The 56,665-nt window shown below is 63.1% G+C and carries 55 protein-coding genes; 35 read left to right on the top strand and 20 right to left on the bottom strand.

All coding sequences use genetic code 11. From position 1 onward, the window contains the following. Positions 1–214 precede the first annotated feature (214 nt). The 8 genes from benA to ABWO90_RS15125 all read left to right on the top strand — a co-directional run bounded on the left by benA (position 215) and on the right by ABWO90_RS15125 (position 7,607). Positions 215–1,570 carry a benzoate 1,2-dioxygenase large subunit gene (gene benA / locus ABWO90_RS15160; RefSeq protein ID WP_502922630.1) on the top strand — a complete coding sequence of 452 codons (1,356 nt, stop codon included), beginning with the start codon at positions 215–217 and terminating at the stop codon, positions 1,568–1,570. Then, a complete protein-coding gene (gene benB / locus ABWO90_RS15155; protein WP_353192054.1) occupies positions 1,571–2,056 on the top strand; it encodes a benzoate 1,2-dioxygenase small subunit in 486 nt (161 codons plus the stop codon). It begins immediately after the preceding gene. A 29-nt stretch (positions 2,057–2,085) separates the two neighbouring features. After that, entirely contained in the window at positions 2,086–3,102 is a 1,017-nt protein-coding gene (gene benC / locus ABWO90_RS15150; RefSeq protein ID WP_353192053.1) for a benzoate 1,2-dioxygenase electron transfer component BenC, read from the top strand. Next, positions 3,099–3,884, top strand: a complete 786-nt coding sequence (benD, locus tag ABWO90_RS15145; protein WP_353192052.1) for a benzoate diol dehydrogenase BenD — start codon at positions 3,099–3,101, stop codon at positions 3,882–3,884. The genes benC and benD overlap by 4 nt, the downstream gene beginning before the upstream one ends. Before the next feature lie 43 nt (positions 3,885–3,927). Next, positions 3,928–4,284, top strand: coding sequence for a 2Fe-2S iron-sulfur cluster-binding protein (locus ABWO90_RS15140; protein ID WP_353192051.1), 357 nt, complete (start codon positions 3,928–3,930; stop codon positions 4,282–4,284). 18 nt (positions 4,285–4,302) lie between these two features. Continuing rightward, on the top strand, positions 4,303–5,247 hold the full coding sequence (locus tag ABWO90_RS15135) for a catechol 2,3-dioxygenase (protein ID WP_353192050.1): 945 nt from the start codon (positions 4,303–4,305) through the stop codon (positions 5,245–5,247). Positions 5,248–5,322: 75 nt separating this feature from the next. Beyond that, positions 5,323–6,147 (top strand): alpha/beta fold hydrolase, encoded by an 825-nt coding sequence (locus ABWO90_RS15130; RefSeq protein ID WP_353192049.1) that lies wholly within the window; start codon positions 5,323–5,325, stop codon positions 6,145–6,147. Positions 6,148–6,245: 98 nt separating this feature from the next. Beyond that, positions 6,246–7,607: an MFS transporter gene (locus ABWO90_RS15125; protein ID WP_502922627.1), complete on the top strand. Its 1,362-nt coding sequence runs from the start codon at positions 6,246–6,248 to the stop codon at positions 7,605–7,607. Between the two features lie 100 nt (positions 7,608–7,707). On the opposite strand, the gene ABWO90_RS15120 is transcribed toward ABWO90_RS15125, so the two are convergent. Next, positions 7,708–8,724: a zinc-binding alcohol dehydrogenase family protein gene (locus tag ABWO90_RS15120; RefSeq protein WP_353192048.1), complete on the bottom strand. Its 1,017-nt coding sequence runs from the start codon at positions 8,722–8,724 to the stop codon at positions 7,708–7,710. A 106-nt stretch (positions 8,725–8,830) separates the two neighbouring features. On the opposite strand from ABWO90_RS15120, the gene ABWO90_RS15115 reads away from it, so the two are divergent. Continuing rightward, on the top strand, positions 8,831–9,763 hold the full coding sequence (locus ABWO90_RS15115; protein WP_353192047.1) for a LysR family transcriptional regulator: 933 nt from the start codon (positions 8,831–8,833) through the stop codon (positions 9,761–9,763). 22 nt (positions 9,764–9,785) lie between these two features. On the opposite strand, the gene ABWO90_RS15110 is transcribed toward ABWO90_RS15115, so the two are convergent. Together ABWO90_RS15110 and fnr are read right to left on the bottom strand one after the other, a co-directional pair. Further along, the gene (locus tag ABWO90_RS15110) at positions 9,786–10,220 is read right to left on the bottom strand and encodes a YybH family protein (protein WP_502922626.1); all 435 of its coding nucleotides are present in this window, start codon (positions 10,218–10,220) and stop codon (positions 9,786–9,788) included. 286 nt (positions 10,221–10,506) lie between these two features. Continuing rightward, positions 10,507–11,253: a fumarate/nitrate reduction transcriptional regulator Fnr gene (fnr, locus tag ABWO90_RS15105; RefSeq protein ID WP_353192046.1), complete on the bottom strand. Its 747-nt coding sequence runs from the start codon at positions 11,251–11,253 to the stop codon at positions 10,507–10,509. A gap of 369 nt (positions 11,254–11,622) precedes the next feature. Between fnr and scpB the strand changes: the two genes are divergently transcribed. From scpB to truB, 7 genes are all read left to right on the top strand, one after another. Further along, positions 11,623–12,792, top strand: a complete 1,170-nt coding sequence (scpB, locus tag ABWO90_RS15100; protein ID WP_353192045.1) for an SMC-Scp complex subunit ScpB — start codon at positions 11,623–11,625, stop codon at positions 12,790–12,792. A gap of 154 nt (positions 12,793–12,946) precedes the next feature. After that, a complete protein-coding gene (locus ABWO90_RS15095; protein ID WP_502922625.1) occupies positions 12,947–14,758 on the top strand; it encodes a pseudouridine synthase in 1,812 nt (603 codons plus the stop codon). Between the two features lie 461 nt (positions 14,759–15,219). Then, a complete protein-coding gene (gene rimP, locus ABWO90_RS15090; RefSeq protein WP_353192044.1) occupies positions 15,220–15,678 on the top strand; it encodes a ribosome maturation factor RimP in 459 nt (152 codons plus the stop codon). Next, positions 15,675–17,150, top strand: a complete 1,476-nt coding sequence (gene nusA, locus ABWO90_RS15085) for a transcription termination factor NusA (RefSeq protein WP_353192043.1) — start codon at positions 15,675–15,677, stop codon at positions 17,148–17,150. The genes rimP and nusA overlap by 4 nt, the downstream gene beginning before the upstream one ends. Positions 17,151–17,230: 80 nt before the next feature. Beyond that, positions 17,231–20,188, top strand: coding sequence for a translation initiation factor IF-2 (gene infB / locus ABWO90_RS15080; RefSeq protein WP_353192042.1), 2,958 nt, complete (start codon positions 17,231–17,233; stop codon positions 20,186–20,188). Positions 20,189–20,271: 83 nt separating this feature from the next. Continuing rightward, positions 20,272–20,703 carry a 30S ribosome-binding factor RbfA gene (gene rbfA, locus ABWO90_RS15075; RefSeq protein WP_353192041.1) on the top strand — a complete coding sequence of 144 codons (432 nt, stop codon included), beginning with the start codon at positions 20,272–20,274 and terminating at the stop codon, positions 20,701–20,703. Between the two features lie 129 nt (positions 20,704–20,832). Further along, positions 20,833–21,819, top strand: a complete 987-nt coding sequence (gene truB, locus ABWO90_RS15070) for a tRNA pseudouridine(55) synthase TruB (protein WP_353192040.1) — start codon at positions 20,833–20,835, stop codon at positions 21,817–21,819. A 109-nt stretch (positions 21,820–21,928) separates the two neighbouring features. On the opposite strand, the gene ABWO90_RS15065 is transcribed toward truB, so the two are convergent. Both ABWO90_RS15065 and ABWO90_RS15060 read right to left on the bottom strand, forming a co-directional pair. Next, positions 21,929–22,264 carry a cold-shock protein gene (locus tag ABWO90_RS15065; RefSeq protein WP_353192039.1) on the bottom strand — a complete coding sequence of 112 codons (336 nt, stop codon included), beginning with the start codon at positions 22,262–22,264 and terminating at the stop codon, positions 21,929–21,931. Between the two features lie 40 nt (positions 22,265–22,304). Next, complete coding sequence (locus ABWO90_RS15060; protein ID WP_353192038.1) at positions 22,305–22,799, bottom strand: acyl-CoA thioesterase; 495 nt, start codon at positions 22,797–22,799, stop codon at positions 22,305–22,307. A gap of 269 nt (positions 22,800–23,068) precedes the next feature. On the opposite strand from ABWO90_RS15060, the gene ABWO90_RS15055 reads away from it, so the two are divergent. Together ABWO90_RS15055 and ABWO90_RS15050 are read left to right on the top strand one after the other, a co-directional pair. Further along, entirely contained in the window at positions 23,069–23,791 is a 723-nt protein-coding gene (locus ABWO90_RS15055; protein WP_353192037.1) for an AzlC family ABC transporter permease, read from the top strand. Next, entirely contained in the window at positions 23,784–24,092 is a 309-nt protein-coding gene (locus ABWO90_RS15050) for an AzlD family protein (RefSeq protein WP_353192036.1), read from the top strand. The genes ABWO90_RS15055 and ABWO90_RS15050 overlap by 8 nt, the downstream gene beginning before the upstream one ends. A 98-nt stretch (positions 24,093–24,190) precedes the next feature. Here ABWO90_RS15050 and ABWO90_RS15045 read toward each other — a convergent pair whose 3' ends face one another. The 5 genes from ABWO90_RS15045 to ABWO90_RS15025 form a co-directional block, all read right to left on the bottom strand. Further along, positions 24,191–25,741 (bottom strand): DHA2 family efflux MFS transporter permease subunit, encoded by a 1,551-nt coding sequence (locus tag ABWO90_RS15045; protein ID WP_353192035.1) that lies wholly within the window; start codon positions 25,739–25,741, stop codon positions 24,191–24,193. A gap of 37 nt (positions 25,742–25,778) precedes the next feature. Continuing rightward, positions 25,779–27,011: an HlyD family secretion protein gene (locus ABWO90_RS15040; protein ID WP_353192034.1), complete on the bottom strand. Its 1,233-nt coding sequence runs from the start codon at positions 27,009–27,011 to the stop codon at positions 25,779–25,781. Positions 27,012–27,090: 79 nt separating this feature from the next. Further along, a complete protein-coding gene (locus tag ABWO90_RS15035; RefSeq protein ID WP_353192033.1) occupies positions 27,091–28,608 on the bottom strand; it encodes an efflux transporter outer membrane subunit in 1,518 nt (505 codons plus the stop codon). Between the two features lie 119 nt (positions 28,609–28,727). Then, positions 28,728–29,237 (bottom strand): MarR family winged helix-turn-helix transcriptional regulator, encoded by a 510-nt coding sequence (locus ABWO90_RS15030; RefSeq protein WP_353192032.1) that lies wholly within the window; start codon positions 29,235–29,237, stop codon positions 28,728–28,730. 100 nt (positions 29,238–29,337) lie between these two features. After that, complete coding sequence (locus ABWO90_RS15025) at positions 29,338–29,535, bottom strand: hypothetical protein (protein WP_353192031.1); 198 nt, start codon at positions 29,533–29,535, stop codon at positions 29,338–29,340. Between ABWO90_RS15025 and typA the strand changes: the two genes are divergently transcribed. Beyond that, the gene (typA, locus tag ABWO90_RS15020; protein ID WP_353192030.1) at positions 29,534–31,357 is read left to right on the top strand and encodes a translational GTPase TypA; all 1,824 of its coding nucleotides are present in this window, start codon (positions 29,534–29,536) and stop codon (positions 31,355–31,357) included. The two genes, ABWO90_RS15025 and typA, sit on opposite strands and share 2 nt — an antisense overlap. A 138-nt stretch (positions 31,358–31,495) precedes the next feature. Further along, the gene (locus ABWO90_RS15015; RefSeq protein WP_353192029.1) at positions 31,496–32,608 is read left to right on the top strand and encodes an enoyl-CoA hydratase/isomerase family protein; all 1,113 of its coding nucleotides are present in this window, start codon (positions 31,496–31,498) and stop codon (positions 32,606–32,608) included. A gap of 58 nt (positions 32,609–32,666) precedes the next feature. On the opposite strand, the gene ABWO90_RS15010 is transcribed toward ABWO90_RS15015, so the two are convergent. Continuing rightward, positions 32,667–33,080 carry a hypothetical protein gene (locus ABWO90_RS15010; RefSeq protein WP_353192028.1) on the bottom strand — a complete coding sequence of 138 codons (414 nt, stop codon included), beginning with the start codon at positions 33,078–33,080 and terminating at the stop codon, positions 32,667–32,669. 168 nt (positions 33,081–33,248) lie between these two features. After that, entirely contained in the window at positions 33,249–33,902 is a 654-nt protein-coding gene (gene lexA, locus ABWO90_RS15005; RefSeq protein WP_353192027.1) for a transcriptional repressor LexA, read from the bottom strand. A 273-nt stretch (positions 33,903–34,175) separates the two neighbouring features. Here lexA and ABWO90_RS15000 point away from each other — a divergent pair, with 273 nt between their 5' ends. From ABWO90_RS15000 to ABWO90_RS14975, 6 genes are all read left to right on the top strand, one after another. Then, positions 34,176–35,207 (top strand): sulfate ABC transporter substrate-binding protein, encoded by a 1,032-nt coding sequence (locus tag ABWO90_RS15000; protein WP_502922624.1) that lies wholly within the window; start codon positions 34,176–34,178, stop codon positions 35,205–35,207. Positions 35,208–35,223: 16 nt separating this feature from the next. After that, complete coding sequence (cysT, locus tag ABWO90_RS14995; RefSeq protein WP_353192026.1) at positions 35,224–36,087, top strand: sulfate ABC transporter permease subunit CysT; 864 nt, start codon at positions 35,224–35,226, stop codon at positions 36,085–36,087. A 26-nt stretch (positions 36,088–36,113) separates the two neighbouring features. Next, positions 36,114–37,019, top strand: coding sequence for a sulfate ABC transporter permease subunit CysW (gene cysW / locus ABWO90_RS14990; RefSeq protein WP_353192025.1), 906 nt, complete (start codon positions 36,114–36,116; stop codon positions 37,017–37,019). 29 nt (positions 37,020–37,048) lie between these two features. Next, positions 37,049–38,125 (top strand): sulfate/molybdate ABC transporter ATP-binding protein, encoded by a 1,077-nt coding sequence (locus ABWO90_RS14985; RefSeq protein ID WP_353192024.1) that lies wholly within the window; start codon positions 37,049–37,051, stop codon positions 38,123–38,125. A gap of 106 nt (positions 38,126–38,231) precedes the next feature. Then, positions 38,232–39,170 carry a CysB family HTH-type transcriptional regulator gene (locus ABWO90_RS14980; RefSeq protein WP_353192023.1) on the top strand — a complete coding sequence of 313 codons (939 nt, stop codon included), beginning with the start codon at positions 38,232–38,234 and terminating at the stop codon, positions 39,168–39,170. A 118-nt stretch (positions 39,171–39,288) separates the two neighbouring features. Continuing rightward, positions 39,289–40,329, top strand: coding sequence for an asparaginase (locus ABWO90_RS14975; RefSeq protein ID WP_353192022.1), 1,041 nt, complete (start codon positions 39,289–39,291; stop codon positions 40,327–40,329). 231 nt (positions 40,330–40,560) lie between these two features. Here ABWO90_RS14975 and ABWO90_RS14970 read toward each other — a convergent pair whose 3' ends face one another. The 3 genes from ABWO90_RS14970 to gcl form a co-directional block, all read right to left on the bottom strand. Then, complete coding sequence (locus ABWO90_RS14970; RefSeq protein WP_502922623.1) at positions 40,561–41,544, bottom strand: 2-hydroxy-3-oxopropionate reductase; 984 nt, start codon at positions 41,542–41,544, stop codon at positions 40,561–40,563. 169 nt (positions 41,545–41,713) lie between these two features. After that, positions 41,714–42,505 carry a hydroxypyruvate isomerase gene (gene hyi, locus ABWO90_RS14965; RefSeq protein WP_353192021.1) on the bottom strand — a complete coding sequence of 264 codons (792 nt, stop codon included), beginning with the start codon at positions 42,503–42,505 and terminating at the stop codon, positions 41,714–41,716. A 165-nt stretch (positions 42,506–42,670) separates the two neighbouring features. Continuing rightward, positions 42,671–44,437 (bottom strand): glyoxylate carboligase, encoded by a 1,767-nt coding sequence (gene gcl, locus ABWO90_RS14960; RefSeq protein WP_353192020.1) that lies wholly within the window; start codon positions 44,435–44,437, stop codon positions 42,671–42,673. Positions 44,438–44,558: 121 nt separating this feature from the next. On the opposite strand from gcl, the gene ABWO90_RS14955 reads away from it, so the two are divergent. The 9 genes from ABWO90_RS14955 to ABWO90_RS14915 all read left to right on the top strand — a co-directional run bounded on the left by ABWO90_RS14955 (position 44,559) and on the right by ABWO90_RS14915 (position 51,212). Continuing rightward, complete coding sequence (locus ABWO90_RS14955; RefSeq protein WP_353192019.1) at positions 44,559–45,470, top strand: LysR family transcriptional regulator; 912 nt, start codon at positions 44,559–44,561, stop codon at positions 45,468–45,470. 195 nt (positions 45,471–45,665) lie between these two features. Beyond that, positions 45,666–46,043, top strand: a complete 378-nt coding sequence (gene rpsF / locus ABWO90_RS14950) for a 30S ribosomal protein S6 (protein ID WP_353192018.1) — start codon at positions 45,666–45,668, stop codon at positions 46,041–46,043. A 50-nt stretch (positions 46,044–46,093) separates the two neighbouring features. Further along, positions 46,094–46,396: a primosomal replication protein N gene (gene priB, locus ABWO90_RS14945; RefSeq protein ID WP_353192017.1), complete on the top strand. Its 303-nt coding sequence runs from the start codon at positions 46,094–46,096 to the stop codon at positions 46,394–46,396. Between the two features lie 2 nt (positions 46,397–46,398). After that, positions 46,399–46,680: a 30S ribosomal protein S18 gene (gene rpsR, locus ABWO90_RS14940; RefSeq protein WP_010803800.1), complete on the top strand. Its 282-nt coding sequence runs from the start codon at positions 46,399–46,401 to the stop codon at positions 46,678–46,680. 27 nt (positions 46,681–46,707) lie between these two features. Then, positions 46,708–47,160, top strand: coding sequence for a 50S ribosomal protein L9 (rplI, locus tag ABWO90_RS14935; protein ID WP_353192016.1), 453 nt, complete (start codon positions 46,708–46,710; stop codon positions 47,158–47,160). A 295-nt stretch (positions 47,161–47,455) separates the two neighbouring features. Further along, positions 47,456–48,823, top strand: a complete 1,368-nt coding sequence (locus ABWO90_RS14930; RefSeq protein ID WP_353192015.1) for a replicative DNA helicase — start codon at positions 47,456–47,458, stop codon at positions 48,821–48,823. Positions 48,824–48,937: 114 nt separating this feature from the next. After that, positions 48,938–49,564 carry a DUF47 domain-containing protein gene (locus tag ABWO90_RS14925; protein ID WP_353192014.1) on the top strand — a complete coding sequence of 209 codons (627 nt, stop codon included), beginning with the start codon at positions 48,938–48,940 and terminating at the stop codon, positions 49,562–49,564. Positions 49,565–49,577: 13 nt separating this feature from the next. Continuing rightward, positions 49,578–50,588: an inorganic phosphate transporter gene (locus ABWO90_RS14920; RefSeq protein WP_353192013.1), complete on the top strand. Its 1,011-nt coding sequence runs from the start codon at positions 49,578–49,580 to the stop codon at positions 50,586–50,588. Positions 50,589–50,948: 360 nt separating this feature from the next. After that, positions 50,949–51,212 carry a cupin domain-containing protein gene (locus ABWO90_RS14915; RefSeq protein ID WP_353192012.1) on the top strand — a complete coding sequence of 88 codons (264 nt, stop codon included), beginning with the start codon at positions 50,949–50,951 and terminating at the stop codon, positions 51,210–51,212. Position 51,213: 1 nt separating this feature from the next. Here the strand turns inward: ABWO90_RS14915 and ABWO90_RS14910 are convergent, their stop codons facing one another. The 5 genes from ABWO90_RS14910 to ABWO90_RS14890 all read right to left on the bottom strand — a co-directional run. Beyond that, a complete protein-coding gene (locus ABWO90_RS14910) occupies positions 51,214–52,050 on the bottom strand; it encodes a C40 family peptidase (RefSeq protein ID WP_353192011.1) in 837 nt (278 codons plus the stop codon). Between the two features lie 188 nt (positions 52,051–52,238). After that, positions 52,239–53,993, bottom strand: coding sequence for a PhoH family protein (locus ABWO90_RS14905; RefSeq protein ID WP_353192010.1), 1,755 nt, complete (start codon positions 53,991–53,993; stop codon positions 52,239–52,241). A 298-nt stretch (positions 53,994–54,291) separates the two neighbouring features. Continuing rightward, a complete protein-coding gene (locus ABWO90_RS14900; RefSeq protein ID WP_353192009.1) occupies positions 54,292–54,753 on the bottom strand; it encodes a peroxiredoxin in 462 nt (153 codons plus the stop codon). Between the two features lie 53 nt (positions 54,754–54,806). Beyond that, entirely contained in the window at positions 54,807–55,715 is a 909-nt protein-coding gene (locus ABWO90_RS14895) for a polysaccharide deacetylase family protein (protein WP_353192008.1), read from the bottom strand. 161 nt (positions 55,716–55,876) lie between these two features. Continuing rightward, on the bottom strand, positions 55,877–56,665 hold a 789-nt coding region (locus tag ABWO90_RS14890), incomplete at its 5' end, for a bifunctional UDP-4-keto-pentose/UDP-xylose synthase (protein WP_353192007.1).

Genomic DNA, 56,665 nt, shown 5'->3' with positions numbered 1-56,665 from the left:
TTAATCATTTCGTGAAATCAGCGCCATTTCCCTTGTGTGGAGATTCTCATCATTCAATCAAGAAATCGTTCTGTTTCCAGATGTCCGTCGGTCGCCTTTCTCTCTGGCGCCGGAAAACGAAATTGAATCTAAACGGTTTTTCTTCTGCAGAAATTTTCTTGGCACGGAAGTTGCTGATGCAAGCCTCGTTTGTAATCTTTCCAAGGAACTTAATATGACAAACGTCAAGGCAGAAGCGCTCGACGTATTGTTTGAGGAAGACTCGGAGCTTCAGCGTTATCGACTCGATCGATCCGCCTTCACCGACGAACGACTCTTCGAACTCGAAATGAAACACATCTTCGAGGGCAATTGGGTCTATCTCGCTCACGAGAGTCAAATCCCCAACGCGAACGATTACCTGACGGTTCAGGTCGGCCGTCAGCCGGTCGTCATCACGCGCAGCAAGGACGGAAAGCTCAACGGATTGATCAATGCCTGCACGCACAGGGGCGCCGTGCTTTGTCGAAACAAGAAGGGCAACAAGGCCAGCTTTACCTGCCCGTTTCACGGGTGGACGTTCAGCAATGCAGGCAGGCTGCTAAAGGTCAAGGATCAATCCGCCGATGCGGGGTACCCGTCGAGTTTCAATTGCGAAGGCAGTCACGATCTGAAGGCGCTGGGCGCTTTCGAGAACTACCGGGGGTTCCTGTTCGGCAGCATCAATCCGAATGTCGTGCCGCTCGCAGAGCACCTCGGCGAAGCAGCAAAAATCATCGACATGATCGTTGACCAGTCGCCGGACGGCATGGAGGTACTACGGGGTACCTCCAGCTACACCTACGACGGCAACTGGAAATTGCAGGCGGAAAACGGCGCAGACGGCTATCACGTTTCTGCCGTGCACTGGAATTACGTCGCCACAACCAGTCGCCGCACCCTCGACGGCAAGGTCGACTCGGTCAAGGCAATGAATGTGGGCAAGTGGGCGCAGCAGGGCGGGGGCTCGTACGCGTTCGAGAACGGACACATCCTGCTCTGGACGAACTGGAAGAACCCCGAGGACCGCCCCTTGTTTCAAAAGCGAGCCGAATGGGTGGAGGCGTTCGGGGAAGCGCGCGCCGATTGGATGCTGCGCAAGTCGCGCAACCTGTGCATCTATCCGAACCTGTATCTCATGGATCAGATGAGTTCGCAGATTCGTGTTGTTCGTCCGATTTCGGTGAACAAGAGCGAAACCACGATCTTTTGCATCGCGCCGAAAGGCGAACCGGCGGAGGCTCGCGAACGCCGTCTGCGCCAGTACGAAGACTTCTTCAATGCCACGGGCATGGCGACCCCGGACGACCTCGAGGAATTCCGCGCCTGCCAACAGGGCTATGGCGCAAGTGCCGTTCGCTGGAACGATATGAGTCGTGGCGCAACGCATTGGGTCAGGGGCCCCGACGAGACGGCTGACCTGATCGGACTCAAGCCGAAGCTCAGTTGTCTGAAGACCGAGGACGAGGGGCTTTACATCGGCCAGCACGAGTATTGGCTCCAGGCCATGAAACAGGCGATCGCTGCCGAGTCCTCGGTGCAGGAGCGGTAAATGCTGACATACGAGTACATCCAGAAGTTCTTGTTTGAAGAAGCGCGAGCACTCGATGAGCAACGTTGGGCCGATTGGCTCGCGTTCTATGCCGCCGATGTCGAATTCTTCATGCCGTCGTGGGACGACGACGACACACTGACAAGCGATCCGCATAACGAAGTTTCGTTGATCTACTACGCGAACCGTCAGGGCCTTGAGGATCGCGTGTTTCGGATTGAAACCGGCCGTTCCAGCGCGACGATGCCCGACACGCGTACGGGCCACGCCATCACGAATATCGAAGTCCTTTCGCAGGATACGGACGGCTGCGAGGTGACGTTCAACTGGGTAACGCACAGCTTTCGCTACAAGAGCGTGGACGTGTATTTCGGCACGTCGCGTTATCGGATCGATACACGCGCCGAAAAGCCTGTCATCACGCGCAAATACGTTGTGCTGAAGAACGACTACATCAATCACGTGCTCGACGTTTACCACGTCTGACGTGCGTGGCTCGCAAGATCGGAGACACCATGAAACATAACGTCGCGCTTCAATTTGAGGACGGCGTCACGCGCATCATCCAGTGCGATGCGCATGAACCCGTGTGCGACGCGGCCTATCGCGCCCGCATCAATATCCCGCTCGATTGCCGGGACGGTGCGTGCGGGACCTGCAAGTCGCACTGCGAAAGCGGCACCTACACGCTTGGCGCCTACATCGAGGATGCACTGGCAGGTGACGAAGCCGCATCGGGCTACGTGCTCACCTGTCAAATGCGTGTCACGTCGGACTGCGTCATCCGGATACCCGTGACGTCCGACGCGTGCAAGGTCGAGGTGGCCGAATACGAGGGACGGCTCGCGCAGATCGTGCGCGATTCGCCCACCACGATGTCGTTTTCGCTCGAGACGGCACAACCGCTGTCGTTCCTGCCCGGGCAATACGTGAATCTGAAGGTGCCCGCCAGTGAAGCCGCACGTTCCTATTCCTTCAGTTCGGCGCCGGAACGCGCCAAGCTGTCGTTCCTGATTCGCGATGTGCCCAACGGTGCGATGAGCGCCTTCATGCGCCAACAGGCCAAGCCCGGCGACGTCATGACCTTCACGGGCCCGTACGGCAGCTTCTATCTGCGCCCGGTTGTCCGGCCGGTGCTCATGTTGGCCGGCGGTACGGGGCTCGCACCATTCCTTTCCATGCTGACGTGGCTGAACGCTCACCCGTGCGCGCATCCCATTCGTCTGGCGTATGGGGTGAACACGGTGGCCGATCTGGTGGAACTGTCGGCGCTCGACACGCTGAAAGCCGAGCTGCCCGATTTCGACTACGTGACGTGTGTGGCCGATCGTGACAGCGATCATCCACGTCTTGGCTATGTCACCGACCACCTTCAGCCGACAGACCTGCACGACGGCAACGTTGACGTCTATGTGTGCGGGCCGCCGCCGATGGTTGACGGCATTCGCCAGTGGATGTCCGGCGCCGGCGTGATACCGGCGAATTTCCATTTTGAAAAATTTTCGTCGACAGCACAGGGGCAGGCAGCATGAGTCATCGGCAACGTTTTACCCATCAGGCCGTGATCGTGACGGGGGCAGCGCAGGGCATTGGCCGAGGCGTTGCGCTGCAGTTCGCCGCGGAAGGCGCCAGCGTTCTGGCAGTGGACCGTTCCGAGCTGGTGCATGAGGTGGTCTCCGAGATCACCGCTCAAGGGGGCACGGCAACGGCGTTTCAGGCCGATCTCGAACAATTCGCAGGGGCGCGGGCGATGGTTGCGGCGTGTGTGTCGCGGTTCGGCCAGGTCGACGTGCTCATCAACAATATCGGCGGCACGATCTGGGCGAAGCCCTACGAGCACTACGACCCGGAGCAGGTCGAGGCCGAGATTCGCCGCTCACTGTTTCCAACGCTCTGGGGATGTCGCGCGGTGCTGCCCGAGATGCTCGCGCGCAAATACGGCGTGATCGTCAACGTGTCGTCGGTCGCGACGCGCGGCATTCACCGCGTGCCCTATGCCGCTGCCAAGGGAGGAATCAACGCGATCACCACGTCGATTGCGATGGAGCACGCCGGCGACGGCATTCGTATCAATGCCACCGCGCCCGGCGGCACCAACGCGCCTCCGCGCCGGATTTCTCGGGGCGGGGATGCTGCGAATGCCCAGGAACTCGCCTGGTACCAGGGCGTTGTCGACCAGACATGCGAGACGAGTCTGATGCATCGCTATGGCGAGATCGACGAGCAAGTGGCGCCGATCCTTTTCCTGGCGTCGGACGACGCCTCGTACATCACGGGCACGGTACTTCCGGTGGCCGGGGGCGACCTCGGCTGATATGCCCTTGCGATGTCCATCGAAGCGACAAGGGAGGTCCTGCATGACGTCACGTGACGGCACATTCGCGGTGACGATCGCGCAAACCGGTGAGTGTTTTTCGTGCGCGTCGGGTGAGTCGTTGCTCGCCAGTCTTGCAAAGGCCGGACGGCGAGGTATTCCGGCGGGTTGCCTGAACGGAGGCTGCGGCGTTTGCAAGGTGCGTGTCCTGCGAGGAGAAATTCGCATGATCGGACCGATCAGCCGTGCACACGTCAGCGTGGAGGAAGCGCGCGAAGGTTGTGCATTGGCGTGCCGTGCAGCGCCGGCGACAGACCTCGAACTCGAGGTGGTAGGCAAGTTTCAGAAGCCGTTTTATGCCGGTGCGCGCAAAGCACCGGTGGTCGATTTCAATAAGTAGACAGATAGGAGACCCGCAATGGGAGTCATGCGTATCGGGCACGTGAGCCTGAGGGTGATGGATATGGAGGCCGCGCTGCACCACTACGTCAAGGTGCTCGGCATGAAAGAGACGATGCGCGATGCCGAAGGCAACGTGTATCTGAAGTGCTGGGACGAGTGGGACAAGTTCTCGCTGGTTCTCACGCTTTCCGATCGGGCGGGACTGAATCACGTGGCGTACAAGGTTGAACACGACGCGGATCTTGATGCGTTGCAGGCGCGGATCGAAGCCTACGGGACTGCCGTTGATGTCTTGCCCGAAGGGGCCTTGCCCTCGGTCGGCCGTCAGCTCAGGTTCCCCTTGCCGAGCGGACACGAATTCCGGCTATATGCCCAAAAGGAATTCGCGGGCACCGATGTCGGCTCGACGAATCCCGATCCGTGGCCGGATGACACCGCGGGTGCGGCGGTGCACTGGCTCGATCACTGTTTGCTCATGTGCGAGCTGAATCCGGAGACGGGCGTGAATCGCGTCGCGGACAACACCCGTTTCATGCAGGAGTGCCTCGGCTTCTATCTGGGGGAGCAGGTCATGGTCGGGCCGCAGAACAGTGTTCCGATCGCCACGTTCATGTTTCGCTGCACCAAGCCGCACGACATTGCGTTTGTCGGTGGCCCGCGCAATGGCTTGCACCACATCGCGTTCTTCCTCGACGACTGGTCAGACGTGCTGAAGTCGGCTGACGTCATGGCGAAGCATCGCGTGAAATTCGACGTGACGCCGACGCGCCATGGGTTGACGCGCGGCACCACGATCTACTTCTTCGATCCCAGCGGGAACCGCAACGAGACGTTCGCGGGACTCGGGTACCTCGCACAGCCGGATCGCCCGGTCACCACGTGGACCGAAGACCAGATCGGCCGCAGCATCTTCTTCCACACGGGCGAACTCCACGACGCTTTCACCACGGTCTACACCTGATGCCTCAGATCACGCACGCGTGACCGGCGCGGCCGGTGTCTGCGCCGGCCGTCGAATTGAACAATGAGAAATCCCATGCAAAACAATCCGGAGATTGGTCGCCGAATCACGGCCAATGGCATTGCAACGAACTATCACGATCTTGGCGACGGACAGCCCGTGCTTCTGATTCACGGCTCCGGGCCTGGCGTCACGGCGTGGGCCAACTGGCGGCTCACCATGCCGGCACTGGCCGAGCACTTCCGCGTCATCGCGCCGGACATGGTCGGGTTCGGTGAGACCGAGCGTCCCGCCGGCTACACGTACTCGATGCGCCAGTGGGTCGCGCACACGCTTTCACTGCTCGACGCACTGGATATCGAGCGGGCACACGTCGTCGGCAATTCGTTCGGCGGCGCGCTGGCGATCGCGCTGGCCATCGAGGCGCCCGAGCGCGTTGGCCGGTTGGTACTGATGGGTGCCGCAGGAACGCGTTTTCCTTTGACGCAGGGATTGGACGCGGTGTGGGGGTATACGCCGTCGATCGCCAACATGCGCGGCCTGCTCGACGTGTTCGCGTATGACCGCCGCCTCGTGAACGACGAGTTGGCAAAGCTTCGTTACGAGGCGAGTGTCAGGCCGGGCTACCAGGAGGCCTTTGCGAGCATGTTCCCCGCGCCGCGCCAACGTTGGGTCGATGCGCTGGCGAGTGACGAGGACAAGGTGCGGGCGCTGTCGCACGAGACGCTCATCGTGCACGGGCGTGAGGATCGCGTCATTCCCTTGTCCAGTTCGCTGAGGCTGCTGGAGTTGATGCCCAAGGCGCAGCTTCACGTGTTTGGCGAATGCGGACACTGGACACAAATCGAACATGCCGCGCGGTTCAATCGAATGGTCGTGGAGCACTTTCTTGAGGCGTAAGCGCGCGTCGCAAAGCTAACGACAACGCGGGTGCCGCGAAGGGCGCGTCGCCCGGCGTTGTCGTCACTTAAAAAAACATGCTATGGAGACACTTCATCGTGGGAGTTCCGCTGTCTATTCCCGCCCTGATCGATAACGGGCGCATTGGTACCTTTCAGTGGCGCGTGCTTGCGCTTTGTTTCCTCATCGCCGTGCTGGATGGCTTCGATACGCAGGCCATGGCCTTCACCGGCCCGGCGATTCTGGTGGCATTCAGACTTCAGGCCGGCGAACTGGCGCCAATTCTGACGGCCGGGGTCGTGGGCATGACCCTTGGTGCGATGTCGCTGGGGCAGGTTGGGGACCGTATCGGTCGGCGGCCTGCCGCCATGATCGGCATTTTCGTGTTTGGTGTTGCGACACTGCTGACTGCCGGTGCGTCGCAAACGTGGCACATCCTGGCGCTGCGCTTCATCGCCGGCCTGGGAATGGGCGGCTGCACGCCCATTGTGCTTGCACTGGCCGCTGAGTATGTTCCTGCCCGAGTTCGGGGAACCGTCATCACCGGCGTGATTCTGGGCCTGCCGGCGGGCGCTATGCTGGGTGGCCTGCTGGCCGCGCATATGCTGCCGGTCATCGGCTGGCGGGGCATTTTCGTCGTCGGTGGTCTGGCACCCCTTGCGCTTCTGATCGTCCTGTTCGCGATGCTGCCCGAGTCTCTTCAGTTCGAAACGATGCGGGGCGATGCGTCAGGCCGTTCGTATGCGGCGCGTGTCCTTGCCAAAATCGTCGGTCACGAACTGCCTGCCGACGCGACGTTTGCCGTGGCAGATCGAGCCGAGGTGCGGGGGAGTGTCAGAGCGTTGTTTTCGGGGGGGTATGCCGGCCAGACACTCGCCATATGGGCCGTGTATCTGCTCAACTGGATTGCCTGGTTCATGCTCCTGTCGTGGCTTCCCACCGTGCTCAAGGTCGCTGGCTTGCCTGCCGACCAGGCGCCGATGGGGACGTTCACGGTGAACCTCGTGTTCATCCTTTTTGCCTTCCCGCTTTCCTATCTATTGCCGAGGGTTCCCGTTTGTCGCCTGCTCGTCGGCATGTTCTTGTTTGGCGTTCTCGTGGCGTTGGGTTTGGGCTTTGCCGGCACTCGCTGGGAACTCGTCTTCGTCCTGATCGGCGCGGCGGGGTTTGGCGTGGGTGGTCAACAATTGGCGCTCAACTATCTGATTGTGGGGGCGTACCCAACGTCGCTGCGCGCGACGGCGACGGGGTGGTCCATTGGGGTAGGACGTGCCGGTGCAATCATCGGTTCGGCGATCGGCGGGAGTGTGTTGAGCTGGATCGGGGCGTCAGGCTTTTTCTTTGCTTTGGCCGTGCCGTTGCTGCTCGCCATGCTTGCTGTGGCGAGCATGCGAGCGAACCCGGCAGAAGGTGCCGGCGTTGGCGAACTGGTTGACGCGGCCAATGGCATTGGCCGCTGACCGTCCGTACTTCGTCGTTCAATAGCGGCATAAGTCAGGACGCGCCCGAGGCGCGCCCTGACTGCCATCCCATGCGTGAGGCGCCTGCCGGATACCTCGCTCAGAATCCGGCCAGCACGAGCTTGCCGATGGTGCGTCCGCCTTCGAGCTGCGCGTGTGCGCGGCGCAGGTTCACCGCGTTGATCGGGCCGAGGACCTCGCCCACCGTCGTGCGCAGCGTGCCTGCGTCGACCAGGCGCGCGACTTCGGTCAGGAGCTTGTGCTGCGCGATCATGTCGGGCGTCTCGTACATGGCGCGCGTGAACATGAATTCCCATACGAACGTGGCGCTCTTGCTCTTGAGCAGGCCGATTTCCAGCGGTCGCGCATTTTCCACGATCGAGCAGATCTTGCCTTGCGGCGCGATGGCTTCGGCGAGCGCGGGGAAGTGCTCGTCGGTGTCGTTCAGGCAAAGGACGTAATCGACTTGAGGCACGCCCACCGCCTTCAACTGCGCAGGAATGTCCTGGTAGTGGTCGATGACGTGTTGGGCGCCGAGTTGGCGGCACCAGTCAGCCGATTCAGGGCGCGACGCCGTCGCCACGACGGTGAGCTTCGCGAGACGTCGCGCGAGCTGAATGGCGATCGAGCCAACGCCACCCGCGCCACCGACGATCAGTACCGATTTGCCTTCGTCACTGCCATCGGGCGCGATGCCGAGACGGTCGAACAGGGCTTCCCATGCCGTGATCGTTGTGAGCGGCAACGCGGCGGCGTTCGCGAAATCGAGCGACGACGGCATATGGCCCACGATGCGTTCGTCGACCAGGTGGAACTCGCTGTTCGCACCGGCGCGCATGATGCTGCCGGCGTAGTACACCGGGGCGCCGACCTTGAACAGGGTGACATCCGGACCGACAGCCGCCACGGTACCTGCGGCGTCCCAACCAAGCACGCGTGGTGCGGGCTCCACTTTGTCCTTCGGCGCGCGAACCTTGGTGTCGACAGGGTTCACGGAAATGGCTTCGACCTTGACCAGGATGTCGCGTCCGGCCGGCGTCGGGGTCGGGAGTTCGATGTCTTCCAGCGATTTGGGGTTGTCGATGGGTAAATAACGGGTCAATCCGATGGCTTTCATCTGCATTCTCCTCAGAAGTTGGCAGTGCGATAGCGCAAGACTACGTCTAGTCGATTGATTTGAAAATTTGCATAATGCCGAAAAGATTTTTCGGAAAATCCATCAAATGGCATTGGACCTCGATACCGTGGCGTTGTTCGTGCGCGTGGCGGCGCTTGGCAACGTGTCGGCCGCCGGGCGCGAGCGCGGCATGTCTCCGGCAACTGCCGGCGCCCGGCTGGTGCAGTTGGAGAGCACGCTCGGCGCACGTCTGCTGCACCGCACGACCCGGCGCGTGGCATTGACGCAGGAGGGCGAAGTGTTCCTGAGTCAGGCGCAGGGCTTGCTGGCCGCCGAAGCGCAGGCGCTGGCGAGTGTCGGGCAGGGGCTCGCCGCACCGCAGGGGCGGCTGCGGGTGTCGTGCTCGTCGTCCTTCGGGCGGCAGCACGTTTCGCAGGCCCTGCCGGCGTTCCTCGCGCAATTTCCTGGCATCTCACTTGATTTCAAACTGACCGATCGCGTGGTCGATTTGCTGGAAGAGGGGGTCGATCTGGCAATCCGGGTGGGTGCGCTGCGCGATTCGACGCTCGTCGCCCGGAAGCTCGCGACCAATCGGCGCACGCTGTGCGCGTCACCGGCCTATCTTGCGGCGCACGGCACACCAAAGCATCCGGCCGATCTGGCGGCCCATGAGTGTTTGATTCTCGGCGATCAGCGCGACTGGCGCTTCGTCACGCCGGGAGGTGCGTTGAGTGTGCGGGTCAGCGGGCGGCTCTCGTCGGACAACGGCGAGGTCCTGCGCGACGCGGTGCTCGCAGGCATGGGCATTGCGCTCAAGTCGACCTGGGACGTCGGCGCCCATTTGCGACGTGGAGAACTGGTGCCGGTGCTGCCCGCGTATCCGCTGGCCGAGGAGGTTGCCATCTGGGCCGTCTACCCGAGTCGGGCGTTCGTGCCGCCGAAGACGCATGCGCTGATCGAATTCCTGCAGGCCCGCTTCGGCGCAGTGCCGTATTGGGACGAAGACGATGTGTCTGACGTCGCCCAACCGCCGGAGTGAGACGACGGTGCGGGGCGCGCGGTCAGTGCAGGTGGTGCGTACGCGTCGGCGGGGTGCCGTTGTCCTCGTGGCCGATAGCCGGGCTTGCGTGATGCAGCACGAGCCGCCAGCCGTCCGCCTCCTTGAGATAGATGTTGGTGGCGAGCACGAAGGCGTAGCGCGCGTCGGGGTGCGACTCGACCTGAATCTGTTCGAGCACGTTATGCACCGCGCATAGCGGGTTGTGCGCCACCTGGAGGTGACTGACCGCGACGGGCAGGCCGCCATTGGCCAGAATTTGCCGCCAACTGCTGCGCACGGCCGCCGGACCCACATGCCGGGGGCCGGACGGGTGGATGCAGACGACCTCCTCGTCTTCCGACCAGACGTCCATCAGCGCATCGGCATCACCGGCGCGCAGCGCTTCGTAGTAAGCGTGTTCGGCGTCTTCCGGACTCAGAAAAATGGCAGCGGGCATGGCGGCAGCCTCCGTCGGCGTGTGACGCGGAACAACGGGTGTGATGCCCCGCGAACGGGCCGATTATGGAGGGTTTGCCCGGGCTTGTCGAACCCTTGCGCAGGGTGACGAGCGCCGACCGCGACACCGCGAACCGAGGGGCGGGTGCGCGTCTCTTGATCTGGCGCAAGGCGGCGAGGACTGCCCGCCGGTAGCTTTACGGGTAACGCGGGGAAGCGTTAGTCAGCGAGGGGGCGTCGAAGGGAAACTGATGGCGGGGACGCTTCGGCGCCCCCGGTAGCTGACTTCAGCAGTGGATGCCGGCGGTGCCGGGTACGCCCGCCAGTTCGCGCAGGGCGACGGCGTCGATGATCTTCACGTGACGCTGGCGGATCTCGATCATGCCGTTCTGTGCGAAGCGAGAGAACAGGCGGCTGACGGTCTCCAGCTTGAGGCCCAGGAAGCTGCCGATTTCTTCGCGGCTCATGCGCAGTACGAATTCGTTGGCAGCGTAGCCACGGGCGGACAGGCGCTCGGACAGATTTAGCAGGAACACGGCGAGTCGTTCTTCGGCCCGCATGGTGCCGAGCGCGAGCAATTGCTGGTGCTCGTTTCGGATTTCCTGGCTCATCAGGCGGTGCAACTGGCGTTGCAGCGACGGGACCTGACGCGAAAGCGTCTCCAGTTCGCCGAAGCGCGCGATGCAAAGCTCGCTGTCTTCGAGCGCGATGGCGGTACTCGGGTGATGGCTGTCGGCTACGGCGTCCAGGCCGATCAGCTCGCCCTGAAGGTGGAAGCCGACGACTTGTTCGCGGCCGTCGGGCGCGGTGACGCAGCTTTTGAGCGAGCCAAACCGAATGCCGTATACGGCAATCAGGTCATCGTTGGCGTGATAGAGCACTTCGCCTTTCTTGAGGCGACGGCGCTCGCTCACGAGTGCATCCAGTCGTTCCAGCTCCGCTTCCGGAATGCCCACGGGCAGACAGAACTGGCCCAGCGAGCAGGTGGAACATCGCGGCTGGACAACGGGAATGCGACCGATTTCTGTGGTCATGGAGGCCCCTGAAGTTATCGTGAGAGTTTACCATGAGGCGTCGACCTCACGTTCTTCCTGGCGATACATCGGGGTATACAGCGATCCGTAGTGACGCGTCCGGGTTTCGACGGCGCTTTACGGGCGACAGTGTTTCAGTAATAATTGCGCACATACCGGACGTCCGTCTCGCCGCACTATCGGCCTGGGCGTTCCCGGCAGGTCGTTTCGAAGCATCCAGGTTGCGCCGCCGTCACTACGACCGAACACAAACGGGCGCGCGCTTATGCGAAGCGGTTGTTTTTTTCGATCTACGACCGTTTCTCGTGTTCCAAGCATCCATTTATTCCTGATTCCGGGTAGCCAAGCCCCCGGTTTGCTTAGTCGCACATGAATACCCAAGAGGCGAAACTCGTCCTCGAGACCGCGTTGATTTGCGCGCAGGAGCCGCTCAAGGTCGGCGATCTGCGCAAGCTCTTCAATGACGCCGTGTCTGGCGACACGGTGCGCGCGCTGCTCGAGGAAATCCGCGTGCAATGGGACGGCCGAGGTGTGGAATTGGTGGCGTTGGCCACCGGCTGGCGTTTCCAGAGCCGTCCGCGCATGCGCGAATACCTTGACCGTCTCAATCCGGAAAAGCCGCCGAAGTATTCGCGCGCCGTGATGGAGACGCTGGCGATCATTGCGTATCGCCAGCCGGTGACACGTGGCGATATCGAAGAGATTCGCGGCGTGACGGTCAATACGCAGATCATCAAGCAGCTCGAAGACCGTGGCTGGATCGAGGTGATCGGTCATCGCGACGTACCGGGACGCCCCGGTCTGTATGCGACGACCAAGGACTTCCTCGACGATCTCGGCTTGCGTGCGCTCGACGCGCTGCCGCCGCTCGAAGATCCGGCGGCGCAAGCGCAGATCGACCTGCTGGCGCAGCAGAACATCGAGTTCGGCGAGCGGGCCGACGGTGACGCTGGCGACGAGGCGGTGTCCGACGACGTGCCGGTGGCCGATGCCGACGCGCTGGCGCGTCTGGCGCAAGATCGCGCCGACGACCTGCCGCTCGCCCAGGGCTTGCCTGAGGACCAGCGTCCGCCCACGTCTTCCGGGACGGACGAGGCGGCAGACGAAGCGCCATCCGCAGAGGTGCTGCTTGACGCCGTAATGGCCGAGGGTGAAGTAGTTGCGGATGCGCCGGTCGACGCATTGCAGGACGACACGGTCAAAATTCCGGCGTCTGCCGAGGAACTCGCGCAGCCGGGAGACGTCAGTGAGCAGGTCGTGACGCCGGATGGCGAAGCGTCTGCCGGGCAAGACGAGGAATTTTCCGAAGTTTCGGAGACTGCGACGTCTGCCGGCGACGATCCGCCGCAAGATGCGCAGGACGTAGTCAATGAGACACCGACGCAGGCGGCCGATCCCGCAGCGTCGGTGACGCAGGAAGTTCCCCCGCGCGCTGTCGACACGGCCGCGAACGAAGCCGCCGCCGGACAGCCCATGTCCGGTGCGATGGAAGACGACGAGAACGACGGGGACGACAAGAATCTCGTCACCGGTACCTGAGGCGTCGGCGCATTGCGCCGCGCGCACCAGCAGGGCCGTTAAGCGATAAGAACGAAGTCGCGGCAAGGATTTGCCGCGCATTCATGGTGCGAACACGGATCAGGGCAGTCATTTGCACGAGCCCGCAACGATCCCGTTTTCCAATGAGGTTGTGTTGAAACAGAACGAAGAATCCCAGGACCTGCACGCACGCGATGCCGGTGCCGAAGCACGTGCGCCGGAAGGCGAGGGCGGCGATGAAAAGGCGTCGCGCCGCGGTTTGCGCCGTGGTCCGCGCAGTCTGATCGCCCGTCGTCGCGCGGCGCAGCAAGCCAAGCGCGAAGGCGAGGACGGCGGCGCAGGCGAATTCGCCGCGTCGGACGCCCCGCAAGGCGAGCCTTCCGAGGCGTCGCAAGGTCAGGCGCCGGTGGACGACGGTGCGCCGTCGGCGGCCCAGACGCGTGGCCGCAACGGTGCCCGCAAGCCGCGCAGCGGCAAGCGTGACGGTGCTGCACAAACGTCGCAATCGGCGCAAACCGGTGGCGGCGAGAGCGGTGCCGGGGCTGCGGGCAAGGCGCGACAAGGCGCCGGCGACGCTGGCCAGGGGCGCGGCCGCAAAGGGGCGACGGGCGGTGCCCGTGGCGCAGGCGGCAAGGGTGGTGCTCAAGGCGGTAAGGGTGGCAAGGGCGGCAAGGGCGGTGACGACGATCTGTTCGCGTTCGTGACGTCGGGCGGCTTTGATGGGGAAGACGCGGAAGGCGATGCCAAGAATGCCGCCAAGCGCGGCCGTCGTCCCGCAGATCGCCGTGTGCTCTCGCCGGACGACGAAGCGCCGAAGCTGCACAAGGTGCTCGCCGAAGCCGGCATGGGCTCGCGTCGCGAGATGGAAGAGCTGATTCTGGCCGGACGTGTGTCCGTCAATGCCGAGCCGGCCCACATCGGCCAGCGCATTTTGCCGACCGATCAGGTGCGCATCAACGGCAAGCTGGTCAAGCGTCGCATCACCAGCAAGCCGCCGCGCGTGTTGCTTTACCACAAGCCGGCGGGCGAAATCGTGAGCCATGCCGATCCGGAGGGTCGCGCGTCGGTGTTCGACCGACTGCCGCCGATGAAGACGGCCAAGTGGCTTGCCGTGGGGCGTCTGGACTTCAATACGGAAGGCTTGCTGATCCTGACGACGTCGGGCGATCTGGCCAACCGCTTCATGCATCCGCGTTACGGTATCGAGCGTGAATACGCCGTGCGTACCGTGGGGCAGCTGAGCGAGTCGTCGCGCCAGCAACTGCTGCGCGGCATCGAACTCGATGACGGTCAGGCCAACTTCCTGCGTCTGCAGGATGGCGGCGGTGAAGGGTCGAACCACTGGTATCACGTGGCGTTGACGGAAGGGCGTAACCGCGAAGTGCGTCGTATGTTCGATGCTGCGGGCCTGATGGTCAGCCGTCTGATCCGTACGCGTTACGGCCCGTTGACGCTGCCGCGCGGCCTCAAGCGCGGTCGTTACGAAGAACTCGACGACGCGCAGGTGCGCTCGCTGTTTGCCGCTGTCGGCATGAAGATGCCGGGTGCGACGTCCGACGACAAGGGCGCGAGGCCCGGTCGAGGCGGCAAGCCGGGGGCACCCAAGGAGCCGCGTCGTCAGCCGGATCCGATGCAGACCGCGCTGGGCGTGTTCAGCCGCGAGCCGGGACAATCGCGCCGTCCGCGCGCCAATCCGCTCACGGCGTTTGTCGGCCCGAGCGGCGGCTATCCGGGGCAGACGCCTTCGCCGCGCGGTGAAGGTCGTCGCTTCGGTGGCGGTAATTCGGCCGGTGGCGGTGGCTTCGGTGGCCAATCGCGCGGCAACGGTAACGGTAATGCCAACGGGAACGTCAGTGGCAATCGCAGCCGCGGCGGCAACCGGGCGGGCGGCGGCGGCGGTGGTGGCGCCCACGGTGGTGGGAATCACGGCAACCGTGGCAATCGCGGCGGCAACCGTTCACGTTGATGCGAACGATCGCTGCAGGACGGCAGCGATCGTTGCGCAGGCGGGCGCGAAACGAAAGGTTTCCCCGCCTGCGAGTCGAAGGCGTTCGCGCCGACATTTGCTGCAGGTATTTTGCGTTGCGGCAATGTCGCATCGATGCCCGTCACGCGGGCTTTTGGGGCGCCAAGCGTTGCAAATCGGCCCAAAACCATATAAAATCAATGAATAAGCTGGTCCGCGTGCCACACATTCTGTTGCGGCGCGCACCTCATGCGCAATGAGGCTGTAAGAAATGGGCGTTTCGCCCATTTTTTTTTGCCGCGAGCGTTTCGCGGCCGATGCCGCCGCGTCGGGGAGTGGGTGTGTCGACACAGGCACGCCGGCCCGGGCGGTCGAGGCTGGTATCGTGCGGCGTCCCATGCGGGGCGCGCAGACATGTCGGGCGCTGCTGATGCGCGCGAGTTTTTCTAGGGTGAGCAAAGTTGCAATTGCCAGAACTGATCGAGACCACGGTCGAAGGCCTGGGTTACGAGCTGGTCGACGTTGAGCGCGCCGGTGGCGGTTTGCTGCGCGTGTATATCGACAAGCCGGAAGGCATCACGATCGATGACTGCGAGACGGTAAGCCGTCAGCTCTCGCACGTTCTGATGGTCGAGAACGTCAATTACGACCGACTCGAAGTATCGTCGCCGGGGCTGGATCGTCCGCTGCGCAAGCTGCGTGACTTCGAGCGTTTTGCCGGCGCGGAAGTGAGTCTCACGTTGCGTGTGCCGTTGGAAGGCCGCAAGCAATTCCGCGGCATCCTGCAGGCACCGCAAGGCGAAAACTTGAGCCTGGAGTTCGAAGGCAAGGGCGGCCCGGCGCTGCTCGACTTCACCCTCGCGGATATAGACCGTGCGCGCCTTGTGCCGCAGATTGATTTTAGGAGTCGCAAACGATGAGTCGCGAAGTATTGCTGTTGGTCGATGCGCTCGCGCGCGAAAAGAACGTCGACAAGGATGTCGTGTTCGGCGCGCTGGAAGCGGCATTGGCTTCGGCCACCAAAAAGCGCTACACCGAAGACGTCGACATTCGCGTGCACATCGACCGTGAGTCGGGCGAGCACGAGAGCTTCCGTCGCTGGCTGGTAGTGCCGGACGAAGCGGGCCTGCAGGAGCCGGACAAGCAGATCCTGTCGTTCGAAGCCAAGGAAGACAATCCGTCCATCGAAATCGGCGAGTTCATCGAAGAGCCGGTGGAATCGGTCGAATTCGGCCGTATTGGCGCTCAGGCCGCAAAGCAAGTGATTCTGCAACGCATTCGCGATGCCGAGCGCGAGCAGATTCTGTCGGACTTCCTCGAGCGCGGCGAAAAGATCATGACCGGTACGGTCAAGCGCCTCGACAAGGGCAACCTGATTGTCGAGTCGGGCCGTGTCGAAGCGCTGCTGCGCCGCGACCAGCTGATTCCGAAGGAAAACCTGCGTATCGGTGACCGCGTTCGCGCCTTCATCGTGAAGGTCGACCGCACCGCACGCGGTCCGCAGATCGAACTCTCGCGTACGGCGCCGGAATTCCTGATCGAGCTATTCGGCATGGAAGTGCCGGAGATCGAGCAGGGGCTGCTCGAGATCAAGTCGGCTGCCCGTGACCCGGGCGTGCGCGCCAAGATCGCCGTGGTCGCTTACGACAAGCGCATCGACCCGATCGGCACCTGCGTGGGCATTCGCGGCACGCGTGTGCAGGCGGTGCGTAACGAGCTTGGCGGCGAAAACGTCGACATCGTGCTGTGGTCGGAAGACCCTGCGCAATTCGTGATCGGCGCGCTGGCGCCGGCGGCCGTGCAGTCGATCGTCGTGGACGAAGAGAAGCACAGCATGGACGTGGTCGTCGACGAGAACGAACTCGCCGTGGCGATCGGCCGCAGCGGTCAGAACGTGCGCCTGGCGTCCGAACTGACCGGCTGGCAGATCAACATCATGACGCCGGACGAATCGGCGGAGAAGCAGAACGAAGAGCGCGGCACGCTGCGTACGTTGTTCATGCAGCGTCTCGATGTGGACGAGGAAGTGGCGGACATCCTGATCGAGGAAGGTTTCTCGAGCCTGGAAGAGATCGCCTACGTGCCCCTGAACGAAATGCTGGAAATCGAAGCATTCGACGAGGACACGGTGCACGAGCTGCGCAATCGTGCACGCGACGCACTGCTGACGCAGGCGATTGCCACCGAGGAGAAGGTCGAGGGTGTTGCGCTCGATCTCAAGAGCCTCGATGGCATGACGCCCGAACTGCTGGCCAAGCTGGCCGAGCATGAAATTCAGACGCGCGATGATCTGGCCGAACTGGCCGTCGACGAACTGACCGAGATGACCGGCGTCGACGAGGAAGCCGCCAAGGCCCTGATCATGAAAGCGCGAGAGCACTGGTTCCAATGATGACCTGCCACGGCACGCATATGGAACAGTGAACTTTGAAGTTAACCGCAAGGCGTCTGGCCTTGCTTGAAGAGGTTTGAATGGCGAGCATCAACGTAGCCCAATTTGCTGAAGAACTGAAAATGCCGGCCGGCGTGTTGCTGGAGCAACTCAAAGCCGCCGGTGTGGACAAACTCAGCGCCGACGATTCGGTGACGGAAGCCGACAAGGCCCGTCTGCTGGAGCACCTGCGCCGATCGCACGGCGCTGGCGACGGCGACAAAAAGAAGATTACTCTGACGCGTCGCCAGACCTCGGAAATCAAGCAAGCCGACGCGACCGGCAAGGCACGCACGATTCAGGTGGAGGTGCGCAAGAAGCGCACCTTCGTCAAGCGTGACGACGTTGCCGAAGGCGTAGACAGCGCCGCTGCGGCGGAAGACGAAGCGCTTCGTCAGCGCGAGGAAGACGCACGCCGCGAGGCTGAGCGTCTTGCTGCGGAAGCTGCCGAACTGAAGCGTCGCCAGGAACAACTGGAACGCGAAGAGGCCGAGCGCCGCGAGCGCGAAGAGAAGGAAGCTGCCGAGCGCCGTGCGCGCGAGGAAGCCGAGCGTGCTGCGGCCGCCAAGGCGGCGGAAGAGCAGAAGGCGAAGGCTGCAGAAGCCAAGGCCGACGCTGACGCCGAGAAGGCAGCAGCCAAGGCGGACGCCGAGAAGGCAGCCAAGGCAGAAGCCGAGAAGGCAGATGCCGACAAGGCCGCGGCCGCGAAGGCCGACGCCGAGCGCGAGCAGGCCCGCAAGGCCAGCGAAGAAGCGCGTGCGGCTGCCGAAAAGGCGAGCGCCGCGGCTGACAAGGCCCGCGCCGAAGAGGAAGCGATTCGCAAGCGTCGTGCAGCGGCAGAAGCCGAAGCGCGCGCGATTCGAGAAATGATGAACGCGCCGCGTCGCGTGCTGAAGGCGCCGGAACCGGCACCTGCGGCAGCGGCGGCCGCCAAGCCCGAAGCGAAGGGCACGCTGCACAAGCCGGCCAAGCCGGAAGGTGCCGCTGCTGCCAAGCCGGCAGACAAGAAGCCGGCGGCAGCCGCCCCGGCCTCGACGACGGCGGGTGCTGGCGACAAGAAGGACAAGAAGGGCGGCGCCTGGCAGAAGGACGCCGATAACCGCAACAAGCGTGGCGGCATGAAGACGCGCGGCGACGCGAGCGGTGGCTCGGACGGCTGGCGCGGCGGTGGCCGTGGTGGTCGCCGTGGCGACCGTCATTCGCAGGACGACCGTTCGTCGTTCCAGGCACCGACCGAGCCGGTGGTGCGTGACGTCAGCGTGCCGGAAACGATCAGCGTCGGCGATCTGGCGCACAAGATGTCGGTGAAGGCTGCGGAAGTCATCAAGCTGATGATGAAGATGGGCCAGATGGTCACCATCAACCAGGTGCTGGACCAGGAAACGGCAATGATCGTGGTCGAGGAACTCGGCCACCGTGCGATCGCTGCGAAGCTCGACGATCCGGAAACGCTGCTCGAACTGGGCAACGACGCGACCGAAGCCGAAGCGCTGACGCGCCCGCCGGTCGTTACGGTGATGGGTCACGTCGACCACGGCAAGACCTCGCTGCTGGACTACATCCGTCGCGCCAAGGTGGCGGCGGGTGAAGCCGGCGGTATCACGCAGCACATCGGTGCGTACCACGTCGACACGCCGCGCGGCACGGTCACGTTCCTCGACACGCCGGGTCACGAGGCGTTCACGGCCATGCGTGCCCGCGGTGCCAAGGCAACGGACATCGTGATTCTGGTGGTGGCGGCCGACGACGGCGTGATGCCGCAGACGAAGGAAGCGATTGCCCACGCGAAGTCGGCCGGTGTGCCGATCGTGGTGGCGATCAACAAGATGGACAAGCCGGAAGCCAACCCGGACCGCGTGAAGCAGGAACTCGTGGCCGAGGGCGTGTTGCCGGAAGAGTACGGTGGCGATTCGCCGTTCGTGCCGGTGTCGGCGAAGACGGGCGCGGGTATCGATGATCTGCTCGAGAACGTGCTGCTGCAAGCCGAAGTGCTGGAGCTCAAGGCTCCGGTGGAAGCCCCGGCCAAGGGTATCGTGATCGAAGCGAAGCTGGACAAGGGTAAGGGTCCGGTCGCGACGATTCTGGTGCAGTCGGGCACGCTCAAGCGTGGCGACATGGTGCTGGCCGGTCAGGCTTACGGCCGTGTTCGCGCCATGCTGGACGAAACCGGCAAGAACGCGAAGGAAGCGGGTCCGTCGATCCCGGTGGAAATCCAGGGTCTGTCGGAAGTGCCGGGCGCCGGTGAAGAAGTGCTGGTGGTGCCGGACGAGCGCAAGGCGCGTGAAATCGCCCTGTTCCGTCAGGGCAAGTTCCGCGACGTGAAGCTGGCCAAGCAACAGGCCGCCAAGCTCGAGAACATGTTCGAGCAGATGGCCGAAGGCGAAGTCAAGACGCTGCCGCTCATCATCAAGGCAGACGTGCAGGGTTCACAGGAAGCGCTGGCGCAGTCGCTCAACAAGCTTTCGACGCCGGAAGTGCGTGTGCAGATCGTGCACGCTGCGGTCGGTGGCATCAGCGAAAGCGACGTCAACCTGGCGACGGCTTCGAAGGCGGTCATCATCGGCTTCAACACGCGCGCCGATGCCCTGGCACGCAAGCTGGCCGAATCGAACGGTATCGACATTCGTTACTACAACATCATCTATGACGCAGTGGATGAGGTGAAGGCGGCGATGTCGGGCATGCTGGCGCCGGAGAAGAAGGAAGTGATCACGGGTCTCGTCGACGTGCGCCAGACGTTCAGCGTGCCGAAGATCGGCAAGGTCGCGGGTTGTATGGTGCTCGACGGCTTCGTCAAGCGTTCGTCGCACGTGCGTGTGCTGCGCGACAACGTGGTCATCTTCACGGGCGAGCTCGATTCGCTCAAGCGCTTCAAGGATGACGTGAAGGAAGTCAAGTCCGGCTTCGAGTGTGGTCTGTCGGTGAAGAACTTCAACGACATCACGGAAGGCGACCAGCTGGAAGCGTTTGATATCACGGAAGTTGCGCGTTCGCTGTAACGCGATCGGCACAATGGATGTGGAATGGCCCACCAGGCCGGGAAACCGGTGGCGTGGGCCATTGCATTACTAGCGAGTTTGTTATGGCAAAGAAACGTGGCGTTCCGGGTCGCAATCTTCGTATCAACGACCAGATCCAGCGCGATCTGTCGGAGTTGATCCAGCGCGAAGTGAAGGACCCGCGCATTGGTCTGGTCACGCTGCAAAGCGTGGAAGTTACGCCGGACTATGCGCATGCGAAGGTGTACTACACGACGCTGACCGGCGATCCGAAGGCAACCGGCGAAGCGCTCAACGAGGCGGCGGGGTATTTGCGCAATCTGCTGTTCAAGCGGTTGCACATTCATACCGTACCGACGTTGCACTTCCACTTCGACCAGTCGATCGAACGTGCGATCGAGATGTCGCGCCTGATCGATACGGCCAACGCAACCCGCGCACGCGAAGAAGCGGGCGAGGGCGACGGTGAGCCCGGCGAGAAGGAAGACGACAGCAAGGAAGACGACGGCAAGTAACGCCGTCGAACGACAGTCGCAGCCGTCCGGGCTGGCCAGTGGCAAGCCCGGTGGCATTGCGATGCCTGCGCCCCCGCGATGGGGGCCAGTGCGTGACTCCACAAGACTCTCTCAAGCATTCCCCGCACCATGACGGACCCGCGTTCGCAGGCACCCCGCCAAAAACTTCCCCGATTCGCGCTCGACGGCGTGTTGTTGCTCGACAAGCCCCTCGGCCTGTCGTCGAACGACGCCCTCATCAAGGCCAAGCGTGCGCTTCAGGCGCTCAAGGCCGGGCATACGGGGACACTCGATCCGCTGGCGACGGGTTTGCTGCCGCTGTGTTTCGGCGAAGCGACGAAGTTCTCGCAGGACTTGCTCGAAGCTGACAAGACTTACGAGGCTCATGTGCGTCTCGGCGAGACGACGACGACGGGCGACGCGGAAGGCGAGGTTCTCCAGACGCGTCCCGTGACGGTGGACGAAGCGGCGATCCGTGCCGTGCTGCCGCGCTTCATGGGCGTGATTTCGCAGGTGCCGCCGATGTATTCGGCGCTCAAGCGCGACGGCAAGCCGCTGTATGAATATGCGCGTGCCGGCCAGACCCTGGAGCGCGAGGCGCGCGAGGTCACGATTCATCTGCTGGAGATGACGCAGTGCTCGCTGCCGGATGCGAACGAATTCATCTTCCGCGTCACGTGCAGCAAGGGGACGTATGTGCGCACGCTGGCGGAGGACATCGGTGAGGCGCTCGGTTGCGGTGCGCATTTGCGCGGTTTGCGCCGCACGGCGGTGGGGCCGCTGACGCTCGAAGGCGCCGTGACGCTCGAGGCGCTGAACGCACTCGATCACGCGCAACGCGTCGAGAAGCTGGCGCCGGTCGATGCGCTACTGAAGACATTGCCGGCAGTGATGCTGGATGACGTGCTTGCCAAGCGCTTCAGCCACGGACAACGCTTGCGCCTGGACGAGTCTCGTTGTCCGGCCGCGTTGCGCGCCTGCGCATCGGCGCATCAGGACATCGAGGTGAAGGTGTATGCCGAGGCGATTGGCGATTCGCCGTCACGACTGCTGGGGGTGGCACGGCTCGATGGTGAGGCGTTGCTCACGCCGCAGCGTCTGCTCAAGACGCAGTAAGGAAGGCACAAGAAAGCACGACAAAAAAGCCCGCATCGATCTGCGGGCTTTTTTATGCGCGACGCCTTCGCGGCGCCGATGCCTGGCGTCCGGGGCGTCACGTGGATCGTTAGATCGATGCTTCGCGAACATTCGTTGCCAGAAGATACGCCTCGCCTGGCGTAATTTCGTATTCGACGATCATTCCCGTTTCGATGGGCGCCTCGGGAAATCCGGTGACGCGGATTTCCGTTTCATGAAGGAAGATGACTTCGCCGCCGTCGTCGGGCGCGATGAAGCCGTACCCCTTGACCGGATCGTAGGACTTGACGGTTCCGCGCGGCATGATGGGCTCCTTCGATGAAACCTCGGGTCTTGCTTCAACGTGCGGTACGGCTTCGGCATCGTGGCGGCGCGGAACCTTCGGCGCAGACCACGCTGAACGTCGACCGGCGGCGAACCGCATCACGACGGCGGAGGCGGGCAGACACGCCCGCCGCAGGCTGTCAGTTGGTCACGTTTTCCGGCTTCAGCTCGACGATGGCGTCGAGGGCGGCCTTCACATCGATGGCGTACTTGGCGAGTGCCTTCTGCTCTTCGGTTTTCGGCTCGAACGACGGCACGCTCACCGGATGGTTGCTCTCGTCGACGGCCACGAACACCATCAGGCAGTCGGTGGTCTGGCGCAGTTCACCCCACTTCGGATCGCCCGCGTGGACCGACACGTGGATATGCATGCTGGTGCGGCCCGTCGCGACGATGCGCGCACGCAGTTCCACCAGATTGCCGACGAGAATCGGACGGCGGAAGCGGATGTTGCCGACGCTGACCGTGACGCAATAGCGTCCCGACCACGTGGCGGCGCACGCGTAGGCCACTTCGTCGATCCATTTCATCAGGGAGCCGCCGTGCACCTTGCCGCCGAAGTTGACGGCAGCCGGTTCGGCGAGGAAACGGAAGGTGATCTCGGAGCGATCGCTCTGGTTCTGCGGGGTGTTCATGGGACTGATTTTCTGAGGCGGTTGGCGCCTGCCCGGGCGCGACAACCTGTCGCACGCGGGCCGGGGATGCGCAATGATACTGCGATTGCGCAAGTCGCGCCGGTGCTGGCGTTGGCGCGTGTCAGTCCGCCCGTTCGTCGCTGACAAGGCAAAACACGGGGCCCAGTCGCCCCTCCCATTCCGAATGCGCAAGAACGTACAAGCCCGTGACGGGCGGCATCCGCTATTCTGCGTAGCCAGTAGTTTCTGCAGGAGTGGTTGTGTCTGGAATGTCGTCTTCGGCTGCGTCGTCATCGCAGTCCGATGTCAAACTCGAAGTGGCACGCGGCATGCGTGCGTCGTTGCCGGTGATGTTGGGGTTCGTGCCATTTGCGATGGTGCTGGGTGCGCAAGCCACCCAGAAGGGCATGCCGGCGTTTCTCGTTCCCCTCATGACCGGGCTGAATTTCGCCGGCGGTTCGGAATTCACCGCGGTGCGGCTCTGGACATCGCCGCCGCATCTCGCGCTGATCGTGGCCATGTCGTGTCTCGTGAATTCGCGTCACATCCTCATGGGCGCGGCGTTCGCACCGTTGATGCGTCATGTGCCGCTGCGTCGCGCGCTGGCCTCGCTCTTCGTCATGTGCGACGAAAGCTGGGCGATGGCGCTGGCCGATACCCAGGCGCGTGGTGCGGAGCGCATCAGCCTGCCGTATTACCTCGGCGTGGCGGTCAATCTGTGGCTCGCATGGATTGCGTTCACTGCACTGGGCGCGGTACTCGGGCCCGTGCTCGGCGACATCGAGCAGTTCGGCTTCGACATGGCGTTCACGGCGGTTTTCCTCGTACTGCTCAAGGGGATGTGGCGTGGCATGCGCAAGAGCGTGCCGTGGCTCGTGAGTCTGGTCGCGGCAGCGCTCACCTATCTCTACGTGCCGGGAGCCTGGTATGTCGCGGCGGGCGCGTGCGCCGGACTGCTGGCGGCCGTGCTGATGGAGCCGCGCGATGCCTGATATGTCGTTCTTCCTGCCTGTGGCGACCGTCGTGTTGATGGCGGTCACCACCTACGCCACGCGTGTCGTCGGCTTTCTCGTGTTGCGAGACCGCACGCTGAGTCCGCGCGTACGTTCGGTGATGGAGAGCCTGCCGGGTTGCGTGTTGATCTCGGTGATCGCGCCGTCGTTCGTGGCGGAGCGGCCTGCCGATCTCATCGCACTGGCCGTCACGTTGCTGGCGGCCATGCGCTTCTCGCTGCTGCCGACGGTGATCGTCAGCATCGCCGCCACGGGCGCATTGCGCTATCTGATCGGCTAAACGGCTTCCCCATAAAAAAACCCCGCCAACGTCAGCGGGGTTCAAGAAGTGCCCGGTAAAACAGAGCAGGTCCGGGCACTCGGGGGGAAGTCTTGACGTCAGTGGGCGCCTGCCGCGGCATCGCCGCCGCCGCCACCGCGAATCGGGCGCGTGATCCACACCATCACGATCATCAGGACAAACAGCAGCGCCGAAATCCAGAAGATGTCATTGGCACCCAGCATTGCCGATTGTTGCGTGACGATCCGGTCGATGTAGCCATGTGCCTGCGGGGTACTCATGCCCAACTGGTTGAGCGATTGCACCGAGCCATTGAACGTGGCGTCGTAAGGCGTCAGATGCTCGGTCAACTGCGCATGGTGCAGCGTGATACGGTTGTCCCACACGGTCGTCGCAATCGACGTGCCCACGGCGCCGCACGTAATCCGCACGAAGTTCGACAGACCCGCGGCCGCCGGAATGCGGCTCGGTGGCAGCCCCGACAGAATGATGGCTGTCAGCGGGATGAAGAACATCGACATCGGCACGCCCTGGAGGAACGTCGGGATCATCAGCGTGCGGGTATCGACCAGCGTATTGAAGTGCGAGCGCATCAGGAACACGAGCGCGAACAGCAGGAACGAGACGGTCACGACCCAGCGGGCATCGAGCTTGGGCAGGAACTTGCCGATCACCGGTGACAGAATGATCGCGAACAGACCCACGGGCGCCATTACCAGTCCGGCTTCCGTTGCCGTGTAGCCGAGATAGATCTGCAACCACTGCGGCAGGATCACGAGGTTGCCGAAGAACAACCCGTAACCCACCGAGATCGCCACCACGCCGCCCGTGAAGTTGATGCGCTTGAAGAGCGTGAGATCGACGACCGGATGCTTCTCGGTTATCTCCCAGATCACGAAGAAACAGAATGACACCAGGGCCACCAGCGCCAGCGCGACGATGGTCGACGAGTTGAACCAGTCCAGTTCCTTGCCCTTGTCGAGCATCACCTGCAGTGAGCCGACCCACAGCACGAGCAAGGCGAGGCCGACAGTGTCGATCGGCTTGCGTTGTGTCGGTGTCTCACGCTTGGCATAGATCATCCACGTGACATACGCGGCGGCAATGCCCACCGGGATGTTGATGTAGAAGATCCACGGCCAGTGATAGTTGTCGGAAATCCAGCCGCCGAGAATCGGGCCCATCACCGGGGCGACGAGTGTCGTCATGCCCCATAGCGCGAGCGCCATCGAACTCTTGGCGGGCGGATAGCTCGAGAGCAGCAGCGATTGCGAGAGCGGAATCATCGGGCCGGCCACGGCCCCCTGCAGCACACGGGCAGCGAGCAGGAATTCGAGCGTGGGCGCCATGCCGCACAGCCACGAGGCGAGCACGAACAGCAGAATCGACGTGATGAACAGCCGCACCGCGCCGAAGCGTTCGGTGAGCCAGCCGGTGAGCGGCACCGAAATGGCGTTGGCAACCGCGAACGACGTGATCACCCAGGTGCCCTGGCTCGACGAAACGCCGAGGTCGCCGGAAATGGCGGGAATCGATACGTTGGCAATCGAGGTGTCGAGCACGTTCATGAACGTGGCGAGCGACAACGCGATGGTGCCGAGTACCAGCTGGCCCCCCGACAGGGGGCCAGGAGCGTGTTGGTTTGCCATGAGATGTCAAAGGGGGTGGGGGGCACCCCCCTCCGATTTACAGGGGGCGAGCGCGAGCGGGCTGGTTGTGCGTGTCGCTGGCACCGCCGGACACGTTGCCTGCCGGCCCCGCATTCTCGGTGATGATCCGGGCGACGATGTCGTCGGCGTCGTGGCCGATTTTGTCGTACACGTCGGTCGAGTACACCGGCAGGGCGGGGGCTTCACCCAGTTCCTTGCCGTCAGTATTGCGCACGTTCACCTTGACCTGCATCGACAGGCCGACACGCAGCGGATGTTCCTGCAATTGCTTCGGGTCGAGGGCGATACGCACCGGCAGACGTTGCACGACCTTGATCCAGTTGCCCGTGGCGTTCTGGGCCGGCAGCAGCGAGAAGGCGCTGCCCGTGCCCGCCGAGAAGCCGGCGACCGTACCCTTGTATTCCACCGCCGAACCGTACACGTCGGCCGTGAGCGTGACCGGCTGGCCCACACGCATGTGCGCGATCTGCACTTCCTTGAAGTTGGCGTCAACCCAGACTTCGTTGAGCGGCACGAGCGCCATGAGCGGGGCACCCGTCGCAACACGCTGGCCGACCTGCACCGAACGCTTCGCGACGTAGCCGTCGACCGGCGCCGGGATGCTCGTACGGGCGTAGTCGAGGTACGCCGCACGCACCTTTGCGGCAGCTTGCTGCACGTTCGGATGCGTGGTGACCGAGGTCTTGTCCGTGAGCGCCTTGTTCGAAACCAGCTGGGCGCGCGCTTGCTCGAGTGCGGCTTGCGCCGACTTCACGGCATCTTGCGCGTGGGCCAGTTCTTCACGCGACACGGCGCCGGAAGCGATCGCCATTTCGCGGCGCTTCACGTCGGCCTGCGCCTTGGCCAGTTCCGATTCGCGCATGGCGACGGTCGCGGCGTAGGCGTCGTTGTTCACGAAGTACGTGCGCACCTGACGCACGGTTTGCGCCAGATTCGCTTCAGCTTGCAGCAACGCCACGCGGGCGTCCGTCTGATCGAGCGTGACCAGCGGCTGACCGGCCTTGACCATCTGCGTGTCGTCGACCTTCACGCCCGTGACGGTGCCCGCCACTTGCGGGGTGATCTGCACGACGTTGCCGGCGACGTAAGCGTCGTCGGTGTCTTCGTAGTAACGCGCGTACAGCGCGTAGTAGGCGCCGTAGCCGATGGCCGCAATCGCGATCACGGCCGTCAGCATCAACATCATGCGGCGGCGCTTGCCATTACCCTGAGCCGGCTGGGCAGGCGCTTGTTGTTGGTTCTCGCTCATCATTTGCTCCGTACTAATCTCTTAATGTGCTTTGACGTTGTCTTGTGTGTGCCGGACGATGGTTCGCCGGTCAGTGCATTCAGTGTGTCTGCGTGGCGGCGCCCTCGGCCTCGGCCGGACGCTCCTGCCCCACGACGAGGCCGGCAGCCTGTGCATCGAAGCCGCCGCCGAGGGCCTTGATCAGGCCGATCTGCTGGTCGCGACGTGCGCTGTCGATATTCACGCGGGCCTGCTCCTGCACCAGCAGCGACGATTCGGCCGTCAACACGGTCAACTGCGGCGTGAGGCCAGCCTTGTAACGCTCGACGGCGAGGTCGTAGGCGCGCTGGGCGGCGTCTTGTGCGACGCGCTGCGACACCATCTGCTTGTCGGCCGAACGAATCGACGACATGCGGTCGGCGATGTCGCCGAGCGCCTTGTTGAGCGTCGAGTCGTAGTTCGCGACGGCGCTCTCGTAAGCCGCATATTGGCCCTTGAGGTTGGCGCGCAAACGTCCGCCGTCGAAAATCGGCAGCGTGATGACCGGGCCGGCCTGAATGTTCTGGCTGCTCTGGTCGAGCAGCTTGCCCAGGCCGAACGTCGAGAAGCCGAATGCCGCATTGAGGTTCACGTCCGGGTAGAAACGAGCCTTGGCTACGTCCACACCCTTGAGCTGCGCCTCCACCCCCCAGCGCGCCGAGACGATGTCCGGGCGACGCGCGAGCAGGGCGAGCGGGAGGTTGTCGGGCAGCGCCGGCGTCGCCAGTTCGGCGAGCTTCGGACGGGTGATCTCCAGTCCGCGATCCGGGCCCTTGCCCAGCAGTACGCCGAGTTGGTGGCGGGTCAACAGGATCTGGCCGTCGAGTTGCGCGATCTGCGTCTGGATGTCGGCGGTGTTGCTGTCGGCCTGCTTCTGCTCGACTTGCGTGTCGAGACCGGCACGTACGCGATCTGCGGTGAGCTTGCCGAGATTCTGGCGCTGCTTGCCGATACGATCGAGCACGTCGTGTTGTGCGTATTGCTGGGCGAGCTGGTTGTACGAGCGCGCCACGGCCGTGGCCAGCGCGAGACGCACTTCCTGGTCTTCGGCTTCTTCCGCGCGCTCGGCCGATGTGGCTTGCGCCCGTGCCGAACGGTTCTTGCCCCAGAGGTCGAGTTCCCACGACAGCGAGGCCGTCAGGTCGCCCTGCGTGAACCACGTGCCGCCGTAGCCCGGCGGGTAAATGGTGTTCTCGGTGAATTTCTGGCGAAACACGTCGCCCTGGAAGTTCACCGACGGCAACAGGGCTGCCGCAGCGCCTTCGGTCTGCGCCTGCGCAGCCTTCAGACGGGCTGCGGCCATCGCCAGATCGGGGTTGCCGGCGAGCGCTTCATCGATCAGGGAGACGAGTTGCGGATCGCCGAAGTGCTTCGCCCAATCGTTGCCCGGCCACTGGCCACCCTCGGCGGGCAGGCTTTGCTGGGTCTGATATTGATCGGGGGTGCTGATCTGCTTGTCGCTGTGGATGCCGGCGAAATTCGCGCAACCGGCAAAGCCCAGCGTGACTGCCGCCAGACAAAGGGCGGAAATCGCTGAACGGGCCCGCGAACGCGGGAGGGAAGGTGAGGCCGCTTTCATCGCAAAACCTTTACGAGTGAAGTCTTCTACTGACAATAACTGGGAATCGGGCTGGCACGAGCGCATGAAATAATGGACTCGGCAAGCTTTTCTCGGGGGGAATCCGTGCGTGGTCGCCGTTATCCGGCTTCGCCATTGACGATCACGCGTCGCAACAGGCTTTTCAGAAAACCGACTTCTTCAACAGTGAAACCTTGCATCAGGTGATCGGCGGCACGCACGAAGATGTCGGGCATCCGGTCGGCCATCGCATAACCGGCTTCGGTCGCACTCAGATTGACCGTGCGGCGATCCATCTTGCTGCGCTCACGCACCAGCAGGCCGTGCGCTTCGAGCCGGTCGAGCAGGCGGGTGACGGCGCTCGCGTCGATACAGTAATCGCGGGCCAGGTCGGCTGCCGTCTTGCTCTTGCCGGTGGCGACCTTGTAGAGCATGGTCGCCTGCGTGCTCGTCAAACCGTACTGCGACGTCTCTTTCGTCAATTCCGCCAGGATCAACTGACGCACGCGGGCCACGAGATACCCCAGGGAGTCGTCGATGTCGTAGGCGTTGCGGGGAGGATCGCTTTGCGGCGCGTCCGGCTGTGAGCTCGGCGCGGTCGGGGAAAAGGAGACGGGCGGTTCGGACATTTTCGTGATGCTGCAATAGTTGACTAGTCACGATTATAGCGGCCACTTAACAAATTTCAAGTCGATGCAATAGTTGACTAGGCAAATATTTCACGAGAATTTAGATCAAGCGCTCTAGAGGGTGCGCTGCGGCAATGGTGGGAAGGTTGGAAGCAGGCTGCGACACCCTCCAGATTTCGGGACGCCGCTGTGCCAATGACACGACGCGTTGTTGCATTGCAGAAAGCCCATGACGCGAGACATGTGCAAGTGCTAGAATCTCGGATTCTCCAAAGGCTTTTTCGAGCACCTCTTTCATGACCCGCGCTCTCCGTAATATCGCCATCATCGCGCACGTCGACCACGGCAAAACCACGCTCGTCGACCAGTTGCTGCGCCAGTCGGGCACCTTCCGCGAAAACCAGCAGATCGCTGAACGCGTGATGGACTCGAACGACATTGAAAAAGAGCGCGGCATCACGATCCTCGCCAAAAACTGTGCCGTCGAATACGAAGGCACGCACATCAACATCGTCGATACCCCGGGACACGCGGACTTCGGCGGTGAGGTGGAGCGTGTGCTCTCGATGGTCGACAGCGTGCTGCTGGTCGTCGACGCCGTCGAAGGCCCGATGCCGCAAACGCGCTTCGTGACCCGCAAGGCCCTGGGCCTCGGTCTGAAGCCGATCGTCGTGGTCAACAAGATCGACCGTCCGGGCGCACGTCCTGACTGGGTGATCGACCAGACGTTCGACCTGATGGACAAGCTCGGTGCGACCAACGAACAGCTCGACTTCCCGGTCGTGTACGCGTCGGCCCTGAACGGCTTCGCAAGTCTCGACTCGGACGTGCGCGAAGGCACCATGAAGCCGCTGTTCGACGCGATTCTCGAACACGTGCCGGTTCGCGATGCCGATCCGGAAGCGCCGCTGCAATTGCAGATCAGCTCGCTCGACTACTCGACGTTCGTCGGCCGTATCGGTATTGGCCGTATCACGCGTGGCCGCGTCAAGCCGGGCCAGCAAGTGGTGATGCGTTCGGGCCCGGACGGTGAAATTCTCAAGCGCAAGATCAATCAGGTGCTGACCTTCAAGGGTCTGGAGCGCGTGATGTCGGACGAAGGCGCCGAAGCGGGCGACATCGTGCTGATCAATGGTATTGAAGACGTGGGTATCGGCGTGACCATCTGCGACGCAGAGACGCCCGAAGCGCTGCCGCTGCTGACCGTCGACGAGCCGACGCTCACGATGAACTTCTGCGTGAACACGTCGCCGCTGGCCGGCCGTGAAGGCAAGTTCGTGACGAGCCGTCAGATCCGCGACCGTCTGGACAAGGAACTGAATCACAACGTGGCGCTGCGCGTGAAGGACACCGACAGCGACTCCGTCTTTGAAGTGTCGGGCCGTGGCGAACTGCACCTGACGATTCTGATCGAGAACATGCGTCGCGAAGGCTATGAACTGGCCGTGTCGCGTCCGCGCGTGGTGCTCAAGGAAATCGACGGCGTGAAGCATGAGCCGTACGAAATGCTGACCATCGACCTGGAAGACGAACACCAGGGCGGCGTCATGGAAGAAATCGGTCGCCGTAAGGGCGAAATGCTGGACATGGTGTCGGACGGTCGTGGCCGTACGCGTCTTGAATACCGCATTCCGGCTCGCGGCCTGATCGGCTTCCAGGGCGATTTCCTGTCGATGACGCGTGGTACGGGCCTGATGAGCCACATCTTCGATGCCTACGCACCGGTCAAGGATGGTTCGCTGGGTGAGCGTCGTAACGGCGTGCTGATCTCGCAGGATAACGGCGATGCCGTGGCCTACGCACTGTGGAAGCTGCAAGATCGTGGTCGCATGTTCGTGAAGCCGGGTGATGCCCTCTATGAAGGCATGATCATCGGTATTCACAGCCGCGATAACGACCTCGTGGTCAACCCGATCAAGGGCAAGCAACTCACGAACGTGCGTGCGTCGGGTACCGACGAAGCCGTGCGTCTGGTGCCGCCGATTGCGATGAGCCTCGAATACGCTGTGGAATTCATCGACGACGACGAACTGGTCGAAGTCACGCCGCAGACGATTCGCCTGCGCAAGCGTCACCTGATCGAGCACGAGCGCAAGCGCGCTTCGCGCGAAGAGAAGTAAAGCCGGCGATGGCGTGGCCGGGCTGCAGACGAATGTGTGCGGCGCGACGATGCCAGTCAGTTGGAAAGAAAGCCGGTGCCATGCGCCGGCTTTTTTTTCGCATCCCCTCCGTTGATGTTTCCGAAGCACTTGTCCGACATGACCGAATTTGTACGCACCGAAATCCGTGGCCGCATCGGCTTCATCACGCTGGCGCGACCGAAGGCACTCAATGCGCTGTCGCACGATATGATTCGTGCGCTGGCATCGGCGCTCGACACGTGGCGCGACGATCCGAATGTCCTTGGCGTCGTATTGCAGGGTGAAGGGGAGAAGGGGCTGTGCGCGGGGGGCGACATTCGTTACTTCCATGAGGCGGTGAGCGCAGGACGCACCGACATCATGGATTTCTTCACCGACGAGTACCGGCTGAACTACACGATCGCGACCTATCCGAAACCCTACATCGCCTTGATGGACGGTGTGGTGATGGGCGGCGGCATGGGGATCTCGCAGGGCGCGGCGTTGCGGGTCGTGACCGAAGCCACGCGCATGGCCATGCCGGAGACGGCGATCGGTCTGTTCCCGGACGTTGGCGGCGGTTACTTCCTGGCGAATCTCGCCGGGCATCTGGGCGAGTATCTCGGCACGACGGGTATCGTGTTCGGCGCGGTGGATGCCTGTGAAATCGGTCTGGCGGATGTGGTCCTGCCGCGCGCTTCGTTGCCCGCGCTGTGCGATCTGCTGGCGAACGGCGCATGGCAGGACGGCGACGCCGTACTCGAAGCCGCACGCACATTCGTTCGAGAAAGTCTGCCGCCGGCTGGCTTGGCACCGGGCAAGCTCGCACCGCTGCGCGACGTCATCGACAGCCATTTCGGTCTGCCCGATATGCCGGCGATTCTGAAGTCGCTCAAGCACGAAGCGCGCTGCGAGTATTCGGGTTGGGCGGAAGAGACGGAAGACCTCCTGCGCACCAAGCGCTCGCCGCTGATGGTGTGCGTCACGCTGGCGCAAGTACACCGCGCGCGCAAACTGTCGCTGGCCGGTGAGTTGCGCGAGGAATGGTTGATGATGCGCAGCGTCTTTAATCTCGACGGCCGCACCGGGGCCGAGGGCGTTGAAGGCATTCGCGCGATGGTCGTCGACAAGGACCACACGCCGCGCTGGCAGCACGAGCGTATCGAAGCCGTGGCGCCTGCTGACATTGCGCGCTTCTTCGATGGCGAGCGTCACGGCGCCGACAACCCGTTGCGCGATCTGGGGGCGTGAGCGTCAGCCGCCGCAGTGCTACGGCCGTCGCATTGCGGCGACGGCCGTGGTCAATCCTTTACACCGCCGCCTGACAGAACTGCTCACCCACGGCCTGGTCGAGCTTGCGGCAGATATCGGCGATGCTGCCGACCATCACGATGTGCGACACATCGCGATACACGCGGACATCGTGTCCGTCGCGTGCCGACGTCTCGTCGCGACGCTGCTGTTCACGCACGTCGCGCGACGCCTTGACGGCCTTGCCGGCGGGGCAGGCGCGACGCGACGCCACAGCGGCCGCCCGTGTGCGGGGCAGCGCCGTAATGCGCGAGCGTGCGGGCACCGTGTATGAACGGGCAATGGCGGGCGCCGAAGCAAACGGGCCGGACAGCGCCGAGAGGCCATAGACGGCCGACAGGCGCGTCTGCGACGTCATGCGAATACGGGGCTGACCAAAAGACGTACGCAGCAAACCAAAGAGTCGAGCCATGATGCGATCCTTCCTTCAATGTGGGTCTGAGGGACGCGTCCTGCCACGTCATTCGCAAATTTCGGGCGCAGCAGGGCACGGGCGCCGGACCCAGCCCGGCGCAGTCGGAAAAGCAAATCGTCAGGGAGTGGGGCGCTGCGTCAGGTGACGCAGTCCCCGTGTTCGCACTTAGAGATCGTTATTGCGGATCAGACCGACCGCAATGCCTTCCAGCGCGAAGTCGCCGCTACCTTCATCGACGTTGATGTTCTCGAAATCGGGGTTCTCGGCGATCAGTTCCACGCCGCCGGGCACTCGATGGAAACGCTTGACCGTGACGTCGTCGCCGATACGGGCCACGACGATCTGACCTTCACGGGCATCGGCCGCCTTCTGCACGGCGAGCAGGTCGCCGTCGAGAATGCCGGCGTCGCGCATCGACATCCCACGTACCTTCAGCAGGTAGTCGGGCTGGCGCGCGAACATGTTCGGATCGCACTGGAAATTGCGTTCGATGTGCTCCTGCGCCAGGATCGGGCTACCTGCCGCAACGCGCCCGACGAGCGGCAGCGACAGTTGCATGAGACCCATGTGCGGGAGCGTGAACTGATGCGTGCCGCCCGCGTCGTCCAGGCGCTTGAGGCGGATGCCGCGCGATTGACCGGCGGCCAGTTCGATCACCCCTTTGCGCGCTAGCGCCCGCAGGTGCTCCTCCGCAGCGTTGGCGGAAGAAAAGCCAAGCTCGGCGGCAATCTCGGCGCGTGTCGGCGGAAAGCCGGTGCGCTCGATCGCTTGCTGAACCAGTTCGTAGACCTGCTGTTGACGGGCGGTAAGTTTGATCATGGCATCACTGTATGGAAGCACAGGTGGCTGTATTTTTGTACAGTGTTTGCAAAAAGGCAAGGGAAAACTTCATGTAGTGCATGAAGTTCACACGCTTTTGCCACAGGCTCGCCCGATCGCGACGGGCCTTCCCAGGGTGCCCGAGCCGTCATCAGCACAAATCGGCTAATCCTTATTCCGGCATAAACAAAAGCGAAAATATTATTTTTAATTATTTAGACGTCCCCATAGACTGGGCTCCTACACACGAGAAGCAAACAAGGAGTGCAAGTCATGAGCAAAGCAGCACGGGGATGGAAAGCTAAAAAGCTGGGCGTCGCACTGGGCGGTCTGGCACTTGCCGCGACGATGACGATTCAGGCGCACGCCGCGAGTCTGTCGCTGCTCAACGTGTCGTACGACCCGACGCGCGAGCTGTACGCCGACTACAACAAGGCTTTCGAAGCCCACTACAAGCAGACGACCGGCGACACGGTCACGGTGAAGGCCTCGCACGGCGGCTCGGGCAAACAGGCCCGCACCGTGCTCGACGGCGCACCGGCCGATATCGTCACGCTCGGCATTTCCGCCGACATCGATGAACTGGCCCAGGCCGGTCTCCTGAACAAGGACTGGCAGAAGCGCCTGCCGGACAATGCCACGCCGTACACGTCGACCATCGTGTTGCTCGTGCGCAAGGGCAATCCCAAGCAGATCAAGGACTGGGGCGATCTCGTCAAGCCGGGCATCGGGGTGGTCACGCCGAACCCGAAGACGTCGGCCGGCGCACGATGGAACTACCTCGCCGCATGGCTTTATGCGCTCAAGCAACCGGGCGGTAATGAGCAGAAGGCGCAGGACTTCGTGAAGGCGCTCTACAAGAATGTGGGCGTACTCGATTCGGGCGCGCGCGGTGCGACCACCACATTCGTCGAGCGCGGCATTGGCGACGTGCTGATCGCCTGGGAAAACGAGGCACTCCTGTCGGTGAAGGATCTCGGTCCGGACAAGTTCGACATCGTCGTGCCGTCGTCGTCGATCCTGACCGAGCCGCCGGTGGCTGTCGTCGACAAGAACGTCGACAAGCACGGTACGCGCAAGGCCGCAGAAGCCTATCTGCAATGGCTGTACTCGCCGCAAGGGCAGGAAATCGCCGCGAAGCACTTCTACCGTCCGCGCTCGCCGGAAATCGCGAAGAAGTACGAGTCGCAGTATCCGAAGCTCAAGCTCTACACGGTCGACGCCGATCTGGGCGGCTGGACGAAGACGCAGGCGAAGCACTTCGCCGATGGCGGCATCTTCGATCAGATCTACACCAAGAAGTAAGGTCGGGGGCCATCGCATGAGTACCGCACTGTTTCCACTTTGGCGCAAGCCGAGCGCATTGCCGGGCTTCGGCCTGACGATGGGCTACACCGTCGCGTACCTGAGCCTCGTGGTGCTGGTGCCGTTGCTGATGGTCTTCATCAAGGCGAGCTCGCTCGACTGGGCGAGCTTCGTCACTGCCGTGAGTTCGCCGCGCGTGCTCGCCTCGTATCGCCTGACGTTCGGGATCTCGCTGGCGGCGGCGATCCTGAATGCCGTGTTCGGCTTCGTACTGGCATGGGTGCTGGTGCGCTACACGTTCCCGGGCAAGCGTTTCGTCGACGCGCTGATCGACCTGCCGTTCGCCTTGCCGACGTCGGTCGCGGGCATCGTGCTCGCGGCGATCTACGCGCCCAACGGCTGGGTCGGACGCTGGTTCGAGCCGCTCGGCATCAAGATCGCATTCACGCCGCTGGGCATCTTCGTCGCACTCACCTTCATCGGGCTGCCGTTCGTGGTGCGCACGTTGCAGCCGGTGCTCGAGGAGTTCGAGCGCGAACAGGAGGAGGCGGCGGCCTGCCTGGGCGCGACGCGCTGGCAGACGTTACGTCGCGTCATTCTTCCTGCGGTGCTTCCCGCGTTGCTGACCGGTTTCGCGCTGGCCTTCGCGCGCGCCGTGGGGGAGTACGGTTCGGTCATCTTCATTGCCGGCAATATCCCGATGGTCTCGGAGATCACGTCGCTGCTGATCGTCACGAAGCTCGAACAGTTCGACTATGCAGGCGCCGCGGCGTTGGCCGTGGTGATGCTGGTGATTTCGTTCGTCTTGCTGCTCCTCATCAACACGCTGCAATGGTGGCTGCAACGCCGTCATTCCGGGCGCCGCGCCAGTGGCGTGTGATTTCCGTTCAGAGAACGTTTTCGATCATGTCCGATTCACTCGCAATCTCGCAGACCTTGCCGCCGGTCACACGGACGCGCAAGGCCGATCCGACCGATGAGCCCGCGCTCGTCAAGGCGGTGCTCATTGTCGTGGCGCTGCTCTTCTTTGCGCTGTTCCTCGTGCTGCCGCTGGCGTCCGTGTTCGTCACTGCGCTGGGCAAAGGACTGGCGGCATATTGGGAGGGGCTGACGAACGACGACGCGCTCTCCGCGATTCGTCTGACGCTGCTGATTGCGCTCATCGCCGTGCCGCTGAACCTGGTGTTCGGCGTGGCGGCGTCGTGGGCGATCGCGCGTTTCGATTTCCGGGGAAAGAGCGTGCTCACCACGCTCATCGACCTGCCGTTTTCGGTGTCGCCGGTGATCGCGGGCCTTACGTTCCTGCTGATCTTCGGGCGTCAGGGGCCGCTGTGGGACTTTCTCGATGCCCACGACCTGAAGATCGTGTTCGCGCTGCCGGGCCTGGTATTGGCGACCGTATTCGTCACGTTCCCGTTCGTGGCACGCGAACTGATTCCGCTGATGCAGGCGCAAGGCAGCGAGGAAGAAGAGGCCGCGCGGGTGCTGGGCGCGAGCGGCTGGCAAGTGTTCACCCGCGTAACGCTGCCGAAGATCAAGTGGGGCCTGCTGTACGGCGTGATTCTGTGCAACGCCCGTGCGATGGGCGAGTTCGGCGCGGTGTCGGTCGTCTCCGGCCATATTCGCGGCGAAACGAACACGTTGCCGCTGCATGTGGAAATTGAATACAACGACTATCACACGGTGGGGGCCTTTGCCGCGGCGTCGATTCTCGCGCTGCTCGCCCTCGCAACATTGGGATTGAAGCTGTGGGCCGAGCGCAAGCTGGCGCAGGACAAGGCAGCGCGTCGTGAAGACGCCGTACAGGCCTGAGCGCCTGCATCATTCGAGGAGCAAGACAGATGAGCATCCAGGTACAACAGGTTTCGAAGCGCTTCGGCGAATTCGCGGCGCTCGACGACGTCAGTCTCGAATTCCCCACCGGCGAACTGGTTGCGCTGCTCGGGCCGTCGGGCTGCGGCAAGACCACGTTGCTGCGTATCGTGGCGGGGCTCGAATTTGCCGATGCCGGGCGCGTCGTGCTCAACGGTGAGGACGTGGCGTCGGTGGGCACCCGCGAGCGTCAGGTGGGGTTCGTGTTCCAGCACTACGCCTTGTTCCGTCACATGACGGTATTCGAGAACGTGGCGTTCGGCCTGCGCGTGAAGTCGCGCCGCGAACGCCTCTCCGACGCACAGATTCGCAGCAAGGTGCATGAGTTGCTGGGCCTCGTGCAGCTTGACTGGCTCGCCGATCACTATCCGGCAGAGCTCTCGGGCGGGCAACGCCAGCGTATCGCGCTGGCGCGCGCGCTGGCGGTCGAGCCGAAGGTGTTGCTGCTCGACGAGCCGTTCGGCGCACTCGACGCGAAGGTGCGCAAGGAATTGCGCAGCTGGCTGCGCCGGCTGCACGACGAATTGCACATCACCACGATCTTCGTCACGCACGATCAGGAGGAAGCGCTTGAAGTGGCCGATCGCATCGTGCTGATGAATCGCGGCAAGGTCGAGCAGATCGGGGCGCCGCAGGATGTCTACGACACGCCGCAAAGCGCCTTCGTCTACGAGTTTCTCGGGGCCGCGAACCGCTTGTCGGGCGAGCTGCGCACGCACGACTTCATTGCCGATGCCGGTGCGTATCGCGTGAGCGTGCACAAGGACGATCTGCCGGCGCTGCCGAAGGACGGCCGGGCCATCGCCTACGTGCGTCCGCACGACCTGGCGCTACTGCCCGCGCATGACGGTGGCCCGGGCATCGACGTGGCGGTACGTCGCGCGATCCCGCTGGGCGGCACGGTGCGTGTGGAGCTGGCCGCACCGGGCGATGCCGTGTGGGAAGCCGAACTCACGCGCTCTGGCTGGCAGGCGCTCGGCGCGGAGAACGGCGCCCCGTTGCGCGCCGTGCCGCGTCAGTTGCGGGTGTTCTCGGCGCAGGCATAGGCGGGCAGCGGCAAGCACAAAACAACAAGCAGCAGGCAGTACAGGACACATCGGACGCCACGGACATCGGCGGCGGGACAGACAGGTAACAGGGCGGAGTCACCTCATGAATTTCCAGCAATTGCGCTACGTGCGCGAAGCGGTTCGGCAGAACCTCAACCTGACGGAAGCGGCGAGTGCGTTGTACACGTCGCAGTCGGGCGTCAGCAAACAGATCAAGGACCTCGAGGACGAGCTTGGCGTCGATGTCTTCGTGCGTCGCGGCAAGCGGCTGACGGGGCTGACGGAGCCCGGCAAGGCAGTGCTGCAACTGATCGAGCGCATGTTGCTCGACGCCGAGAACCTGCGCCGCGTGGCGCGTCAGTTCGCGGATCAGGACAGCGGTCACCTTGTGGTGGCCACCACGCACACGCAGGCGCGCTATGCGTTGCCGCAGGTCATCAAGCAGTTCACGAGCGTGTATCCGAAGGTGCATCTGGCCCTGCGTCAGGGCAGCCCGCGCCAGATCGCGCAGATGGTCATCGACGGCGAGGCCGACATCGGCATTACGACCGAGGCGCTCGACCGGTTTCCGGATATCGTCACGTTCCCGTGCTATTCCTGGCATCACGTGGCCGTGGTGCCGAAAGACCACCCGCTGGTCGGCCGCCCGAATGTGACGCTCGCCGATATCGCCGAATATCCGATCATCACCTATGACGGCGACTTCACGGGACGCTCGCACGTGGACAAGGCGTTCACCGACCAGGGGCTGGTGCCGGACATTGTGCTGACCGCGCTCGATACGGACGTCATCAAGACGTATGTCGAACTCGGTCTGGGCGTGGGCATCGTCGCGGCGATGGCCGTCGATCCGCGCAAGGACCAGGATCTGGCGGTGCTGGAGCTGGACAACGCGTTCGAGCCGAGCACGACGCGAATCGGCTTGCGTCGCGGCGCCTTCCTGCGCTCCTACGCGTATCGCTTCATCGAAATGCTCGCCCCGGCGCTCAAGGAGCAGGAAATCTCGACGCAGTTGCGCGAGGCGCTGGAGTTCGCTGCATAAGTCTGCGAAAGTCCGTCGTACCAGTCCGCATCACGCCGCATCATCGATCCCGCCGGACCTGGCGGGATCGATATTTTCAGCGATTGGGAAGCGCGGCAGTATTGGATACAATCGCTGCATGACCCTGACCTCATTCAACCCCATTCCGCACTACACCGTAGCTTCCGGCGAATTGCCGCGCATCGCGCTGCTTGCCACCGGCGGGACGATTGCGGGTAGCGCGGCCGACGCCACGCGTACCGCCGGTTATCAGGCCGGGGCGCTGGGTGTTCAGGATCTGCTTTCGGCCGTGCCTGCACTGGGCACCGTGGCACATATCCACGCGGAGCAGGTCGCACAGATCGACAGCAAGGACATGAGCGTTTCGCTCTGGCAGAAGCTGGCGGCGCGGGTGAACGCGTTGCTCTCGCAGCCGGACGTCGCGGGGGCCGTGATCACGCACGGTACCGATACGCTCGAGGAAACGGCGTATTACCTGCATCTGACGGTCAACAGCCGCAAGCCGGTGGTGCTCACCGCCGCCATGCGGCCCGCCACGGCGCTCTCGGCCGACGGCCCGCTCAATCTGCTCAACGCGGTGCGCGTGGCCACGGACCCGATTTCCGCCGGGCGTGGCGTGATGGTTGCCATCAATAACCAGATTCATTGCGCGCGTGACGTCGTCAAGACCAGCACTTACAAGGTCGATGCGTTCCATTCGCCCGAGATCGGCGTGCTCGGCTGGGTGCAGGACGAACGCGTTGCCTTCCAGCGCGCCGCAATGCAGTACCACACGGTCGAGAGCGAATTCGTCGGACTCTCGGGCGAGCTGCCGGCGGTGGAAGTGGTGTCGAGCTATGCGGGCGTGTCGCGCATTGCGGTGGACGCGCTCGTCGAAGCCGGCGTGCAGGGCATCGTGGTCGCCGGTACGGGCAACGGCTCGCTGCATTGGCTGCTGCAACAGGCGCTCGCCGAGGCGGTTCAGCGCGGCGTCACAGTGGTGCGCTCGGCGCGCGTGGGAAGCGGTCATGTCATGCACAACGGCGCCGCGCCCGACGATCAGTACGGCTTCGTGAGTGCCGGCAATCTTCACCCCTACAAGGCACGCGTGCTGCTGATGCTGGCCTTGCAGGCCGGCGTGCCGCACGAGCGCATGCAGAGCCTGTTCGACGAATATTGATCCGCGCACGGGCCGGTCTTCGCCTGTCGTCGTGCAATCGTTCGCGCCTCACGAGATTTACACACAAAAAAATACGGCGCCGGTCTCGCTCTCGCGTGACTTGCGCCGTGACGTTCGGCGCGGTGCCGTCGGTTTCCCGCGGCGCCGCTGCCAGTACACTCTGGTACCTCTCACTACTCCCTGCGGACGGCTTTTCCCGCCGTTTTCTTCGTCTTCTCGCGAACTACCCGGTTACGCGACGGTATGGTTGGCGAGCATTTCCAGCGCGCGCACCATGCCCGAGTGATCCCACGCCGCGCCACCGTTGGCGGCACAGGCGTTGAACAGTTCCTGCGCCGTTGCCGTGTTCGGCAGCGACACGCCGAGCGTCTTCGCGGTTTGCAGCGCCAGGTTCAGATCCTTCTGGTGCAGCGCGATGCGGAAACCCGGTTCGAAGTTGCGCTTGACCATGCGCTCGCCGTGCACTTCGAGAATGCGCGACGAGGCAAAGCCACCCATCAGGGCTGCGCGCACCTTGGCCGGATCGGCGCCAGCCTTCGAGGCGAACAGCAGCGCTTCGCCCACGGCTTCGATCGTCAGGGCGACCACGATCTGGTTGGCGACCTTGCAGGTCTGGCCGGCACCGGATTCGCCCACGAGCGTGATGTTCTTGCCCATCAGTTCGAAGAACGGCTTGACGTCGTCGAACGCCGCTTGCGAGCCACCGACCATGATCGACAGCGAGGCGGCCTTGGCGCCGACTTCGCCACCCGAGACCGGGGCGTCGAGGTATTCGCAGCCCAGCGCCTTGATCTTCTTGGCGTATTCCTTCGTTTCGATCGGCGAGATCGAGCTCATGTCGACCACGATCTTGCCGGCCGTCAGGCCTTCGGCGAGACCATCCTGACCGAACAGCACGGCGCCCACGTCGGGGGTATCCGGCACCATCACGAACACGATGTCGGCGCGCTTGGCGACTTCCTTGGCCGACGTGCAGACCGTGGCCTGGCCGTCGATCAGGTCTTGCGGCGGCGTGCGGCGCTCGTACAGGAACAGCTTGTGACCGGCGTTCTGCAGATGCTTCGCCATCGGCGCGCCCATGATGCCCAGACCAATGAAACCGAGTTGTGCCATTTCAAGACTCCTTGTTGCCAAAGTTTGTGATGTGTTGTCGCCGACCGTTGGACGAGCGGGGCGGTGGTACGCCGTGGCGTGACCCCCGGACTCCGGCCGCATGCCCCCTGCATGCGGCCGGCGGGGCCCTTCCTCGTCGAAACCCGGTCGGCCGGTGCGCCGCGCAGGTGGCGCGGCAACACCGTCATTCGTTCGCGTGGCACCGGGGGAGGCGCCGCGCGGGTGAGCGGGGGTGTGCGACTTGCGTCTTTCGTTCGCGAGCGGGCGGCGCTCAGGCCGCTTCGCGCAGTCCTGCCGCCTTGAACCAGCCGAGGCCGTCGGTCGTGGTGGTCGCGGGCTTGTACTCGCAACCGATCCAGCCGTTGTAGCCAATGCGATCGAGGAACGCGAAGAGGTACGCGTAGTTGATCTCGCCCGTGCCCGGCTCATTGCGGCCCGGGTTGTCGGCCAGCTGCACGTGAGCGATGCGCGCCAGATTCGTCTCGATGGTCTTGGCGAGCTCACCTTCCATGCGTTGCATGTGATAGATGTCGTACTGCAGGAACAGGTTGTCCGAGCCGACGGCGTCGAAGATCTCGAGTGCCTGCTTCGTGCGATTCACGAAGAAGCCGGGAATGTCGTAGGTGTTGATCGGCTCGACCAGCAGGCGGATGCCTTCGGCCTTGAGCGCGTCGGCGGCGAAGCGCAGGTTGCCCACGAGCGTCTCGGTGGCGGCTTGCGTTGACAGATCGGCGCCTTGCTTGCCCACGAGGCAGTTCAGTTGCTTCACGCCGAGTGCCTTGGCGTAGGTGATGGCTTCGCCCACGCCGTCGCGGAATTCGGCGACGCGATCGGGGAAGATGGCGATGCCGCGCTCGCCGGCGTCCCAGTTACCTGCGGGCAGGTTGTGCAGCACGAGGTCGAGCTGGTACTGGTTGAGCTTGTCGGCGATCTGGTCGCGGTGGAACGCGTACGGGAACAGGAACTCCACGCCGCGAAAGCCCGCTGCGGCGGCCGCCTTGAAGCGGTCGAGGAACGGCACCTCGTTGAACAGCATGGTCAGGTTGGCGGCAAATTTCGGCATTGCGCTGACTCCTCTCTCTCTTCTTTAGGGGGTGGTTTCGACGATTTCGATGCAAGGGTGTTGCAAGGTTGCAGGGCACGCGCTTTGGCCGCTGACCGGGTCCTAGGGGTCTAGCCGGAAGCGGAGGGGACGCACGCGCCCCGCAATCCGTTTCACGTTCGCGGCTTACGCCGTGACCGTGCTGTCTTCTTCCACGACGTCGATGATTTCTTCGAACTCATTGACGTTGTTGATCTCGGTGCCCATGGCGATGTTCGTCACGCGCTCGAGAATCACTTCCACGATCACCGGCACCGAGAACTCGGCCATCAGCTTGCGGGCCTGTTCGAACGCGGGCTGGATGTCGTTCGGCTGGAACACGCGGATCGCCTTCACGCCGAGGCCTTCGGCGACCTTCACGTGATCGACGCCGTAGCCGTTCACTTCCGGCGAGTTCACGTTCTCGAACGCGAGCTGCACGCAGTAATCCATGTCGAAGTTGCGCTGCGCCTGACGGATCAGGCCCAGGTACGAGTTGTTCACGACCACGTGGATGTACGGCACCTTGAATTGCGCGGCCACGGCCAGTTCTTCGATCATGAACTGGAAGTCGTAGTCGCCCGAGATCGCGACCACGTCCGACGACGGCGACGCGACCTTTGCGCCGATGGCCGCCGGCACCGTCCAGCCCAGCGGGCCCGCCTGGCCGCAGTTGATCCAGTGACGCGGCTTGTTCACATGCAGGAACTGGGCGGCGGCGATCTGCGACAGACCGATGGTCGAGACATAGCGCACGTCGCGGCCGAAGAACGCGTTCATTTCCTGGTACACGCGTTGCGGCTTGATCGGCACCTGATCGAAGTCCGTGCGACGCAGCATGGTGCGCTTGCGCTTCTGGCAGTCGGCGACCCATTGCGCGCGATCCGGCAGGCGGCCCGCCGCCTTGAGTTCCTTCGCGACTTCGACGAACAGCTTGAGCGCGGCCTTGGCGTCGGAGACGATGCCGTAGTCCGGGCCGAATACGCGGCCGATTTGCGTCGGCTCGATGTCGATGTGCACGAACTTGCGGCCTTTGGTGAAGACGTCGACGCTGCCCGTGTGGCGGTTCGCCCAGCGGTTGCCGATGCCCATCACGAAGTCCGACGCGAGCATCGTGGCGTTGCCGAAGCGGTGCGAGGTCTGCAGGCCGACCATGCCGGCCATGAGCGGGTGATCGTCGGCGATGGTGCCCCAGCCCATGAGCGTGGGCACGACCGGCACGTTCACCGTCTCGGCGAATTCGACGAGCAGGTCGGCGGCGTCGGCGTTGATCACGCCACCGCCGGAAACGATCAGCGGACGCTCCGAAGCCACCAGCATTTGAATGGCTTTCTCGGCCTGAGCACGCGTAGCGGCAGGTTTGTATACCGGCAGCGGTTCATACGTTTCCGGATCGAATTCGATCTCGGCGACCTGCACGTCGAACGGCAGGTCGATGAGCACCGGACCCGGGCGGCCCGAGCGCATCAGGTGGAACGCTTGCTGGAACACGCGCGGCACGAGCGCCGGCTCACGCACGGTGACGGCCCACTTCGTGACCGGCTTCGCGATCGACTCGATGTCGACGGCCTGGAAGTCTTCCTTGTACAGACGGGCGCGCGGGGCCTGACCCGTAATGCACAGAATGGGGATGGAATCGGCTTGTGCCGAGTACAGGCCGGTAATCATGTCGGTGCCTGCGGGGCCCGACGTCCCGATACACACGCCGATGTTGCCGGCTTCGGCACGGGTGTAGCCTTCGGCCATATGCGACGCGCCTTCCACGTGGCGCGCGAGCACGTGCTCGATGCTGCCGGCCTTGCGCATTGCCGAGTAGAACGGGTTGATGGCGGCGCCCGGCACCCCGAACGCGGTGGTGATACCTTCCTTCTCCAGCACGCGGACGGCGGCCTCTACGGCGGTCATCTTGGCCATGTGACTCCTCCAATGGGTAATGAGTATTGATGTTGGAGGTCACTTTAAGCCGGTACGATTTGTTTGATAAGATCACAAAAGATCGTTTTTTTAAGAACAAAAAGTATCGAATGGAGATGCCGTGGACCGTTACAAGCAGATCGAGACTTTCGTGCAGGTGGCCGAGGCGGGCAGTCTGGCCGCTGCAGCGCTCAAGGAGGGCGTTTCGCCGGTGATTCTCGGGCGGCGCATCGACGCCCTCGAAAAGCGGCTCGGCATCAAGCTCATGTACCGCTCGACGCGACGGCTGGCGCTCTCGGAAGAGGGTGGCGCGTTCCTGGAGCGCTGCAAGCAGTTGCTGGGCGACTGGGAGATGGCGGAGAACGAGATCAGCGCCGGGCGCCATGCGGTCTCCGGTCACCTGATCGTGTCGGCGCCTGCGGCGTTTGGCCGCAAGCACGTCGCGCCGCACGCGCCGGCGTTCCTGCGGCAGCATCCCGAAGTGCAGATCTCGTTCAACCTGACCGACCGGGTGGTGGATATCGTGCGCGAGGGCTACGACATGGGCATTCGCATCGGCGGGTCCGTCGACCCGAACTTCGTGGCCGTCAAACTTGCCCAGAACCGGCGTGTGGTTTGCGGCACACCCGCCTATTTCGCGCGGCACGGACGGCCGAAGACGCTCGAAGACCTCTCGAAGCACAATTGTCTGGCGTTCAATCTGCAGGGCGGGCAGCAGCGCGGCTGGTATTTCAAGCGGCAGGGCAAGCTGGTGACGACCCGTGTGGCAGGCAATCTGGACTGCAACGACGGGGAGTTGCTGCACCGCTGGGCGCTCGAGGGCCTCGGACTGGGTTGGCGCTCGACCTGGGAGATCCAGCGGGAGCTGCTCTCGGGAGAACTGGAGACCGTGCTCGACGAGTACGCCTTACCCGATTACGACATCCTCGCCGTGTATCCCCAGCAGCGCTTCCAGCCCGCGCGGGTGCGGCTTTTCATCGAACAGCTGCGGCAGATTTACGCCCGCCCGAACTACTGGCTGGAAAACGGCTGATGCCGACCGGGCTGCGCTCCCGGAAGCTCCGGAAATGGCTGGAACATGGACGGAATGCGGGCTGAATGCGGAGTACGCGCCGGCACCGATCGGGCGGGAGTTGATGATCGACATGAAATCCGCTAGAATCGCGGGTTCTGCAACCTTGCTGCACTGGTTCTGACGCCCAGGCAGCTTTGTCCATAAGGAGCTCATATGCGTCATTATGAAATCGTATTCATCGTTCACCCCGATCAAAGCGAGCAAGTGCCTGCGATGATCGAGCGCTATCGCAGCACGGTCGAAAGCCATCAAGGCACGATCCACCGCGTCGAAGACTGGGGTCGTCGTCAACTGGCTTACATGATCGAGAAGCTGGCGAAGGCTCACTACGTCTGCATGAACATCGAGTGCAACCAGGAAACCCTGGACGAGCTGGAACACGCATTCAAGTTCAACGACGCTGTTCTGCGCCACCTCGTCGTCAAGATGAAGAAGGCCGAGACGGCACCGTCGCCGATGATGAAGGAAGTGGCCCGCGAAGAAGCCAAGAAGGCTGCCGCGACGCCCGCGACCGAAGCCGCTGCTTCGTAATTAGCTAGCGCACTGGAAAGCATCAGGGCGCCAACGGAACCATCGAACGCGTGAATCGCTTACGGCTCGAGGCCAGCATCGTCGAAATCGGCACGCTGCGCTATACCCCGGCCGGGCTCCCCGTGATCGATGTGACGCTGGCCCATGTGGGAACGACGGAAGAGGCGGGTGTTGCCCGTCAGGTCGAGTTCTCGATACCGGCAGTTGCGATCGGTCCCATCAGCGCCAAAGTCATGGCGTTGGGACTCGAGAAACCGGCCCAGTGGGCAGGGTTTCTGGCCAAGAAGCATCGCAATAGCCGCACCCTGGTGTTTCACATCACAGCATTGCAAGAATTTGAAAAGGATTGTTGAACATGCCGCGTCCTAACGGTAAAAACAAGAAGTTTGATCGCCGCCGCCAACAGCAAAACCCGCTGTTCAAGCGCAAGAAGTTCTGCCGCTTCACCGTCGCTGGTGTCGAGCAGATCGATTACAAGGATGTCGAAACGCTGAAGGACTTCATCGGCGACAACGGCAAGATCACCCCGGCTCGCCTGACGGGTACCAAGGCGCACTACCAGCGCCAGCTCGATACGGCTATCAAGCGCGCCCGCTTCCTGGCGCTGCTGCCGTACACCGATCTGCACGGTGCTTAATCGCCAGTCGACGAAGGAGAATAGATAATGCAAGTGATTCTGCTGGAAAAGGTCGTCAACCTGGGTAACCTCGGCGACATCGTGAAGGTCAAGGACGGTTTCGCACGTAACTTCCTGATCCCGAGCAAGATGGCTCGCCGCGCCACCAAGGACGCGATCGCCGAATTCGAAGTTCGCCGCGCCGAACTGGAAAAGGCCGCCGCCGAGAAGCTGGCTGCCGCACAAGCCGAAGGCGAAAAGCTGGCTGGCCTGACCCTGCAAATCTCGCAGAAGGCCGGCGTTGACGGTCGTCTGTTCGGTTCGGTCACCAACTTCGACATCGCTGAAGCCCTGGGCACCCAAGGTTTCAAGGTTGAGAAGATGCAAGTGCGTATGCCGAACGGCCCGCTCAAGACCGTGGGTGATTTCCCGGTCCAGGTGGCACTGCACACGGACGTCGTTGTCGACGTGAACGTGTCGGTGCTCGGCGAGCACGCCTAAGTCGTACCCGCGTCAGCTTCCCGACGCGATCCAAAGACGGAAGTCGGTGTCACCGGCTTCCGTTTTTTTATGTCTGTCCGTTCTGTTGTGTAGGCTGCCGGAACGCCCGGTTGCCGGTCATGTCTTTGCCGACCGTTCGCCGGTCGCGCCCCTGTCCACGTTCGTCACTGTTCCATAGCTCCGCCTTATGCTGCCTCCAGGGAAACTGCTGAACAAACCCCGTTCGGAAAAGTCGTCGCGCAAGCGGGAATTTTCCGGGACGGATCGTGATCGTGGGGACGGTATAATGCCCGGCATGAACGCGCCCGACCCCCAGCTCGATTCGCTCAAGGTGCCTCCGCACTCCATCGAGGCGGAGCAATCCGTGCTCGGCGGCCTGTTGCTCGATAACAGCGCGTGGGATCGTATCGGCGACTTCGTGGCGGATTCGGACTTCTATCGCTACGATCACCGGATCATCTATCAGCACATCGGTCGCCTGATCGCCAGCGACCGGCCTGCCGACGTCATCACCGTTTTCGAATCGCTGACCTCAGCCGGTAAAGGCGACGAGGTGGGCGGGCTCGCCTATCTGAACGCCCTCGCACAGAATACGCCGAGCGCGGCGAACATCCGCCGTTACGCGGAAATCGTGCGCGATCGTGCGGTGCTGCGCAAGCTCGTGACGGTGGCCGACGAGATCGCCTCCGACGCCTTCAATCCGCAAGGCAAGGAAGTGCGTCAGATGCTCGACGAGGCGGAAGCGAAGGTTTTCGCCATTGCGGAAGAGGGCTCGCGCAGCACGAGCGGCTTCCTCGAGCTTCAGCCGCTGCTCACGCAAGTGGTCGAGCGCATCGACGAGCTGTACCACCGCGAAGGCGGCAGCGACATCACCGGGATTCCCACCGGCTTCGTCGATCTGGATCGCATGACGTCGGGCTTCAACGGCGGCGATCTGATCATCGTGGCGGGCCGCCCGTCGATGGGTAAGACGACCTTCTCGATGAACATCGGCGAGCACATCGCAGTGGAAGAGGGCTTGCCCGTCGCCGTGTTCTCTATGGAAATGCCGGGCACGCAGCTGGCCATGCGTATGCTGGGTTCGGTGGGGCGTCTCGATCAGCATCGTCTGCGTACCGGCAAGCTGGTCGACGAAGACTGGCCGAAGCTCACGCATGCGATGCAGAAGATGAACGAGACGCAGTTGTTCGTCGACGAAACGCCTGCGCTCAACCCGATGGAACTGCGTGCGCGCGCGCGGCGTCTGGCGCGTCAGTGTGGCAAGCTCGGGCTGATCATCATCGATTACTTGCAGCTCATGAGCGGTTCGGGCGGCGGTGAAAACCGTGCGACCGAAATTTCCGAAATCTCGCGTTCGCTCAAGGGCCTGGCCAAAGAGCTGAACGTGCCGGTGATTGCGCTCTCGCAGCTCAACCGAAGTCTCGAACAACGCCCGAACAAGCGTCCGGTCATGTCTGACCTGCGCGAATCGGGCGCTATCGAACAGGATGCCGACATCATCCTGTTCATCTATCGCGACGAAGTGTACAACCCCGATACGCCCGACAAGGGCACCGCCGAGATCATCATCGCGAAGCAGCGTAATGGTCCTATCGGCCACGTGCGTCTGGCGTTCATCGGTGCGTACACGAAGTTCGACAATCTGGCGGGTCCCCAATACTGACACACTGATTTCCACTCGTTCGGAAGGACGTGCGACGATGCACGCCCGCGACGAGGTAGAATGTGACGTTTTTGTGTCGACCCGTCCCCTATCAATACCCGGAGTTTTCCAATAATGTTCGGTCGCTTCATGCCCACCGAGGGCAAGTTCTTTGACCTGTTCAACCAGCACGCGGCATGCATGGTTGCTGGCAGCCGTGAGCTGTCCGCCATGCTCAACGATCTGCCAAATGCCGAGGCACGCACCGTTGCCGTGCAGAACAACGAGAAGAAAGCGGATCGCATCACGCACGAGACCATCGACCTGATGCACAAGACGTTCATCACGCCTTTCGACCGCGATGAGATCCATAAGCTGATCAGCACCATGGACGACATCCTGGATCTGATGGAAGACGTGGCGACGGCCGTGTGGATGTACGACATCAAGAGCGTGCCGTCCGAGGCGCGCACGCTCGGCGAGATCTGCGTGAAGTGCTGCGAGCGCGTGCAAACCACCGTGGCGCTGCTCTCCGATATGGATCAGGCGCGCGAAATCCTGAAGCTCTGCGAAGAGATCGACGGTCTGGAATCGGAAGCCGATCGCCTGCTGCGTGCCTCGTTGTCGAAGTTGTTCCGCGAAGAGTCCGATGTGAAGGAACTGATCAAGCAGAAGGCCGTGTCCGAACTGCTCGAGTCGGTGACCGACAAGTGCGAAGACGTTGCCAACATCATCGAAGGCATTGTGCTGGAAAACGCCTGAGCGGAGACTTTCGATGGCAACGCTGCACATCAGCCTTTGGCTGGTCGGACTATTGGTCGTTCTGGCGCTTCTGTTCGACTTCATGAACGGCTTTCACGACGCCGCCAACTCCATCGCTACGGTGGTGTCGACGGGCGTGCTCAAGCCGCACCAGGCGGTGGCTTTCGCCGCCATGTTCAACATCATCGCGCTGTTCGTCTTCCACCTGAAGGTGGCGGCGACGGTGGGCAAGGGCACGGTTCACCCCGAGATCGTCGATCACTATGTGATCTTCGGTGCGCTCGTGGGGGCCATCGCCTGGAACATCATCACGTGGTACTACGGCATCCCGTCGAGCTCGTCGCACGCCCTGATCGGCGGTCTGGTGGGTGCGGCGGTGGCCAAGGCCGGCACGGGTTCGCTCGTGGCGAGCGGCCTGCTGCAGACGGTGGCGTTCATTTTCGTTTCGCCGCTGCTCGGTTTCGTGCTCGGTTCGTTCTTCATGCTGCTCGTGTCGTGGCTCTTCTTCCGCACGCCACCCGCACGCGTGGACCGCTGGTTCCGGCGCCTGCAACTGGTCTCGGCCGGTATGTACAGTCTGGGTCACGGTGGTAACGACGCACAGAAGACCATCGGTATCATCTGGATGCTGCTGATCGCAGCCGGCTTGTGGCCGCAGGAAGCGGCAGAGCCGCCGCTGTGGGTGATCGTGGGCTGCTATCTGGCCATCGGTCTGGGCACGATGTTCGGTGGCTGGCGGATCGTGCGTACGATGGGGCAAAAGATCACGAAGCTCAAGCCAGTGGGCGGCTTCTGCGCGGAAACGGGCGGGGCGTTCACGCTGTTCTTCGCATCGTGGCTCGGCGTGCCGGTCTCGACCACCCACACGATTACCGGCGCCATCGTCGGCGTGGGCGCGACGCGCAAGCTGTCCGCCGTGCGCTGGGGCGTGGCCGGAAACATCGTCTGGGCCTGGGTGCTCACGATTCCGGCGTCGGCGTTCATCGCGGCGATCGCCTGGTGGGTCGGCAAGCAGTTCCTGTGATGTTTTGAGATGCGGATGCCGTCTCGAGGCGGCATCCCCGTCAGGAAGCGGAAAAAGCGGCTACGGCCGCTTTTTTTGTGTCGACGTCACCTATCGTCGCCATTGGGGGAATCAATTTCAATAGTCAATTGCAATTGATTATTATTTGTTAATAGTGTTTTGTCGATTCCCTTTGGAGGCTACCATGAGTGCATTGATTCATACGTCGTTGCGTCGTCGCGCGCTTGGCGCCACGCTGATGGGTGTGGCAATCAATGTCGGGGGTGCAGCGGCACTGCTCGCGCATCTGAGCTGATTTCCGCGAGCCGTCGACGCGATGTCGACGAACCGTCGCCAACCTTCGCCGTGATGGAGATCCGCATGCAACGCGACGTATTTGAGCGCGAGCTGGCCCGGGAGGGCTTCACGGAACGGGTGACGGTGACGAGAGAAGCGGGGCATCTGGACACGCACGCGCATCCGTTCGAGGCGAAGGCGTTGATTCTGTCCGGCGAAATCGTCATCCGCGTGGGTGGCGAGGCGCAGACCTATCGTGTGGGCGACGTGTTTCATCTTCCGGCCCACGAACCCCATTCCGAGCAATACGGACCGGCCGGCGTGCAGTATCTCGTCGGCCGGAAGTAACCTACATCGAGCTGTTGGCGAAACGTGCGATCGGGTCGTCGTCCTGCAACGATGGCACGCTCAGGTTCGCCGTGCTGCTCGGTGGGGCTGCCTGCGGCAGGTCCATCGGTGAGGGCGTGGCAGCGGTGAGGGGGCGGTTCGGTGCGGTATTCATCGGGACGCTTGCGGCAACTGCGGTCTGCGGCACCGGGGCCTGAGCGACAGGTGCCGGTGGAGGCGCCGTGCGATTCACGTAGGTGGTGTTGCCTGCCGGCGCCTTGTTGGCGGCGACACGGCGCACACCGTCGATCCGCTTCGCCCAGTACGGAATGTAGAGACTCTCCAGGCGCACCGTGCCCCCCGAGTTGGGTGCGTGCACGAATTTCCCCTGACCCACGTAAATGCCCACATGCGAGTGGGCGCGCCCCGTCGTATTGAAGAAGATGAGATCGCCGGAGGCGAGATCGTCTCGCTCCAGCACGGTGCCCACACCGCTCATGTCGGCGGTCGTGCGCGGCAGATTCACGCCTGCGGCACGCGCGACCACATAGCGCACGAGGCCGCTGCAATCGAAACCGGAATCGGGGGTGTTCCCGCCGTAGCGGTAAGGAATGCCGACGAGACTCATCGCTTCGAGCGTGATTTCTTCCTGTCCGGCACTGCGCTCCGGTCCCATCGTGCGGTTGCCATAGTTCGCACTACTGCCTTGTCTGACTGACGGGCCGGACGAGCAGGCCGCCACCAGCAACGTCAGTGACAACACCGTGATGCAGCGCCACGACGCGCTCGGCAGGGCCGCCGGCTGCGTCGCGTAGCGGGCAAGAAAGCGAGGCGTGCGGAGAGGGCGCTGGATTCGCATGCGCCGAGTTTACGACGCCTTTCGGGCAAATGCATCGCAGAAGTGGCGAAATGCGGGCATTCTGTGGCATCGACGTCACAAATCAGCCGCTTCCCAGGCGATTTCGTCACCTGAGCGCCACGTGTACCACGTCGACGCCCATAAAAAACGGCGCCCGAAGGCGCCGTTGTCTCGAACACGGTGAGATGTCAGAGGATCTCGGCCGCGTAATCGGCGAGTCGCGAACGTTCGCCGCGCGCGAGCGTGACGTGTCCGCTATGTCCCCAGCCCTTGAAGCGATCCACCACGTAGGTGAGCCCCGAGCTGCCTTCGGTGAGGTACGGCGTGTCGATCTGCGCGATGTTGCCCAGGCAGATCAGCTTGGTGCCGGGACCTGCACGCGTGACCAGCGTTTTCATCTGCTTCGGCGTGAGGTTCTGCGCCTCGTCGATGATCACGAACTTGTTCACGAAGGTGCGTCCGCGCATGAAGTTCATGCTCTTGACCTTGAGTCGCGAGCGGATCAATTCCTGCGTGGCTGCACGGCCCCATTCACCGGCAGAGTCGTCGGTCTTCTGCAGCACCTCGAGGTTGTCGTCGAAAGCCCCCATCCACGGTTGCATCTTCTCTTCCTCGGTGCCCGGCAGGAAGCCGATATCTTCACCGACGGGCACGGTCGCGCGCGTGATGATGATCTCGTTGTAGCGCTTCTCGTCGAGCGTCTGTGCGAGGCCGGCGGCAAGCGCGAGCAGCGTCTTGCCGGTGCCTGCCTGACCGAGCAGGGTGATGAAGTCGACTTCCGGATTCATCAGCAGGTTCAGCGCGAAGTTCTGCTCGCGGTTGCGTGCCGTGATGCCCCACACGTTGTTCTTGTGGTGCCCGTAGTCACGCAGCGTTTGCAGCAGCGCCGTCTTGCCGTTGATCTCACGCACCTGCGCGTAGAACGGCGCCTCGCCGTTGTTCGTCTCCAGATAGACGAACTGGTTGATGAGGAAGTTGGCGCACAGCGGCCCGGTAATGCGATAGAACGTGGTGCCGGTCCGGTTGTCCTGCCAGCTCTCCATGCCCTTGCCGTGCTTGGTCCAGAAGTCCGGCGGCAGGGCCATTACGCCCGAGTACAGCAGATCGCTGTCTTCGAGCACCTTGTCGTTGAAGTAGTCTTCCGCGGGCAGGCCGAGCGCATGCGCCTTGACGCGCATGTTGATGTCTTTCGACACCAGCACGACCTGACGATCGCGGAACTTGTTCTGCAAGGCGCGTACGACACCCAGAATCTGGTTGTCCGCCTTGCCCTGCGGCAGCCCTTCGAGGGGCGGGACTTCGGGCAGATCGGTCTGGAAGTACAGGCGTCCGGCGGCGTCCTTATTGCCGAGGCGCGAAAGCGGAATGCCTTCGGCCATGGAGTTCGAGCCGCTCTCGGCCACCAGCCCGTCGAGCGTGCGGCTCACCTGACGCGCGTTGCGCGCCACTTCCGACATGCCCTTCTTGTGATTGTCGAGCTCTTCCAACGTCATCATGGGCAGATAGACGTCGTGCTCTTCGAAGCGGAACAGGCTGCTCGGGTCGTGCATGAGCACGTTCGTGTCGAGCACGAAGAGCTTGGCCGGTTCCTGATCCTTGTTGCGGGCACGTTTTGCGCCTGCGCCGGTGGCCGACGACTTCACGGCCTTGAGCGACGTGGCGGCGGTGCCGGTGTCTGCCGAAGGCGGCGACTGCGGCGAACGTGCGGAAGGCGACGGCTGTGCTGCAGTCTGCGTCGCCGGCGATGTCTTGGGGACAACCTTCAATTCGGCCGTGCCGGACGCGCCGGCGGTACCCGCTGCACCAGACGTCTCGCCCAGTGCATGTTGTTCAGACGAGGGGATCGGTTTCTTGGCCTCCGTGCGCGAAGGTTTGAGGCGAGTGGGGAATTGTTCCGGGGCAAGCAGCGTGCCCGGTTTGGTCGGCGCCGATGGCAATGGCATAGATTTCCCGTTCAAGAAAACACAACACTACTCGGCCGGGACAGACCGCGGTACAACATGTCCCGGCAACAAAAAAGCCGCCTGCCCGGACGCACCGGAGAGGCGGCTTGGCTGAAGGCGCCGCCTTGGCGACGCCTGCAATTGTCTCGTTCAATGCGCTTGATCATTACGGCTGACTATAGCGTCTCTCGCCGTGCTTGTATAGCGTCGAATGCCCTTGGTGGCGCTCGCCAGCAGCCTGTGCGCAACACCGCTGCGAATAGCGCTCGCGTCGTGCCGCTGGCGGTGCCTCGGGCGCTCAGAGCGCTTGAACGGCAGCCAGGACTTCGTCGACGTGATCGGGCACGCGCACGCCACGCCACTCCTTGCGCAGTACACCCTTTTCGTCGATCAGGAACGTGCTGCGCTCGATGCCCATATGTTCTTTGCCATACAGTTTTTTCAACTTGATGACACCGAACAGTTGGCAGACCGCTTCGTCGCCATCGGAAATCAGCGGGAAGGGCAGGCCGAGCTTCTTCTGGAAATTTTCGTGCGAGCGCAGGCTGTCGCGCGACACGCCGATGATCTGCGCGCCAGCGGCCTGAAACTGCTCGTAGTTGTCGCGGAAGTTCATGCCTTCCGTCGTGCAGCCCGGGGTGTTGTCCTTCGGGTAGAAGTAGATCACGACCTTCTGGCCGCGATGCGCCTTGAGCGAAAAATCGCCGCCGGTGGCCGGTGCGGTGAAATCGGGCACGAGGGTGTCGATGGCTACCGTCACTATGGTCTCCTAGGGTGGCCTTGCGAGGCCGGAACGGGGAAGAGGGTTCAGGCTCAGGCGTTGGCTGCCCGGCCCTCGAGAATCAGATCGCCTGAGCGGCCCGGGATTTCGCCCCAGACCACCGGATGTGCCGGCAGCGTGGCGAGATCGAGCGTCTCGTAGTACTGGCCCATCGTCACCAGATCATGCCCCTGGCGACGCCATCCGGCCAGCAATTGACGGAACAACGGCGCCAGCTTCTGGCCTTCGAGTTCCGCATGCAGCGTGAACACGTGATCTTGCGCCGGATCGCGGGTCAGGGCAAGCAGATGCTCGGCCACGCCGTTGATGTCCCGCCCGTCGATACCGAGCAGCTCGTCCACCGTGGGCAGCGTCGTCGGCATTTGCACGTGCTTCAGTCGCACGCCGTCGACGATCGGGTAATGCGGCGCCTGACCACGGCCGTCCGACGCATATTTCATGCCCCAGGCGTCGATCTGACGGAAGGCGTCGTTGTTCATCTGCCAGCCGGCGGCGCCGTGCGTGAGCGGCGGGGCGCCAAAGATCTGCGTGAAGCGGGCATGCGCCTGCGTCATCTGGCGTTGCGTCCACGCGGCGTCGCGCGTGCGCACGTTGTCTTGCCAGTACGTGTGATCCCACGTGTGGATGCCGGTCTCGTGACCCGCGTTCTGCACGGTGCGCATGACATCCGCCGCACGACGGCCGATGTCCGGGCCGGGGAGCAGGGTGCCGTACATGAGGGTCTTGAAGCCGTAGTGTTCGACGACCGACGTGCGGGAGACTTTTTTCAGAAAGCCGGGGCGAAAGACACGCTTGAGCGCCCAGCCGGTGTGATCCGGCCCGAGGCTGAACAGGAACGTCGCCTGCGCGTCATGCTCGGCCAATGCGGCGAGCAGATTGGGCACGCCTTCGCGGGTACCGCGCAGGGTGTCCACATCGATCTTCAGAACAATTTTGGCCATAGCCACCCTTGTGTGAGGCATCGCGCAGTGCCACGCGCTGCCTGTCGAATTCCGTTGCCGAGTGAAAAACGCCCGATGCGCCAAGGGCGCACCGGGCGTGCAGTGCTTGTGCCGCCGATGCCACCCGCAACCATGATGTGGCGGGTGCGGCGGCTGTCGCGTTATTCGCCCTCGACCAGGCGGCGGGCTTCCGCGACGTGACCGCGATACGCTTCGAAAATCTTGCGCAGCGCGTCGTCCATCGACGTGGTCGGCGCCCAGCCGAGTTCCTGCATCGTGTTTTCGATCTTCGGCACGCGGTTCTGCACGTCCTGGTAGCCGTTGCCGTAGTAGGCGCCCGACGACGTTTCGACGAGCTGGACCTTCTTGGCCGTCTCGGCGTACTCGGGGAATTCGCTGGCCAGCTTGAGCATCATGTTGGCCAGTTCGCGCACCGAGAAGTTGTTCTTCGGATTGCCGATGTTGTAGATCTTGCCGCTCGCAACGTTGTTCTTGTTGTCGATGATGCGCACCAGGGCGTCGATACCGTCGTCGATATCGGTAAACGCACGCTTCTGATTGCCGCCGTCGACCAGGCTGATGTTCTCACCGCGGGCGATGTGGCCGAGGAACTGCGTGACCACGCGCGACGAACCTTCCTTCGGCGTGTAGATCGAGTCCAGGCCGGCGCCGATCCAGTTGAACGGACGGAACAGCGAGAAGTTCAGGCCTTCCTGCATGCCGTAGCCCCAGATCACGCGATCCATCAGCTGCTTCGAGCAGGCGTAGATCCAGCGCGGCTTGTTGATCGGGCCGTAGATCAGCGGCGAGTCTTCCGGATCGAACTCGCTGTCGGTGCACATGCCGTAGACCTCCGAGGTCGACGGGAACACCAAGTGCTTGCCGTACTTCACGGCCGAACGCACGATCGGCAGGTTCGCCTCGAAGTCGAGTTCGAACACGCGCAGCGG

The sequence above is a fragment of the Pandoraea pnomenusa genome (genome assembly GCF_040391475.1).
GTDB classification, from domain to species: Bacteria; Pseudomonadota; Gammaproteobacteria; order Burkholderiales; family Burkholderiaceae; genus Pandoraea; species Pandoraea pnomenusa_C.
The sequence above is the reverse complement of the archived record's forward strand: the minus strand, read 5'-3'. Positions and strand labels throughout refer to the sequence as shown.

Excerpts from the sequence above, each read along its gene's own strand:
- infB (WP_353192042.1), top strand. The coding sequence starts at position 17,231 with ATGGCGAGCATCAACGTAGCCCAATTTGCTGAAGAACTGAAAATGCCG.
- lexA (WP_353192027.1), bottom strand. The coding sequence starts at position 33,902 with ATGATCAAACTTACCGCCCGTCAACAGCAGGTCTACGAACTGGTTCAG.
- ABWO90_RS15000 (WP_502922624.1), top strand. The coding sequence starts at position 34,176 with ATGAGCAAAGCAGCACGGGGATGGAAAGCTAAAAAGCTGGGCGTCGCA.
- ABWO90_RS15040 (WP_353192034.1), bottom strand. The coding sequence starts at position 27,011 with ATGAGCGAGAACCAACAACAAGCGCCTGCCCAGCCGGCTCAGGGTAAT.
- rpsR (WP_010803800.1), top strand. The coding sequence starts at position 46,399 with ATGCCGCGTCCTAACGGTAAAAACAAGAAGTTTGATCGCCGCCGCCAA.
- ABWO90_RS14925 (WP_353192014.1), top strand. The coding sequence starts at position 48,938 with ATGTTCGGTCGCTTCATGCCCACCGAGGGCAAGTTCTTTGACCTGTTC.
- ABWO90_RS14905 (WP_353192010.1), bottom strand. The coding sequence starts at position 53,993 with ATGCCATTGCCATCGGCGCCGACCAAACCGGGCACGCTGCTTGCCCCG.
- ABWO90_RS15060 (WP_353192038.1), bottom strand. The coding sequence starts at position 22,799 with ATGAACACCCCGCAGAACCAGAGCGATCGCTCCGAGATCACCTTCCGT.
- cysW (WP_353192025.1), top strand. The coding sequence starts at position 36,114 with ATGTCCGATTCACTCGCAATCTCGCAGACCTTGCCGCCGGTCACACGG.
- ABWO90_RS14985 (WP_353192024.1), top strand. The coding sequence starts at position 37,049 with ATGAGCATCCAGGTACAACAGGTTTCGAAGCGCTTCGGCGAATTCGCG.
- rpsF (WP_353192018.1), top strand. The coding sequence starts at position 45,666 with ATGCGTCATTATGAAATCGTATTCATCGTTCACCCCGATCAAAGCGAG.
- typA (WP_353192030.1), top strand. The coding sequence starts at position 29,534 with ATGACCCGCGCTCTCCGTAATATCGCCATCATCGCGCACGTCGACCAC.
- ABWO90_RS14895 (WP_353192008.1), bottom strand. The coding sequence starts at position 55,715 with ATGGCCAAAATTGTTCTGAAGATCGATGTGGACACCCTGCGCGGTACC.
- benB (WP_353192054.1), top strand. The coding sequence starts at position 1,571 with ATGCTGACATACGAGTACATCCAGAAGTTCTTGTTTGAAGAAGCGCGA.
- cysT (WP_353192026.1), top strand. The coding sequence starts at position 35,224 with ATGAGTACCGCACTGTTTCCACTTTGGCGCAAGCCGAGCGCATTGCCG.
- ABWO90_RS15055 (WP_353192037.1), top strand. The coding sequence starts at position 23,069 with ATGTCGTCTTCGGCTGCGTCGTCATCGCAGTCCGATGTCAAACTCGAA.
- ABWO90_RS15120 (WP_353192048.1), bottom strand. The coding sequence starts at position 8,724 with ATGAAAGCCATCGGATTGACCCGTTATTTACCCATCGACAACCCCAAA.
- ABWO90_RS14970 (WP_502922623.1), bottom strand. The coding sequence starts at position 41,544 with ATGCGGCCGGAGTCCGGGGGTCACGCCACGGCGTACCACCGCCCCGCT.
- ABWO90_RS15035 (WP_353192033.1), bottom strand. The coding sequence starts at position 28,608 with ATGAAAGCGGCCTCACCTTCCCTCCCGCGTTCGCGGGCCCGTTCAGCG.
- ABWO90_RS14920 (WP_353192013.1), top strand. The coding sequence starts at position 49,578 with ATGGCAACGCTGCACATCAGCCTTTGGCTGGTCGGACTATTGGTCGTT.
- ABWO90_RS15115 (WP_353192047.1), top strand. The coding sequence starts at position 8,831 with ATGGCATTGGACCTCGATACCGTGGCGTTGTTCGTGCGCGTGGCGGCG.
- ABWO90_RS15140 (WP_353192051.1), top strand. The coding sequence starts at position 3,928 with ATGACGTCACGTGACGGCACATTCGCGGTGACGATCGCGCAAACCGGT.
- benA (WP_502922630.1), top strand. The coding sequence starts at position 215 with ATGACAAACGTCAAGGCAGAAGCGCTCGACGTATTGTTTGAGGAAGAC.
- ABWO90_RS14910 (WP_353192011.1), bottom strand. The coding sequence starts at position 52,050 with ATGCGAATCCAGCGCCCTCTCCGCACGCCTCGCTTTCTTGCCCGCTAC.
- ABWO90_RS15025 (WP_353192031.1), bottom strand. The coding sequence starts at position 29,535 with ATGAAAGAGGTGCTCGAAAAAGCCTTTGGAGAATCCGAGATTCTAGCA.
- gcl (WP_353192020.1), bottom strand. The coding sequence starts at position 44,437 with ATGGCCAAGATGACCGCCGTAGAGGCCGCCGTCCGCGTGCTGGAGAAG.
- ABWO90_RS15065 (WP_353192039.1), bottom strand. The coding sequence starts at position 22,264 with ATGCGGTTCGCCGCCGGTCGACGTTCAGCGTGGTCTGCGCCGAAGGTT.
- scpB (WP_353192045.1), top strand. The coding sequence starts at position 11,623 with ATGAATACCCAAGAGGCGAAACTCGTCCTCGAGACCGCGTTGATTTGC.
- ABWO90_RS15050 (WP_353192036.1), top strand. The coding sequence starts at position 23,784 with ATGCCTGATATGTCGTTCTTCCTGCCTGTGGCGACCGTCGTGTTGATG.
- rplI (WP_353192016.1), top strand. The coding sequence starts at position 46,708 with ATGCAAGTGATTCTGCTGGAAAAGGTCGTCAACCTGGGTAACCTCGGC.
- benD (WP_353192052.1), top strand. The coding sequence starts at position 3,099 with ATGAGTCATCGGCAACGTTTTACCCATCAGGCCGTGATCGTGACGGGG.
- ABWO90_RS14930 (WP_353192015.1), top strand. The coding sequence starts at position 47,456 with ATGAACGCGCCCGACCCCCAGCTCGATTCGCTCAAGGTGCCTCCGCAC.
- ABWO90_RS14980 (WP_353192023.1), top strand. The coding sequence starts at position 38,232 with ATGAATTTCCAGCAATTGCGCTACGTGCGCGAAGCGGTTCGGCAGAAC.
- ABWO90_RS15010 (WP_353192028.1), bottom strand. The coding sequence starts at position 33,080 with ATGGCTCGACTCTTTGGTTTGCTGCGTACGTCTTTTGGTCAGCCCCGT.
- ABWO90_RS15030 (WP_353192032.1), bottom strand. The coding sequence starts at position 29,237 with ATGTCCGAACCGCCCGTCTCCTTTTCCCCGACCGCGCCGAGCTCACAG.
- ABWO90_RS15015 (WP_353192029.1), top strand. The coding sequence starts at position 31,496 with ATGACCGAATTTGTACGCACCGAAATCCGTGGCCGCATCGGCTTCATC.
- rbfA (WP_353192041.1), top strand. The coding sequence starts at position 20,272 with ATGGCAAAGAAACGTGGCGTTCCGGGTCGCAATCTTCGTATCAACGAC.
- ABWO90_RS15135 (WP_353192050.1), top strand. The coding sequence starts at position 4,303 with ATGGGAGTCATGCGTATCGGGCACGTGAGCCTGAGGGTGATGGATATG.
- ABWO90_RS15110 (WP_502922626.1), bottom strand. The coding sequence starts at position 10,220 with ATGCCCGCTGCCATTTTTCTGAGTCCGGAAGACGCCGAACACGCTTAC.
- ABWO90_RS15130 (WP_353192049.1), top strand. The coding sequence starts at position 5,323 with ATGCAAAACAATCCGGAGATTGGTCGCCGAATCACGGCCAATGGCATT.
- truB (WP_353192040.1), top strand. The coding sequence starts at position 20,833 with ATGACGGACCCGCGTTCGCAGGCACCCCGCCAAAAACTTCCCCGATTC.
- ABWO90_RS14915 (WP_353192012.1), top strand. The coding sequence starts at position 50,949 with ATGCAACGCGACGTATTTGAGCGCGAGCTGGCCCGGGAGGGCTTCACG.
- hyi (WP_353192021.1), bottom strand. The coding sequence starts at position 42,505 with ATGCCGAAATTTGCCGCCAACCTGACCATGCTGTTCAACGAGGTGCCG.
- ABWO90_RS14975 (WP_353192022.1), top strand. The coding sequence starts at position 39,289 with ATGACCCTGACCTCATTCAACCCCATTCCGCACTACACCGTAGCTTCC.
- benC (WP_353192053.1), top strand. The coding sequence starts at position 2,086 with ATGAAACATAACGTCGCGCTTCAATTTGAGGACGGCGTCACGCGCATC.
- nusA (WP_353192043.1), top strand. The coding sequence starts at position 15,675 with ATGAGTCGCGAAGTATTGCTGTTGGTCGATGCGCTCGCGCGCGAAAAG.
- ABWO90_RS15045 (WP_353192035.1), bottom strand. The coding sequence starts at position 25,741 with ATGGCAAACCAACACGCTCCTGGCCCCCTGTCGGGGGGCCAGCTGGTA.
- fnr (WP_353192046.1), bottom strand. The coding sequence starts at position 11,253 with ATGACCACAGAAATCGGTCGCATTCCCGTTGTCCAGCCGCGATGTTCC.